The organism is Paenibacillus sp. FSL H7-689 (assembly GCF_000517905.1).
Taxonomy (GTDB): domain Bacteria; phylum Bacillota; class Bacilli; order Paenibacillales; family Paenibacillaceae; genus Paenibacillus; species Paenibacillus amylolyticus.
On the sequence record NZ_ASPU01000016.1, the window covers coordinates 1 to 57671 of the forward strand.

The 57671-nt window shown below is 46.0% G+C and carries 44 protein-coding genes (1 of these 44 running past the window's edge); 16 read left to right on the forward strand and 28 right to left on the reverse strand.

Annotation, left to right across the window (positions count from 1 at the left end):
- Window positions 1-89 precede the first annotated feature (89 nt).
- Complete coding sequence (locus tag C170_RS15080; protein ID WP_051447206.1) at window positions 90-551, reverse strand: SprT family protein; 462 nt, start codon at window positions 549-551, stop codon at window positions 90-92.
- Between the two features lie 119 nt (window positions 552-670).
- On the opposite strand from C170_RS15080, the gene C170_RS15085 reads away from it, so the two are divergent.
- Together C170_RS15085 and cmpA are read left to right on the forward strand one after the other, a co-directional pair.
- On the forward strand, window positions 671-1027 hold the full coding sequence (locus tag C170_RS15085; RefSeq protein ID WP_036611180.1) for a hypothetical protein: 357 nt from the start codon (window positions 671-673) through the stop codon (window positions 1025-1027).
- Between the two features lie 181 nt (window positions 1028-1208).
- Window positions 1209-1352, forward strand: coding sequence for a cortex morphogenetic protein CmpA (gene cmpA, locus C170_RS30785; protein WP_017690033.1), 144 nt, complete (start codon window positions 1209-1211; stop codon window positions 1350-1352).
- Window positions 1353-1532: 180 nt separating this feature from the next.
- On the opposite strand, the gene C170_RS15090 is transcribed toward cmpA, so the two are convergent.
- The 6 genes from C170_RS15090 to C170_RS15115 all read right to left on the reverse strand — a co-directional run bounded on the left by C170_RS15090 (window position 1533) and on the right by C170_RS15115 (window position 10317).
- The gene (locus C170_RS15090; RefSeq protein WP_036611182.1) at window positions 1533-3755 is read right to left on the reverse strand and encodes a Tex family protein; all 2223 of its coding nucleotides are present in this window, start codon (window positions 3753-3755) and stop codon (window positions 1533-1535) included.
- A gap of 463 nt (window positions 3756-4218) precedes the next feature.
- Complete coding sequence (locus C170_RS15095; RefSeq protein ID WP_036611184.1) at window positions 4219-6408, reverse strand: alpha-galactosidase; 2190 nt, start codon at window positions 6406-6408, stop codon at window positions 4219-4221.
- Between the two features lie 234 nt (window positions 6409-6642).
- Window positions 6643-6993, reverse strand: a complete 351-nt coding sequence (locus C170_RS15100) for a type II toxin-antitoxin system PemK/MazF family toxin (protein ID WP_024630714.1) — start codon at window positions 6991-6993, stop codon at window positions 6643-6645.
- Window positions 6994-6996: 3 nt separating this feature from the next.
- Window positions 6997-7278 (reverse strand): CopG family ribbon-helix-helix protein, encoded by a 282-nt coding sequence (locus tag C170_RS15105; RefSeq protein WP_017690037.1) that lies wholly within the window; start codon window positions 7276-7278, stop codon window positions 6997-6999.
- Between the two features lie 260 nt (window positions 7279-7538).
- Window positions 7539-8726 carry an alanine racemase gene (gene alr, locus C170_RS15110; RefSeq protein ID WP_036611187.1) on the reverse strand — a complete coding sequence of 396 codons (1188 nt, stop codon included), beginning with the start codon at window positions 8724-8726 and terminating at the stop codon, window positions 7539-7541.
- A 394-nt stretch (window positions 8727-9120) separates the two neighbouring features.
- A complete protein-coding gene (locus C170_RS15115) occupies window positions 9121-10317 on the reverse strand; it encodes an outer membrane lipoprotein-sorting protein (protein ID WP_036611189.1) in 1197 nt (398 codons plus the stop codon).
- Between the two features lie 248 nt (window positions 10318-10565).
- On the opposite strand from C170_RS15115, the gene C170_RS15120 reads away from it, so the two are divergent.
- Complete coding sequence (locus C170_RS15120; protein WP_036611191.1) at window positions 10566-12059, forward strand: serine hydrolase; 1494 nt, start codon at window positions 10566-10568, stop codon at window positions 12057-12059.
- A 243-nt stretch (window positions 12060-12302) separates the two neighbouring features.
- Here C170_RS15120 and C170_RS15125 read toward each other — a convergent pair whose 3' ends face one another.
- Window positions 12303-14186, reverse strand: a complete 1884-nt coding sequence (locus C170_RS15125) for an ABC transporter substrate-binding protein (RefSeq protein WP_036611193.1) — start codon at window positions 14184-14186, stop codon at window positions 12303-12305.
- 123 nt (window positions 14187-14309) lie between these two features.
- On the opposite strand from C170_RS15125, the gene C170_RS15130 reads away from it, so the two are divergent.
- The 4 genes from C170_RS15130 (at window position 14310) to C170_RS15145 (ending at window position 18974) form a co-directional block, all read left to right on the forward strand.
- Window positions 14310-15560: an MFS transporter gene (locus C170_RS15130; protein WP_036611195.1), complete on the forward strand. Its 1251-nt coding sequence runs from the start codon at window positions 14310-14312 to the stop codon at window positions 15558-15560.
- Between the two features lie 174 nt (window positions 15561-15734).
- Entirely contained in the window at window positions 15735-15944 is a 210-nt protein-coding gene (locus C170_RS15135) for a helix-turn-helix transcriptional regulator (RefSeq protein WP_017690042.1), read from the forward strand.
- Window position 15945: 1 nt separating this feature from the next.
- The gene (locus C170_RS15140) at window positions 15946-16716 is read left to right on the forward strand and encodes a DUF3169 family protein (RefSeq protein WP_036611198.1); all 771 of its coding nucleotides are present in this window, start codon (window positions 15946-15948) and stop codon (window positions 16714-16716) included.
- A 50-nt stretch (window positions 16717-16766) separates the two neighbouring features.
- Entirely contained in the window at window positions 16767-18974 is a 2208-nt protein-coding gene (locus C170_RS15145) for a serine hydrolase (protein ID WP_036611200.1), read from the forward strand.
- 153 nt (window positions 18975-19127) lie between these two features.
- Here the strand turns inward: C170_RS15145 and C170_RS15150 are convergent, their stop codons facing one another.
- Complete coding sequence (locus C170_RS15150; RefSeq protein ID WP_036611202.1) at window positions 19128-20177, reverse strand: hypothetical protein; 1050 nt, start codon at window positions 20175-20177, stop codon at window positions 19128-19130.
- Window positions 20177-22012: an HSP90 family protein gene (locus C170_RS15155; RefSeq protein ID WP_036611204.1), complete on the reverse strand. Its 1836-nt coding sequence runs from the start codon at window positions 22010-22012 to the stop codon at window positions 20177-20179. The genes C170_RS15150 and C170_RS15155 overlap by 1 nt, the downstream gene beginning before the upstream one ends.
- 446 nt (window positions 22013-22458) lie before the next feature.
- Here C170_RS15155 and C170_RS15160 point away from each other — a divergent pair, with 446 nt between their 5' ends.
- The 3 genes from C170_RS15160 (at window position 22459) to C170_RS15170 (ending at window position 25121) form a co-directional block, all read left to right on the forward strand.
- Complete coding sequence (locus tag C170_RS15160; RefSeq protein WP_036611206.1) at window positions 22459-23364, forward strand: ABC transporter ATP-binding protein; 906 nt, start codon at window positions 22459-22461, stop codon at window positions 23362-23364.
- Window positions 23357-24190, forward strand: coding sequence for an ABC transporter permease (locus tag C170_RS15165; RefSeq protein WP_036611208.1), 834 nt, complete (start codon window positions 23357-23359; stop codon window positions 24188-24190). Before C170_RS15160 ends, C170_RS15165 begins: the two co-directional genes overlap by 8 nt.
- Window positions 24191-24326: 136 nt before the next feature.
- The gene (locus tag C170_RS15170) at window positions 24327-25121 is read left to right on the forward strand and encodes a MurR/RpiR family transcriptional regulator (protein ID WP_036611537.1); all 795 of its coding nucleotides are present in this window, start codon (window positions 24327-24329) and stop codon (window positions 25119-25121) included.
- A 3-nt stretch (window positions 25122-25124) separates the two neighbouring features.
- Here C170_RS15170 and C170_RS15175 read toward each other — a convergent pair whose 3' ends face one another.
- Both C170_RS15175 and C170_RS15180 read right to left on the reverse strand, forming a co-directional pair.
- Entirely contained in the window at window positions 25125-26111 is a 987-nt protein-coding gene (locus C170_RS15175) for a Gfo/Idh/MocA family protein (RefSeq protein ID WP_036611539.1), read from the reverse strand.
- Window positions 26112-26143: 32 nt separating this feature from the next.
- Window positions 26144-27157 (reverse strand): Gfo/Idh/MocA family oxidoreductase, encoded by a 1014-nt coding sequence (locus tag C170_RS15180; protein ID WP_036611210.1) that lies wholly within the window; start codon window positions 27155-27157, stop codon window positions 26144-26146.
- 243 nt (window positions 27158-27400) lie between these two features.
- On the opposite strand from C170_RS15180, the gene C170_RS15185 reads away from it, so the two are divergent.
- Window positions 27401-28687, forward strand: a complete 1287-nt coding sequence (locus C170_RS15185) for a hypothetical protein (RefSeq protein ID WP_036611212.1) — start codon at window positions 27401-27403, stop codon at window positions 28685-28687.
- A 187-nt stretch (window positions 28688-28874) separates the two neighbouring features.
- Entirely contained in the window at window positions 28875-30506 is a 1632-nt protein-coding gene (locus C170_RS15190) for a helix-turn-helix domain-containing protein (RefSeq protein WP_036611214.1), read from the forward strand.
- 127 nt (window positions 30507-30633) lie between these two features.
- On the opposite strand, the gene C170_RS15195 is transcribed toward C170_RS15190, so the two are convergent.
- Window positions 30634-31209 carry a GbsR/MarR family transcriptional regulator gene (locus C170_RS15195; protein ID WP_036611216.1) on the reverse strand — a complete coding sequence of 192 codons (576 nt, stop codon included), beginning with the start codon at window positions 31207-31209 and terminating at the stop codon, window positions 30634-30636.
- A 501-nt stretch (window positions 31210-31710) separates the two neighbouring features.
- On the opposite strand from C170_RS15195, the gene C170_RS15200 reads away from it, so the two are divergent.
- Together C170_RS15200 and C170_RS15205 are read left to right on the forward strand one after the other, a co-directional pair.
- On the forward strand, window positions 31711-32940 hold the full coding sequence (locus C170_RS15200) for a quaternary amine ABC transporter ATP-binding protein (protein WP_036611218.1): 1230 nt from the start codon (window positions 31711-31713) through the stop codon (window positions 32938-32940).
- Window positions 32906-35494 carry a glycine betaine ABC transporter substrate-binding protein gene (locus C170_RS15205; RefSeq protein WP_036611221.1) on the forward strand — a complete coding sequence of 863 codons (2589 nt, stop codon included), beginning with the start codon at window positions 32906-32908 and terminating at the stop codon, window positions 35492-35494. The genes C170_RS15200 and C170_RS15205 overlap by 35 nt, the downstream gene beginning before the upstream one ends.
- Before the next feature lie 623 nt (window positions 35495-36117).
- Here the strand turns inward: C170_RS15205 and C170_RS15210 are convergent.
- From C170_RS15210 to rhaD, 8 genes are all read right to left on the reverse strand, one after another.
- Window positions 36118-36336: an immunity 17 family protein gene (locus tag C170_RS15210; protein WP_017690054.1), complete on the reverse strand. Its 219-nt coding sequence runs from the start codon at window positions 36334-36336 to the stop codon at window positions 36118-36120.
- Window positions 36337-36630: 294 nt separating this feature from the next.
- Window positions 36631-41787, reverse strand: coding sequence for an S-layer homology domain-containing protein (locus C170_RS15215; RefSeq protein WP_051447208.1), 5157 nt, complete (start codon window positions 41785-41787; stop codon window positions 36631-36633).
- A gap of 571 nt (window positions 41788-42358) precedes the next feature.
- Window positions 42359-43513: a copper amine oxidase N-terminal domain-containing protein gene (locus tag C170_RS15220; RefSeq protein ID WP_051447209.1), complete on the reverse strand. Its 1155-nt coding sequence runs from the start codon at window positions 43511-43513 to the stop codon at window positions 42359-42361.
- Window positions 43514-43700: 187 nt separating this feature from the next.
- Complete coding sequence (locus tag C170_RS15225; RefSeq protein ID WP_143781084.1) at window positions 43701-45059, reverse strand: ABC transporter substrate-binding protein; 1359 nt, start codon at window positions 45057-45059, stop codon at window positions 43701-43703.
- A gap of 378 nt (window positions 45060-45437) precedes the next feature.
- Entirely contained in the window at window positions 45438-46259 is an 822-nt protein-coding gene (locus tag C170_RS15230) for a carbohydrate ABC transporter permease (protein ID WP_036611224.1), read from the reverse strand.
- On the reverse strand, window positions 46256-47218 hold the full coding sequence (locus C170_RS15235) for a carbohydrate ABC transporter permease (protein WP_036611226.1): 963 nt from the start codon (window positions 47216-47218) through the stop codon (window positions 46256-46258). Before C170_RS15235 ends, C170_RS15230 begins: the two co-directional genes overlap by 4 nt.
- A gap of 345 nt (window positions 47219-47563) precedes the next feature.
- Window positions 47564-49381: an APC family permease gene (locus C170_RS15240; RefSeq protein ID WP_036611228.1), complete on the reverse strand. Its 1818-nt coding sequence runs from the start codon at window positions 49379-49381 to the stop codon at window positions 47564-47566.
- A 261-nt stretch (window positions 49382-49642) separates the two neighbouring features.
- Window positions 49643-50488, reverse strand: coding sequence for a rhamnulose-1-phosphate aldolase (gene rhaD / locus C170_RS15245; protein WP_036611229.1), 846 nt, complete (start codon window positions 50486-50488; stop codon window positions 49643-49645).
- A 437-nt stretch (window positions 50489-50925) separates the two neighbouring features.
- Between rhaD and C170_RS15250 the strand changes: the two genes are divergently transcribed.
- Window positions 50926-51276, forward strand: coding sequence for a hypothetical protein (locus tag C170_RS15250; RefSeq protein WP_036611232.1), 351 nt, complete (start codon window positions 50926-50928; stop codon window positions 51274-51276).
- A 19-nt stretch (window positions 51277-51295) separates the two neighbouring features.
- Complete coding sequence (locus C170_RS31340; RefSeq protein ID WP_076319090.1) at window positions 51296-52540, forward strand: hypothetical protein; 1245 nt, start codon at window positions 51296-51298, stop codon at window positions 52538-52540.
- 35 nt (window positions 52541-52575) lie between these two features.
- On the opposite strand, the gene C170_RS15260 is transcribed toward C170_RS31340, so the two are convergent.
- The 7 genes from C170_RS15260 to C170_RS15290 all read right to left on the reverse strand — a co-directional run.
- Entirely contained in the window at window positions 52576-53097 is a 522-nt protein-coding gene (locus tag C170_RS15260; RefSeq protein WP_081745950.1) for a GNAT family N-acetyltransferase, read from the reverse strand.
- A 121-nt stretch (window positions 53098-53218) separates the two neighbouring features.
- Complete coding sequence (locus C170_RS15265) at window positions 53219-53947, reverse strand: hypothetical protein (protein ID WP_081745951.1); 729 nt, start codon at window positions 53945-53947, stop codon at window positions 53219-53221.
- A gap of 137 nt (window positions 53948-54084) precedes the next feature.
- Window positions 54085-54372: a hypothetical protein gene (locus C170_RS15270; protein ID WP_036611237.1), complete on the reverse strand. Its 288-nt coding sequence runs from the start codon at window positions 54370-54372 to the stop codon at window positions 54085-54087.
- A 181-nt stretch (window positions 54373-54553) separates the two neighbouring features.
- Entirely contained in the window at window positions 54554-55042 is a 489-nt protein-coding gene (locus C170_RS15275; protein WP_036611239.1) for a DinB family protein, read from the reverse strand.
- A gap of 27 nt (window positions 55043-55069) precedes the next feature.
- Window positions 55070-56005, reverse strand: coding sequence for a helix-turn-helix domain-containing protein (locus C170_RS15280; RefSeq protein ID WP_036611241.1), 936 nt, complete (start codon window positions 56003-56005; stop codon window positions 55070-55072).
- Between the two features lie 256 nt (window positions 56006-56261).
- Window positions 56262-57428: a hypothetical protein gene (locus C170_RS15285; protein WP_036611242.1), complete on the reverse strand. Its 1167-nt coding sequence runs from the start codon at window positions 57426-57428 to the stop codon at window positions 56262-56264.
- A gap of 61 nt (window positions 57429-57489) precedes the next feature.
- A protein-coding gene (locus tag C170_RS15290) for a metal-dependent hydrolase family protein (protein ID WP_036611244.1) crosses the window boundary here: on the reverse strand, window positions 57490-57671 show its final stretch. Its footprint extends 1039 nt past the window's final position; only the last 182 of its 1221 coding nucleotides appear in the window; its start codon lies beyond the right edge, outside the window — the gene reads right to left on this strand; its stop codon occupies window positions 57490-57492.

Here is a 57671-nt window from a genome sequence, read left to right on the forward strand (position 1 = left end):
TAACTTGAATAAGATTAATCTACCATGATTAATAATCCAAGTCAACATCCCTTCCATCACTTTCTTTAATACATTGAACGAAACGCACATCAGATATTCTGAAGCCCCAGTTTTCCCGCGCAACGGCCACAACGATAACGCTTCGGATCTATTTTCCGCTTGCGCAAATATTCCGTACCACAGCTCTTGCACACCAACTTATAACGATATGGCAACGGCTTTCTGCCTTTACCGTCAGGAAGTGATTGGCAGTAACGCGAACCGCCTACCTTCTGCAATAAAGCCTTGAATTCCGGGTCACGATGCTGATAGCCGCGCCCACGAATATGCAGATGATAGTGACACAGCTCATGCTTGATGATTTTCTCAACCTCATCTCGCCCATAGGCTTCGAGTTGATTCGGATTGATCTCAATCCGGTGACTTTTGAGCATATAACGCCCCCCCGTCGTGGTCAGGCGACTGTTAAACAACGCTTCATGGGTGAACGGCACTCCGAAATGATCCAGTGATACCTGTTCAATCCATTGTTGCAATTCCTCATTTTCCATCGATATCCTCTCCTTGCACCCCCTCGGAGCATTTGTTTTTCCGGTATAATACTTGAATTTTAACCGTTTCGTAGGCTACACTGTCAAGTAGAATGTATGAGGGGAGATTATTACTCGTTATGCCTACAATGCGCTATGTCATCCTGCAGCAGGAACAACACTTGCAGTTCGTGGAAATGCCCGCAGATTACGCCTATCAACTCAGTGCGCTCAACCTGCGCCTGCACAAGGAAATTGATAAACTCACTGCAGCAGATGTCCCTGTCCTGCCTTGGGCGATCGCCGAATGTGACAGCCTCGATCTCCTAAACGAAAATCTTACTATCATCGGTGGCCTTGATTATATCAATGCGCTTGAAGAATCTTTTGCAGTATTACGTGAAAGCCATTATCCCTTGATTTCTCTGCTTACCGAAATCCGAGCTCTTCAGGTCCAATTGGAACAATGGTATGAAGAAGAGATGGAAGCTCTCTAATTCACCTCTGGTATCATTTTATAATGATGAGAACGAAAAGCACATTTCCCTGAATTGGGATTTGTGCTTTTTTTGAGTGAACCAGATTGATTTGCCGGAGGCCTCCACTTATCCCGCACAGTCCAGGCTATTGCCACATATGCTAACGTACAGATGAATTATGCAAGAGGAGGAGATACCCTTGCCTCAATGGCTTTGCAATCAACTGATGCGTGCATTTCACAAAAAGGACAGCCGGCAGATCAAGTTGCTGAACGAATGCTGGTTCTTTTATCGTAACAAACCAGCAAATGGCACACCACGTAGCGCGGAGAACGAACTTTAAGAGGTAGTTCATAAAAGTCTGCATTGGATTACGAAGGATGGCCTTTTGAACACGCACTTTAAGAAAATGCACATATTGCCCACCGTACTTACTAGAGGAATTAGAACGGATAACGGGACTATTACTGTCGACAACAAACAGCCTTCCTGGTTAGGGAAGGCTGTTCTCCAATCCTACTATTTAAGAAGACTGTTGCGCAGAAGCAGGCTTCTTCATCGTCAGGCCGACACGGCCTTTTTTGGTATCCACACTCATAACCCAGACCGTTACATTATCCCCGACAGACACAACGTCCATCGGATGTTTAACATACCCGTTGCTGAGCTGTGAAATATGGACAAGCCCATCACTCTTGATCCCAATATCAACAAAGGCACCAAAATCAATAACGTTCCGAACCGTACCTTGCAGCTCCATGCCTTCCACCAGATCCTCAATTTTCAATACATCTGTACGGAAGATTGGCAACGGCATTTCTTCACGCGGGTCACGCCCCGGACGCTGCAAGCTGTCCAGAATGTCACGCAATGTAGGCACACCTACGTCCAGTTTCACAGCCAATTGTTCTGGCTGTTGCTCTGACAGTAATACCGACAGTTCCTTGCTGCCCAGCTTGTCCAGTGCAACCTGAAGCTCCTTGAACAGCTGATCCACTACCTTGTAAGACTCAGGGTGAATAGGTGTACGGTCCAGCGGGTTCTCTCCCTCACCAATACGCATAAATCCTACGCACTGCTCATAGGTTTTGGCACCCAGACGTGGCACCTTCTGAAGCTGACGGCGGTTCGTAAACCGGCCATTTTCTTCACGGTACTTCACAATGTTTTTGGCAATCGTAGCGTTAACTCCGGCAACATATGACAGCAACGAAGGTGATGCTGTATTCACATCCACACCCACATGGTTAACTGCGGATTCCACGACAGCCTTCAGGCTTTCTTCGAGAATCTTCTGGGATACGTCATGCTGATATTGACCCACACCAATGGCTTTTGGATCAATCTTAACCAACTCCGCCAGCGGGTCTTGTACCCGGCGAGCAATGGAAGCTGCACTGCGCTCCGCAACATCCAGATCAGGGAATTCTTCCTGGGCCAGCTTGGATGCAGAATATACACTCGCGCCTGCTTCGTTAACAATCAGATACACAAGACTTTCATCACCGTTCTCCTGAATGATCTCGGCAACAAACTGCTCCGTCTCACGTGATCCGGTACCATTACCAATGACGATCAGTCCGATATCATATTGCTTGATCATGCGATGGAATACTTCCGCAGCTTCACGTTTCTTGTTGTGTGGTGGCGTTGGGTAGGTCACAGCCACTTCCAGCAGTTTGCCCGTATCATCTACTACAGCCAGTTTACAACCGGTACGATAGGCCGGATCGACACCCAGTACACGTTTGCCATGAATCGGCGGTTGAAGCAACAGATTACGCAGATTGGCCGAGAATACCGATATGGCCTGATTTTCACCTTTTTCCGTGAGCTCTCCCCGAACTTCGCGCTCGATGGAAGGCGCAATCAGCCGCTTGTATGCATCTTCAATCACATCACGCAGGATATCCTGCACCGCAGAAGCACCACGAATGATCTGTCCTTCCATATGGCGATGGGCCGGTTCTGCCTGTACGTCCAAGCCGACTTTCAGAATACTCTCACGTTCACCGCGATTAATCGCGAGAATACGGTGTGGAGGCATCTTTTTGGCTAGTTCGCGGTAATCATAATAATTCTCGTACACGGACTCCTCTTGAGCATCCTTCGCTTCTGAAGTCAGCATGCCGTGATCCAAGGTGTACCGACGAATCCAGGCACGAATGGCAGCATCGTCTGCGATATTCTCCGCGAGAATGTCTTTGGCTCCCTGAAGCGCCGACTCCGCATCTTCTACACCCAATTCAGCATTGATATATTTCGCAGCTTCCTGGAGTACATCTCCTTGTTTCGGTTGACCCCAGATCCATACAGCAAGGGGCTCAAGACCTTTTTCTTTTGCCACACTGGCACGCGTTTTCCGCTTCTGACGGTAAGGTCGATACAAGTCTTCCACTTCCTGCAGCTTCACAGCTTGCGTAATGGATTGCTTCAGTTCTCCGGTCAGTTTGCCCTGTTCCTCTATAATACGGATGACTTCCAATTTGCGATCCTCAAGATTGCGCAGATAAACAATGCGTTCTTCAATCGATCGCAGCTGGTTCTCATCCAGCTCTCCAGTCATTTCTTTACGGTAGCGGGCGATAAATGGAATCGTATTGCCTTCGTCCAGAAGCTCCGATGTTGTGCGGACCTGCTTCAAGGACAGTGACAGTTCCTTGGCTACCTGTTTGATGATTCGTTCATGGCGTTCTGCCTTTATTGTTTCTTCATTGGGTTCCAGAACCGTTTCCTGTTCAGACAAAATAAATCCCTCTTTCCTTCCTGAATCGTTCGTTACAATCATTTCAGGGCAGCTTTGCTGCTGTAATTACAGTATAGTTGAACCATTTGTTTCTTCCACTCTACCCTATATTATCACAGAATCACGTCCAGATTTCCATCAATCCGCAAGCATACAAGTTCTGACAGAATGATGTCATCTTCCAGCCTTCCCCATTACGTCAAAAAAAGACCGAAAATCGTCATCACGACGCTCCTCGGTCTTTCCTTACTTAAAACTTTAAATACAATAGCAATCTAATAAGTGAAACTGCTCATTTACACGATAACGGAGAGGACAGAAAAAACCTGAAAAAGCGAAGCGTTCGCCTTTATCTCCGGATTTTCCCTTTGAGAAAAGGGAATCAAAAAATCTGGGGATAACAGCGATTGGAAGGTTGTTCTGTCATCGGAGTATGCATGTAAATAAAATGCAGTTCACTTATCTAGACGCGCTCGAACCGGAACATCTCGCTCAGATAGTCTCCTGATGTGCTGCCTACCGGAATACCGCCATACATGAGGGCATCGCCAGTAAAGGTCTCCGATCCGCCTTTCAGACGGTAATCCGCATTAGGGTCCAATCCTTTCAGCTTCAGGCGCTGAAGTGGCGCATTGGGCTCAGAGAGCACACGGAAGTAGAATACAACAGCTTCGCTTCCGTCCGGTGCAATAAACATCCACGCCGTCTCATTGCCTTCAAACGGACTGAGCAAACGGCGGAATGTTCCATATTGAACCGTTCCACGAATCTCCTTGTACAGCTCAACCTGGGCTTTCACGATGTCGTTCTCTTCCTCCGTGAATTTTGTCAGGTCCAGCTCGTACCCGAAGTTGCCCGACATCGCAACATGTCCCCGAATCTCAAGAGAAGTTATCCGGTTGACCTGATGATTCGGTACCGCTGAGATATGCGATCCCATCGAACTTACCGGGTACACAAGACTCGTACCGTATTGAATCCGCAAGCGGGATATGGCATCCGTGTTATCACTTGTCCACGTCTGTGGCATGTAATACAGCATACCTGGATCGAAGCGGCCACCACCACCTGAACAGCTTTCGAACAGAATGTTCGGGAACGCCGAAGTGATTCGTTCCATAACATCATACAGTCCGAGCATGTAACGATGCGCTGTCTCACGCTGTCTATCTGCCGGAAGCAATGCAGAACCCACTTCCGTCATATTGCGGTTCATGTCCCATTTCACATAAGTGATTGGTGCAGAACCAAGTACGTCTGTTAACATGCGCACAATCTCATCACGTACATCCTGACGAGAGAAGTCGAGTACCAGTTGTTGACGTCCTTCTGTCCGGCGACGATCAGGCACATGCAGACACCAGTCTGGGTGCGCACGGTACATCTCACTGTCTGGTGAGATCATCTCTGGTTCAAACCACAAACCGAACTGCATGTCCAGACCTGTTACACGGTTAGCCAGATCATCCAGACCCTGTGGCAATTTGTTCTTATCTACAATCCAGTCGCCCAATGAGGAATTGTCGCTGTCCCGATGTCCAAACCAGCCATCATCCAAGACAAACAACTCAATACCCAGCTTCTGTCCGGCGCGAGCGATCTGCTCAATCTTGTCTGCATTAAATCCAAAGTAGGTTGCTTCCCAGTTATTGACCAGAACCGGACGTTCCGCATTACGGAACTTACCACGCGCAAGACGCTCCCGATACAATTCGTGGTAGGACTGTGACATGCCGTCCAAACCTGCAGCCGAATATACCATAACCGTCTCAGGTGTCTGGAACGCTTCTTGTGGCTCCAGCTTCCAGCTGAACTCGAACGGGTTGATCCCGAGCGATACACGTGTGGTGTGGAACTGATCCACTTCAGCCTGTGCGGTGAAGCTGCCACTATAGACGAGACTGAATCCGTAAACTTCACCTTGGTCTTCATCCGTGCCTGGTGTCATCAGCGCAATAAATGGATTCTGCTGGTGACTGCTTGAACCGCGACGGCTCTCAATCCCTTGCAGGCCTGACGCAAGCGGTCTGCGAACGATATCACGTTCCCGTGTCCATGCACCTGACAATTGCAACAATTCATAATCCGCGTGCGGGAAATCAACAGAAGAACTGAGCGCACGCACCACATTCACTGAGGTAGCGCTCTCATTAACGATACGCATCGAGCGTGTAATTGCATTAAATGCCGTAAAGGCTGTATAAGAAAGCTCGATTTTGATGCCTGCAACGCGGTCTTCCAACTCAATAACCAGCGTCTCTGCTTCTTCATCGGATTCAACATACGTTGCTGGCAAACCAGTAAGCGCTGTCTTTCCTTTGACCAATCGATGGCCTGTATACGTAAACTCCGAAACCGTCGAGCCATTCTCAAGTTCCAGTTGGATAGCCGGATTACGGAAATCACTCGTGCCATACACGGGTAGTTCCACTGCCAATGTATCAAATGAAATTGTACGGTCCTCTGGTACCGGGTTCGGGCTGAAAGATGCTCGTTCTGTCCGTACATGCAACCAGCTCAGATCTGTGTCGCGTAATTTTTTGCCATAATACAAATGCACCAAATATCCTGAAGGCAGTACCTGAAATACGTAACTGGCCTCGCGGGTCTGTAAATGAAATTGAAGTTTCTCTTGATTGATGTAAATGCTCATATGTCTCCTCCACCTCTATATATAGGTCTTTCGGTAAACGGTTTCTCAGGTTTCATTATAGCGAAAAGATCGCCAATGTTCTACGCTTTCATCAAGCTTTAATCAAAAGAGCGCATAACAGCCCGAAGGATGTCATACGCTCTTTTGGTTACAATCTGAATTCAGTGTGTTCCCTTACGGGAACATCCATTGCCAACGGACGGCAGTGCAACGTACAAGACGCTGGTTACTGCCTTAAAAATCGATTAAACCAAGGCTGATCTGTAAGGCTTCGTTGACCAATTTCATGGTCTCCTCGTCCAGATGGGTAATCTTGTCAGTCAGCCTCTGTTTATCAATCGTCCGTATTTGTTCGAGCAAAATAACCGAGTCCCGGTCAAAGCCGTGTGCCGCCGCATCAATTTCAACATGCGTTGGCAGCTTTGCCTTCTGGATTTGGGCGGTGATAGCCGCCACAATACAAGTTGGACTGAACCGGTTGCCGATATCATTCTGGATTACCAGAACCGGCCTGACTCCACCTTGCTCGGAACCGACAACGGGAGAAAGATCCGCAAAAAAAACGTCACCACGTTTTACGATCAATGTCTACACCCCGCTAACTAAGCGGTCCAGAGTGCTGTCCGCATCTTCCTCCGCATGAAAGGCTTCGGATGCCATGGTCAGATTAATTTTTGCCATCTCCATGTACCCTCGCTGCATCGTTTCACGGATGTAACGTTTCTTACGCTCCGTTAAATACAGCTTCATAGCCTGCCTAATCAATTCGCTGCGGTTGGAATTCTCCAGCGCTACGATGCCATCCACTTCCTGCAAAAGATAATCAGGTAAACTGATCATGATCCGCTTGGTGTTCTGCAAGTTGGCCACCTTTCTTCCACCCCCACAAACCTTTCGCCATTGTGAACCAGTATTACGTTTTTCCAGAACTTTTATACAAAGGAATATATATGCCCCGAGTATATCAAGTATGCTGTACTCCATTATAAACACGGGGAACAATATTCGTACAGACCAAACATCTCAATTCAGGAATTAAATCCTTACCGTCATACATAATTCGAGATGCTCCGACAGTTTTCCTTCTGTTCTGAAAAAAAGTTTATTGGGAATGACGTCCAGTTTACCTGTCAGGATGTCAAAAGTGGATTGATTCTGGCGACTGTTGCTCCCCCGCGGGTATATACCCGCGGAATGCGGTGCGCCATCATGCAGATCACTTCATAAGCAATCGTACCGAGCTGAGATGCCACCTCGTCTGCGGTTATTACGCCACCAGACTGATGACCGATGAGGACAACCTCTTCGCCGACTTGAATTTCTTCCGCCTCTTCCGCGAAAGATTGTAACGACACCATACACTGATCCATGCAGATTGTACCGACGACAGGGACGCGGCGTCCGCGTACAAGCACTTCTGCTTTACCTGTCAGCATTCTGGAGAATCCGTCTGCATATCCGATCGGCAGGGTCGCTATTCGTTCGTAACCTTGCGTAAAATAACGGGTTCCGTAACTGATCCCCCAATGGGGTGGCAGTGTTTTGACCAGAACCGCTTTTGTCTTCAGCGTCAATACCGGGGACAGCTTCACCACCTGATGATTCACCTCAGCCGAAGGATACAGTCCGTACAGGCTTATTCCCACACGTACCATGTCATAGGACAATTCCGGTGTATCAATGGCAGCGGCGCTGTTCGCCGTATGTATAATCGGGATGGAACATCCCTGATCCCTGAGCGCATGAACTACGCTTTGGAACCGTCTATACTGCTCCAGTGTATAGGTTTTGTCTTCTTCATCTGCTCTGGCAAAATGGGTAAACATACCTTCCAGCATCACCTGATTGAGCGAAGCTACTTCCTGAATGAAAGCCAATGCCTCATCGCCAGGCAACAGACCTAATCGGCCCATGCCGCTGTCGATTTTAATATGAACCTTCAGTTGGTTAGCGAATGTGCTCGCATCCAGATGTCGAATGGCGTCAAGCACTTCCCTGCTGAACAGTGTGACGGTCACATCATGTTGCCATGCAACAGCGATCCCTTCAGGCGGCGTATATCCCAGTACCAGGATTGGAATCGTAATCCCATGTTGTCGCAGTTCTAGAGCTTCGTCAAGAAAAGCCACACTTAAGTAATCCACACCCACTCGTTCCAGTTCCCTAGCCGTCTCCACCGCTCCATGTCCATAGGCATTGGCCTTCACACAGGCGAGGAATTTCATGCCCTGAGGCAATGCCTCGCGGAAAGCTTCTACGTTAGTACACAAATGATCCAAATTGATCTCCGCTTGGGTCGGCCGATATTGTCCTTGCACGTTAAGTCACCTTCTCTAATCATCTTAATCCGGCTCACGTCAGACTCCATCGTAATGCTCCAGCATGTGACTGTCAAATGAACCGAAGTTTCGCATCCAAAAACAGATGTAAGGTGCGCCTTTTGAAGAACAAATGCGAACACAGAAGAAGACCGATAAGCGAGATTAGCAGGGCAAAATCCCACTTTTCACCCAAGCAAAATCTGCTTATATCGATTATTTACCCGGTTCCCTCTGCGTAGAAGCGCATTTTGCTTTATTGAGTGTATCGGGTAAGAAAAACAGCGCTAAATGAATACCTTTCTTACATCAAAGCAAAGCACCGGAGAACAGGTCTCCGATGCTTCTTAGCATTCCTTATGTTTATGCTACTATTCGTTCATTTGTTCAAAAATCATTTGCCTGACTCTTCCTGCATCGATGTTGCAATGCGTACCATTTCGTTCTGAGGCAGGTCGGCACTGGTGATCCGATATTCTATGCCATCTGTCATCCATGTCAGAGTCTTCAATGCATCTCCGCTGATCATCCCCAGTGTGAATCCAAGATCTACTACACTGGATGGAGCAAGTGATACAGCTCGATCCTGTGGTCTGGCTTCGAATATCGTGTAATTATATGTTCCTTCATAACGAAGCATAACCGAATAGTCTCCCGCTTCTTCCAGAATCTGATCGTCCTTGAGCTGCACGCCTTCCGGCGCATAGGTCGGCTGAATCACGCCGAAGCTGTCTGCCCCTTCCGGTTCTGCAAGTGTCGGCTTTTCGCCTTCCTGACCTGTTGTAGCACCTTCTGTACCTTGCTGCTCTGTGTCACCACCTACACCCGACTGTCCATCAGTAACGGCTCCATCAGGTTCAGGCGCAGTCTGAGGATTGGCAGGTTCTTTACCGCCCTCACCTGTTTGCTCCGCAGGAGTTACACCAGAATCCGTTCCTGTTTGGCCGCCCTCTTTTGTAGCTGCTGTCATGTTACGTTGCATGTCAAAGGCGTCTTTCTCAAATGCAGCACCAAATTTGAAGGAATCAAACTTCACATCCACGACCACATTGGCATTGGAGTCGGATACCTCAACCTGTTTCGGTGCGTAATCACTTTTGTTCAGCCAGATCTTCTGTCTAACGAGTGCATGTGTATTATAATTGGCAGCTACATCAAAAACATAGCTCTCCTTCTCATCCGCAAACTGACGGGTTGTATCCCCCGTAATGCTCCGAATCAATGTTTCATAGAGATATACCTGTCCTTGATTATCTGGCCAATTGCTCTGAAAACGGAAGCTTTTGTTCTGGCTCGGTGTCAAAACAAACACGCCTTCATCGTTACGCAGTACAATCTGTGTTACATCCTTTTTTGCATTCGTTAACGCAATACGATAATAGGAAGGCTTCTGATGCCATACCTCGACCTTGTACTGCTGCGGCGTATCTCCGGTATGCAGCGTCATCACGCCTGCCCCCTGGTAACTTTCCATCTCTCCTACGACTTCGTTCAGATCTTTGACCACAGCTGCCGCATCCTTCTTCCCGCAGGCGGCAAGCAAGACCGATAAGACCAATACCATGGCAAGCATCCATGATATTCGGCGCATGACATCATCCCCTTTAGCACATGTTTTCACTTCAGGATTGTGCTTGCAGCAGAATCCCTACTTGATTAGTACATGTTATGAGGGACTTGTTCGATATATGCGGACTAGTTTGACAAGCAATCGGTGAAGTCCGTTAATACGGCATTGCTACGCAAAATCAGTCTCAGGGAGGATGTTAACTTTATCCAGAAAAGGCATAGTGAATTGTAGGAGATTATTCTTTTTATTGGATATTAGGAGGAAAAGGTATGACGACAACAAAGCTTAGCACATCACTGGAAGGAATGGATGAATTCATCGACGAGCAGCTTCAATTATGGAATGGTGTCGGCACAGCGGTGGCTGTGATCCATAAGGATGAAGTCATCTGGCAAAAGGGCTACGGTTATCGTGACATGGAATCCAAACTTAAAGTTACCCCTAATACGTTGTTTGCCATCGGTTCAAGTACCAAAGCCTTTACCGCAGCAACCGCTGCTCTGCTTGTGGATCAGGGGATACTCGACTGGGATACCCCTGTGAAGTCGTATATGAAAGACTTCAAGATGTTTGATCCGATCGCAACAGAACGTATAACTATCCGCGACATGCTGTGTCATCGTTCCGGTCTTCCAAGGCATGAGTTGGTATGGTACAACTCCCCGCGTACAAGAGAAGAACTTGTTCGAACATTACAGTATCTGGAGCCAAATCAGGATTTCCGAAACAAATGGCAGTATCAGAACCTGATGTACATGACGGCAGGTTATCTGGTTGGACAGCTCAATGAAACTTCGTGGGAGCAGATGGTTCAGAAGACTCTATTTAATCCGCTGGGTATGAACTCAAGTCTGTTCTCTGTTGAAAAAATGCAACTTCAGCCTGACTATGCTTACCCTTATATGGAGAAGGATGGTCAGAATACGAGAATACCTTTTCGAGCCATTGATGCCATAGGACCTGCTGGTTCCATTAACAGCAATCTAATCGATATGATTGCATGGCTTCAATTCCAGTTGCATCAAGGTCAATGGGAAGGAACGTCATTGATATCTAAGGAACAGATGAAGATTATGCATAGTCCTCAGATGCCCAGTGATTCGCCGTTTATAAGCCAAGAACTGCCTATGAGTACATATGGTCTGGGTTGGATGATTGAGCCTTATCGTGGACATGCCATGATTCATCATGGTGGGGCTATTGATGGCTTTGCATCACAAGTTGCCTTTTTGCCAGAGGAGCAGATTGGAATCGTGGTTCTGAGTAATACCAACGGAAGTATAATTCCCTATACGGTTGCTTTTCGTATCATGGACCGACTGCTTGGATTAGAACCCGTCAATTGGAGTTTCAAATTGAGAAAATTAATGGGGAAAGAATCAACAGAAACGGAGGCTAATCCGGAGAATCCTCTGGAAGTGCCTATTCAAGCAGACACTGCCGTTGAGGAAAATATTGAAGAACCTCACATCATACCTTGTGATCGCCCTTACACCGCTTATGCGGGTATTTACACGCATCCTGGTTATGGCGAGATGTCGATTCAAGAGACAACGGACGGGTTGCAAGCAACCTTTAACGCCATTGAAATGCCCATGGAATATACCGGGAAAGATACGTTTTCCGTCGAATTTGTGTTATTCGGTCTGAAGATCACGTATACATTTACCCTCAATGAATCTTCAGAAGTTGCTCAATCCATCTCCATTCCTTTGTTGCTTGAACCGGGTACAAAGCCTATTGAATTCATCAGGGTTTCGTAAATGATCTGAAACTATATAAATTGAACTAATGAATATATTTACACTGGTCACTCCGATGACAGAACAACCTTCTGATCGCTGTTATCCCCAGATTTTTTTGATTTCTTTTCATAAAGTGAAAATCCGGGGATAAAGGCGAACGCTCTGCTTCCTCAGGTTATTTCTGTCCTCTCCGTTTTGTATAAATGTTTAGTTCAATTTATATAGAAAACGCCTGATTCATTTCCGTTGTGGCAGCTAATCCTACCACAACGGAATATACACCGGATAACTCGTATCCTCTTCAGCGGCCCCAGGGCTTCTCTTCACCCACAATCTGCGCAGATCAGGCAGACCATACCCCGCAAGACGATAATCTCTCAGTGAATCATGATGGGCGTGTTCTTCCTTGAAGCTGTATGTGGGCAGAAGCAATGCCTCCTGAATCAGTCGATCTTCTAGCCGAATCAATCTATTCAACCGCTCCGCGGGTTCCTGGATCATGACCACTCGTCCACATTCCTGTTCCAGTTCATGTCTCCAGTAATCATTCATCGCAATCAGGAATAACGTGTTCTGGAAGGTGTACATCGTCACGAGACTCAGCACGACATGATCATTGAAGATTTCTCCTGTATAGATTAGATCACAATCCCCAAACCCATCTTGATAGACTGCGTAGACCGGATCTCCCGGCATAATGTTGATATGTAGGCCAATCTGTTTACATCTCTCTGCAAACCAGACCATATCCGTCTCCATCTTCTCTCCTTCTTCCACCCACAGACTTAAACTCTGCCCTTGATAAGAGCTATGACGCAATAATGCTGAGGCCCGCGCCAGTGAGGTCTCCACGGAAAGGTCAGGTACAGGTGTGACCGAACATTCTATTTGTTCCGATTGCTGTTTCCCTGGCTCCCCTTGATCTGAATCCACCTTTAAAGGTTGCTGTACTCGTCCTCGAATCAGACTATAAGCAGCCTGCGTGTTCGTGCTTCCGAGCGCTTGCGACAACTCCTGCGCATTCAATAGCTGTTGAACAGCCCGGCGAAAATTCACATCATGCTGCGGCCCTTCCTTTTGCATATTAAACGTCATATACATGCCGCCCTGCATCTCATGCTGCACGGCACGAGGCTCCGCATCCGGAAATATATTATGCTTGATGACGGACTCCACCCTCCCAGAATGGGGAAGTTGCCATATTTCAACGCGGTCAATATAGGCTCGGCCTCGGAAGTAGGAAGGGAATACTTCCAACACAAGCAGCTTGGAATCATGACGTGTCAACCGATAAGGTCCTGTTCCAATCGGATGGAGCGGATTCATCTCCACATCTCTCGGCAAGATCGATGCAGACATACTGCTCATCAGATCCGGGAACATGAAGTTAGGCTTGTTTAACACAAAACGTACAGTCAATTCGTCCAAAGTCTCTATGCGCTCAATAGATCCAAACAGAGGCCTGCACGGGTTACTATTGTCAGAGATAATGCGATCAAAGGTAAACTTCACGTCCTCTGAATCCAATATTCTGCCATGATGAAAGGGTATACCTTTGTGCAGATAAAAGGTCCATTCGCTCCCCTCTGAATGACTCTCCCATGCCACAGCCAGACTCGGTTCACAGACCTGGTGTTCAGCATTATAACGAACCAAACGATCAAAAACCTCCGCAACAATAAAAACTTCTCCCCACATGGCCGTCTGCGTGGGATCCAATGTCTTAAAAGGGATATTCCGTGGAATCCGCAATGTATCCACTCGTCCTCTGTCCTCTCCATTCGAACGCAGACCAAATTGATGTTGCATTTGCTGCATCAGATGTTCTCTCATCGTAATTGGCAAGGTGGTGGCCAGTTCATAGGCATCCTCCATCCTGTTCCCATCCAGGAGATGGTCAAACCGTTCACGCGCCACTTCAAGCAACGGGACACAAAATACCAGCATCGATTTTTTGCCTCTTCCGCGTTGCGGGTTCCACCTGACCCATCCGTTCTCCTTGAATTTGTTCATAATGAGGTTCATATTGCGCATGGTACAACATAAAAGATCGGCAAGTTCACCTACCGTTGTAAGTACTTCTTGTTCATCATGTACATGTGGAAAGTTTAATCGCAGTTGAATGTAATGTTCTGATACGTCCATATATACCCTACCTTCTGCTAAAATACGAAATCCATCCGGATGCTTCTACAGTTTTTCTTCAGGTTTTCCTCCATTATACTCAGTAACATCAACATGACCAGTGGGAAGGAAGAACAACGATTTATGAAATACGCCGATTTGCACCCGAACATCAGGATACGTATCATTACTGATTTTTTCACCGATCTGACCCAGAAGTCCATCATTCCATTCATGGCGATCTATCTGAGTATTCAGATTGGCGCAGGTTTGGCGGGGTTATTGCTGACGGTCAATATTGTCGCTTCCATGATTGTGGGATTGTGGGCAGGATATTGGTCTGACCGAATTGGACGAAAAAAATTAATGGTGATCGCACAAAGTCTCCAAGTCATGGCTCTACTCGGCTTGGCCATCGCCAATTCGCCGTGGATGGATTCGATCATTGTCACTTGTCTCATGTTTCTGCTCAGCAGTCTCAGTTCAGGGATCACCGTGCCGATTGCTAATGCCATGATTGTCGACGTGAGCAGTGAACATGAACGTCATTATGTATATGGATTGCAATATTGGACAACAAACGTTGCTGTAACTTTTGGTGCACTGATGGGCGGGCTATTTTTCGAATCATTTCGTTTCCTATTGTTCAGTCTGGTATGCCTTGAAAGCCTAGCTACCCTGTTTATTTTGATCTTTATGATTCGCGAAACAATGGATAAACGTGGATCAGGTTATGGCGATGCTCCCATCCAGAGGAACATACTGAAAACGTACTGGGCGGTCTTTCAGGACAAACGTTTCATGATATTTTTCACGGCTACTGTACTTGCAGTCTCCCTGGAATTTCAGTTGGATAAATACATCGCTGTTCGTCTAAAAAATGAATTCACCGCCCACCTGTTCGGCTCAGATATCTCAGGTCTGCACATGTTCAGCCTGATCATGGTCATCAACACCGTAATGGTCGCCTTGGTTGCCATTCCATTCTCCAGATGGATAGGTCGCTTCCAGTCCCGATCTATTATGACTGTTGGTATGCTCCTCTACACCGCAGGTTTCACCGTACTTGCTTTCAGCAACTGGGCCTGGTTACTCATCTCATCCGCTATATTGCTAACCATTGGAGAATTGATGTACGCCCCTGTTCGTCAGGTCATGCTCGCGGGCATGATTCCAGATTCGGACCGTGCTGCCTATATGGCTACTGACGGGTTGAGTTACAACGCTGCTGCCCTTCTCGGCAGTCTCGGGTTAACCATTGGAGCCTTTCTGCCCTCCTATGCGATGGCTGGTCTGTATATCCTGATGGGGCTTGGAGCGCTCGTCTTTTTCCGAATATTACTTCGGAGGGCAGAGGAACAGAATCAACATCTGCCGTGTGCAGATGCATCTTGATTTCACTTTTCCGGCAACTTTTCCGACAACAAAATAATCATCCTAGGGAGCCCAACTGGCTCTCTTTTTCATGTCCATGATCAACGTTTAGAAGTAAATTATCTTTAACATTTTGTATATTATAGTTTACATTTAGTCAAATATCATGTACATTAGGTTCATGGAGGTGAGCAAGTGGAAGAATTACACAATCACGTTCGGGAGTTACGAGCCAGAGACCGGCTATCCCAAGCAGAACTGGCCAAACTCATTGGTGCATCCCGTCAAACCATTGCCCTGATTGAGCGTGGAGATTACTCTCCGTCGGTCGTTCTGGCACTAAAAATAGCACATGTATTTCGTGAACCTGTCGAAAAAATCTTTGAACTGAAAGGTGGAGATTAAAATGAAAAATTCATCATCCTCGTCCATTAAAAAGCGGTTGCGTCTTCCCTTGTATGCAGCCGGTGGCGCTGTAGTTGGTTTTCTCGGCGCTAGCGGAGTCAGTAAACTCCCTTCTGACTTGAACTGGACGCTGTCCGTGTATTATGACTATGATCTTTTATTCGCAATCCTGGCGGCTCTTGTGGTAGTTATGACGGTGTGGAACATCTTCAGTCTCTCCCGCACGCCATCTGTCCCTCCCATGGAAAATGATGCTTATGGAGATTCCGATTCACTCATCTCTCCCGCAGAGCGCTCCCTCGGAAAAGCGATGATCCTCAGCGGATTCAGCGTTATTCTTACGTTTACCTGGGCAGCACTTGCCTTGTCCTTGTATGCATCCAACCGAACCTTGCCGAATTCTCCAGAACTGTTCAACCTCTTGAATTTTGTTGCTTCGTGTATCTCTATTATCATCGTCGTGGTCGTGCAAACTCTGACTGTGAAGCGATACAACCGTTATTATCCTGAACGCACTCTGGATCTGAACTCGCGCAATATGAAGAAAGATCATTTTGAGAAGCTGGATGAAGGCGAGAAATGGATTGTCTATCGCGCAGCCTATCGTTCTTTTCAGATGATGAATGTACTTCTTGGTGTTGGAATGGTCTCTATGGTTCTATATTCGATGCTCTTTACCTTTGCTCCATTCCCGATTGTAATGCTCTCTGTGATCTGGATTGCCAACATCGGAATCTATTATCGTGAAACCTATCGTGCGAGTAATCAGTAATACATGGTTAGGTAACTATTTTGTAAATATTTTCATAAAGGAGTGTTTGCATGCATTTATCCAAACGAAAGACCCGTTTCAGGTTCACCTCCCTAACAGGAGCTTTTATGGCAGTGGTTCTGTCTCTCAGTCTGTGGGTACCCGCAGTTCAGGCGGAGACCGCAACTCCAGTAGCTGCTGAACAAGGAAAGACGAAAGCGCTGACAACCGAATCAGCTACAGCATTTCTGGATTCATTCTTCGATTCACCTGAGGCAAAAGCCCATTATGTGGGAGCCTCCGTTGTTGTTGTGAAGGATGGCAAAGTTCTGGCGGAAAAAGGATATGGCTTCTCCGATGTGGAGAGTAAAACAGCGATCGATCCCAAAAATACCGCTTTCCGCGTAGCCTCTGTCTCCAAAACGTTCACGTCAGCAGCTGTAATGCAGCTGGTAGAGCAAGGCAAGGTTGATCTGCAAGCTGACTTTCAGACGTATGTGAAAGGGCTCGAATTTGATAATCCTTTTGACAAACCTGTAACTGTGGAGAACCTGCTCACACACACGACCGGATTCGAGATCCGTGATCCGCAGCAGGAAGACATCCATACTGATTTCGACAAGTACATAGCGATGGAGGATTACGCTAAGCAACACATGCCTCCTGTCGTTCGCGAGCCTGGTAGCGCCTATATGTACGATAATTTCTCGTTTTTGTTGCTTGGTATGATTGTTGAAAATGTAAGCGGCGAACCCTTTGAATCCTACATGCAACAACATATCTTCAAACCGCTAGGAATGGATAACAGCAGTTTCATGCTGGACAAAAAGTTCCAAAAGCAGCTGGCCACAGGCTATGATGCGGCACACAATCCGCTTGATCTGTACACCATCTCTCCAACACCAATGCCTCAAGGTGGCATGTTGTCTACCGCTGAGGACATCGGGAAGTTCATGATTGCGTTCCTGAATGATGGCGTGAAGGACAACAAACGAATTTTCAAGGAATCCACGGTAAAAAGTATGGAACAGTACCGTTCTTCCATTCATCCACTGTTACCAAACACGACGTATGGATTCGAAGCTGCATTTCAGCTTCCCGGAGCAGGAAGTAGTCCAAAAGTTATTACAAAAGGAGGCGACCTGACCGGATTCAGCTCTTATCTCTTCCTTATTCCCGAGCAAAATACAGGCGTTTTCCTGACGTATAATCAAAATGGAGCACTTCGTAACCTGTTCTACCCTGCATTCATCCAGAGCTTCTTCCCGGAATATGCAGAGCCTGTACAGTTCAAGGAATACACGCCGCAATCCGCAGCTGAGCTGCAACGCTTCACCGGATTGTACGCAGATCTTCGACTTAGCACGATTGTAAGTTCCTTGAAAGGTGGCGGGGATAAGCCAGGACAACTGAGCATTAACGATGTATTCCTGGGTCAACGCAACCTGATTCAGGTGGAAGATAATCTCTTCAAAGATGAATTGACTGGTCAATTCACAGCATTCAAAGAATATGCAGATGGAACCACATACATGAAAGAACCTTACCTCAACCCTATGGGTTATGAGAAAAAAGGTCAAAAGCCTATGGGCTTCCGGGATGTTCGTGAGAACAGTCCTTATGCCGAAGCCATCTATGCCATACAATCTCTTGGATATTATGAGAATGATGGCAACAAGTCTTTCCAACCAAAAACAGGTGTGACACGAGCTGAATTTATTGAGAACACCCTTAAACTGAGTGGATTGAAGCCCAGCAAAACTACGCCTCCTGCTGGCACCGACTGGGCAGATCATGCAGCAGCCGGATATATTCAACTCGGATATGAGTTGGGTATGATTACTGGCACGGACGAACAGCAATTTAAGCCGGATCAAGTGATTATCCGACAGGAAGCAATGGTCATGATGTGGAGAATTATGCAACTACAATATCCTAGCGAACTGTTCAATGATGTGAAACTTGCGGGGCACACAGATGCATGGGCTGTACCAGCCATTCAGATGATGGCGAAGCTTGGTATCCATGGACCCGAGGTGAAGGTAATGGAGGATGGTTCTGTTGATTTCCTTTCCCGCAAACCTCTGATTCGTCAGGAAGAGGCTGCGATCATGTATGCGCTGCTTACCCAACCAACAGATCAAATCGTCGCTGAACTGATGGCTGCTCAGCAGCCACAAGCAGAACCTGCTGAAGGAGCTGAGCCTGCAGATGAGACATCTGAAACTGCTCCGGTTCCTGTACCAGCGCCGGTCCCTTCTGTGACTTCAGCACAATAAAAATAAAACATCTTCATACCGATTAGATTGATCATGCTTATGATGCAAGAAAAAAACAGGCTTGTTCAGAAGGATACAATCCTTCTCGAACAAGCCTGTTTCGTTACTTTTCATAACTTATTATAGCGATCTGTTACTGAGTTATATCCGTCTCTATTCGATCAACGAAGATACATGGTGGTTCCCGTTGCGCTGATCAAACTTAGCTGCAGCGGTCTGAGCATGCTCCGCAAAGTAATCGGCCAGCTTGAGCAGGTCGCCCGGATCGCCTTCATACGGGAAGGATGCTGGCAGACGCAATCGGTATTCTGGAGATTCTTCCACCCAGCGGCGAAGCAACGATGCTGCTCTGGCATAAAACAACATTTTGGCGTAAGGATCTTCATGATCAGCAGCGAACACCAGTGTTTCCTCCAGCACATCAATGCCTTTTGCCGGATTCGTACGTGTGAGATAATCCATCTGCTCCGCAAAACTCTGCACAAAATCGTTCTGGCCTTTGATCAGGCGATATCCCTTGGTCTGATGTTTATCTGCTTCCGCAGTCCGTCCCAACCGATATAGCGGCATCAAAATTTCAGACAAAGTCAGATGCGGAATCTCTGCACAGCTCATACGCCCTTTCAGGATAGGCTGTGCCGCCTCCAACACCTTCTCATCGTCTCCTTTTAACAAGAAATATCGCATAATCTCATCCTGCTCACAGGCTTCGCAGTCACTCATAAAGTCACGATCCATCGTTCTGAATCGATCATAACTGCGTCCCGCTTCCTCCAGCTCCCCAAAATCCATAAAGATCCGGAACCGATAATACCAGTAGGAGCGTTCGCTGTAACCGTAGGACTTGAAGCGCCGTCCGAAATCCTCCAACAGCTCTAGGATCTTCTCGCGTGATATTTCCGGGAAGTCGGGCATCTTGCCCAATATCCATTTGTACGACCACATTAACGTTTCTTCATCATATTCTTCGGGTTGTTGGTCGAACTTGCCCAGCTGCCAGGAAAAAGCAATCAGCGCTTTCATCGGATAACCACAGAATGTTGCTGTCTCCACAATCTCCGATCTTGCTTCATATGCCTCTTCCTCCATGCCGTTCACATCGGCAACTCTTGCTGCTTCCTCCAGCATACCAAGTTTCGCCGGACCATTGGGCAAACCATAGGCCTCGTCCATCAGTTCTTCAAAATCCATCTCTGTCTTCATCAGGCATCCCCCTTACGATCTGTATTTGCACGCAAACCCCAATCTATAAAACGAACAATGCCCTGATTTAACACTTCAAGCTCCTGCTTGCTCATGGCATAATGCCCCATCATCAGTGCATTGACGTATAACATTTCGATGGCAATCGGCGTCATCTGGTCATCCGGTGATGTCAGTACCCGCTGAATGATCGGATTACTCACGTTCAAATACAAGGTTGAGTACCCTGCTGAACTCATGCCAGAAGACAATGAACCCAGAACAGACGAGAACAATTCCGTGCTCTCCTCGCTTGCTTTTTCAAGCGCACGCAGGGTTGAGGATTCCTGAGACAGTGTGAACAACACTGGCAGATCCGATGGCTTAAAACCTTTCACCTCAGCCCGACAGCGGAAGCGCTGTAAGGCAGAATCGGCCAGTCGCAATGCATCATAATACTGATTACGCTCAGCGGGTGGCACATCGGTGAAACTCATCGAGACCTGATCCGGCTGTAGCCGCTCCGTGTGTACGTTGTGCACGGTCATTGGCAGTGTCGCCATCAACTCGCTGTCATAGATGTAACCACCATTAATCACCAGCATCGATTGTGCGGATGCCACATGATGAATCTGACGGTACTCATCAACAGAGGACGTGAAATACAACGTCTCTCCTTCATCGATCAGCTCACCAAGTTCACGGTGACCCCTCGTGCTCTCAAATGGCAGCCAGCGGTGAATCATCGCGTAGAATGCTTGATCCTGCACAGCCAGTGCCTTCATGGACAGAGCATGCAGGCGAATCAGCTTCTGTAGCCGTTCTGTCTGGCTCTCAGCCATGTCGGCCAGTCCCTTGCGAAGTGCGTCTCCGAGTTCGGAGCGAACTTCCTCCAGCTTTTCATTTTCATAAAAATGTTCCCGTGATGCCGTCGGTTGAAGCTCATCTGTCCAGATCAGACATTTCACGAAGAAAGCCCACTCTGGCAAAATGTTCTCAGCCTTCTCCGAAATCAGCATTCGCTTCAGGTAAACCCGGTGAGAACGCTTGGCATTCAGATTAACCGCGTGTGGCAGTACAAAAGCAATACCCCCGGTACGGCCTGAAGCTGTCGTCAACGGAATGAAGTCCTGGAACTGCTCGCCAAGCAGACGTTCACCAAAAGCCAATACCTCCGCTCTGCGTGAACGTGCGAGTGCAGGGTCCATCAGCCAGATCGGTGTCTCGCTATTCACCACATGTTGCGCGCCGTCATGATACAACGTGACCGGATACGGCAATAATGCTCCGTAATAGAACAGAGCTTCTTTCACATACTCTGGTTCAAAGTAGTGCGCCGCGTCCGGTGTGCAACGCAGATATACTTTGGTCCCCGGGGACAGCTGTGTGTCCAACTGTCGAATCGTATAGGTGCCATCCGGCTTGCCCCGCCACTCCATCGAAGGGCCGCCCTTCGCGGATTGCGTCAGCATGACAATTTCGTGACTCACCATGAAACAGGATAACAACCCAATCCCGAAACGCCCGATAAAGGACGTCTCTCCATCCAGCAGCGCTTGCTGCCCCCTCTTCGAGGATTGTCCAATCATCGCCAGGAATTCATGGATGTCAGCTTCAGTCAAGCCGATGCCGTTATCCTCCACCATCATGGTCAATTGCTCACCTGTTCCCGTCAGTTCAACACGAACTTCACCCTGATACCCTGGCTCCGCCTCCGTTCGTGCGGTAATCGCATCCGTCGCATTCTGCATCAGTTCGCGCAAGAACACTTTAGGACTGCTATATAGATGGTTGGATAAAATCTGGATCATCCCGCTCAGGTTCACTTGAAAACGATATTCATTGGATGCTGTCATGACTCACTCACCTTCCTCTACGTCCAATACACAATATGTACCCATACGATGTATTCATATGGATGTGTTAGACGAATTCATTATGTAATCGTTAGAAACAGACGTTCCCCGTGACAGGCACGCCAAAACATCACGTCAAGCCGGCCCTGGATAACCAAGACCGGCGTTATATGCATATTTCAGGCATTCATGAGACGTAAGGCCTTATCTTTCATTACCACGTTATGAATAGCAATGAAACGGATGTTCTACCCTAAAATAAGGATACATGTTACAAGGCAGAGTGAAAACAAACCTGAGACCCGATTTCAGACAGACTTCAGGGTAAATGTGCATCTTACATTCGGGACTATTGAAGGAGGAATAGATCTTTTTTGTCGTCCATTTGAACGATATCAGCCTACCACACGTATAATCTCCAAACTCAGATCGGACGGTGAATATACATGATCGAAGTACGCAACATATCCAAGCAATTCAAGGTGCATCAAGCACTGCATGATGTCAGTTTCACAGTTAAACAAGGCAGTGTCACCGGGTTGATTGGACCCAACGGTTCAGGCAAAACCACACTGATCCGTATCATGAATGGTGTCTTAGGCGCTTCCGGTGGACAGGTAACCATTAACGGATTGGACGCCGCTCGTGAGGCGGAGAAAGTACTGGCCATGTGTGGCACTCTTACCGAGCAAAGTGGATTATATGAAAATATGAGCGGGCGTGACAATCTGACTTTCTTCGCAGATGTTTTTGGCCTGAAGCATGCCAAGAAACGAATCGACGAGCTTGTAAATCTGTTCGAGTTGCAGGATTATCAGCATCGAAAAGTCGGCACCTATAGCACAGGCATGAAGAAACGCTTGGGCCTTGCACGAGTACTCTTGCACCGTCCTTCCATCCTGTTTCTGGATGAGCCCACCAATGGCCTGGATCCGGATGGAATTCAGATGGTGCTGCGCTTTATCCGTCAGTTAAATAAGGAAGAAAAGATGACAATCCTGGTCTCATCCCATGTGCTGTCCCAGTTGTCAGCCGTCTGTGATCATTATATTTTCATGGAAAAGGGGCGCATCGTTGAGGAAGGCACGGAACAGGAGATTGTTAGCCGGTACCTGTCCACTCCGAAGCTCGAAGTAGAAGCCGACATGCCCGAAGGATGGCACACAGCAACCGACTACACACCTGAAATAATCTCCACACATCAAGCAGTATTTCAGCTTACATCGCGTGAAGATATTCCATTACTGCTAAGGCAATTAACGGAGCATGGTCAAGTCTATCAGGCCCGCATCACGGGCAGTGATCTGGAAAGTATCTATTTTGCCATAAGGGAGGCACACCACCATGAATAACCGCCAAGCCATACGTGCACTGGTACGTAAAGATATCCGGTCCGTCACAGCCAGCGTTCAGCTCTGGTTGCCCATGTTGATCGTTCCACTGATTATTGGAATCATCATGCCCTCTGCCCTCCTGTGGGCGGCCTCCAGAATGGAACTTCGTTCTCTGGGCAACATCAGCTTTCTGCTCGAATCATTGGATGCGTTAACCCATGGTGGACAGATTCCTCAGCTTGCTTCCATGCCTACAGATAATCATCGTATTGTCTATTACTTGGCCATGTATATGTTCGCTCCCTTGTTTCTCATCATTCCGGTGATGGCCTCCAGCATTCTGACGGCCAATAGTTTCGCTGGTGAGAAAGAACGCAAGACGTTGGTAGGGTTGTTATTCACACCGATCAGCATGGACACTCTTTTTAAAGGCAAAGTGCTAGTTGCCCTGATCCCTTCCATTCTATTATCCTGGGTTACTTTCCTGATCTATGGAATCATTGCCAATATTCTGATGTACCCCATGTTTGGAACCTTGATGTTTCCCAATCTGAACTGGATCATACTTGTCGTGTGGGTTGTTCCCGCTTGCAGTCTTATGGTCATTTTATTAAACGTCCTGATCTCGGCCAAGGTCCGTGGGTTCCAGGAAGCCTATCAGCTCGGCGGATTAATTGTCCTTCCCCTCATCGCCTTAGTCGCTGGTCAAGCCAGTGGCATGCTGCTGATTGGTCCTTGGATGTTACTCATGATTGGAGCAGTGCTCCTGCTCATAAGTTTGGTTCTTCTTCGTCTGGTCGCGTCGTGGAATAGTCGTCAGCAACTGGCGGAAAGTCAGATTTGAATGATGTGGAGTGTAGCGACGAAATTCAACAATCTACACTGTCGCTCCGCTATGCAGATTGAGAAATAAATATACGCAGGTTATGATGTGGAGATATATGCTATGGGATGATTTTAGAGAGGAATGGAACAACGGTATGGAATCCAAACTACTTCAAAAATTAAAATATGCTTCACAATTAACGGCACAGGAGAAACATATTGTGGACTATATCCTGAGTAACCCCGAAGTTGTATTTGATTCTACAGCCCATGAACTGGCTCAGCAGACCTATACAAGCTCTTCCACCATTGTTCGCTTATGCAAAAAGCTGGGTACCAAGGGGTACCCAGACTTTCAGCTCAAGCTTGCTCTTGAATATCAACAGATGCCTTCCGCGTTGCAGACGCAGGATCCTACATTCCCAGAACAAGGCAACGTGCTGGCTGCCATCGACTCGGTTCCTTACCTGTACCAGCAGGCGCTGGAGGATACCCGCCGGATGTTAAATGCTCCTGTTTTGCTACGAATCGCGAACTGGGTCAAAGAATCCGTACGCATTGATGTCTATGGCAGTGATATGAATTATTATCTGGCGCAACAGGCTTGTGCCAAGTGGAATGAACTCGGCATATCTGCGATTGCTCATAATAGTCCGAACATGCATTACTTGAACACGATGAATCCCAACAGCCTGACGCTGTCTTTTGTTATATCGCACACAGGTGAGAACCAATCCATGATTGAAGCCGCCAAAGTGCTCAATAGCAAACAGATGAAAGTCATCGCGGTCACGGGCAACAACCATTCAACCCTTTCCAAACACTGTGATGAAACGTTACTCGCTTACGGATACAATGAACAATTAAGACTATCCAAAATGTCTTCGATGGTCTCGGTACTCTACATTTTCGACATGTTATACATGGGGAGCATTAGCGACACGTATTAACGATTAACGCTGATCCACTGCAAATACAATTCCGGCATCCTTGCGCGCACTCATGAGTACACTCATCACAGACTGGCTGTGTTCCAGCAGTTCGTAACACCGTTTGTGATCCCCACTTGCATGGATGTCCCTGAACGCTTCCCACTCATAGTACAGCCAATTGGATTTGGTCTGCGCATTATACGCCTCAGCAGGCTCATTCCCGATCTGAAGCTTGATCTCCCGGCAACCGTTTGCTCCTCCCACAACCTGAAGATAACCTTTCTCGCCCTGAATAAGCACAAAGTTCATGCTGTTTGTGTCTTTGGCACCTACACATTCCGCAATAAACTCCGGATATTGTAGAACCACAACTCCTGACGTATCAATGCCGTTTGCATGCTGGTTTGCGGTATACGATACGGTATTCGGACTGCCAAACAGATTCATGACCAGATGAAGATTATAAATATTGATATCCATCAGCGCGCCACCAGAGAATTGTGGATTAAATACGTTCGGCGTTTCCCCCGCAAGCAGATCATTGTATTTGCGCGAGTATTGACTGTAGTTACACTGGATGAGTTTGATCGGACCAAGCTTTGGCAGTTGCTCCTGTATGACTTTAATATTGGGCAGATGAATGTTGGAGATCGCTTCAAACAACAACAGATTCTTTTCTTTTGCAAGTGCAATCAGCGTTTCTGCTTCCTGAAGCGTGGACGTGAACGGTTTTTCGCAGACGACATGTTTGCCATGTTGAAGTGCCTGATAGGCCTGTTCGTAATGCATGCTGTTTGGCGAAGCAATATATACGAGATCTACATTTGTATCTGAAAATAGGGATTCCAGGTCCGTATAGATGGTATCGACCCCATACTTACCCGCAAGCTCCTGTGCTGTCTCTCTCTTCCGGGAGTACATCGCTGTACACGTAACATCATCCAGTTCATTAATCGCAGCTAAAATGGCATCCACAATGGACCCTGTACCAATCGTTGCTATATTCATCATATCGTCTCTCTCCTGTCGTTGGTTGTTTGTCAGTTGGCTCTCTTCGCCGCTTCGATTCCGTCATGTAAAATATCCAATACATATAAAACCTCTTCATCCTTGACCGGTTTATCACCGTTATGTCGAATGGCTTGAAACAGTTGATCATATAAAACGCCATAGTCTGTCGCTTCCGAAGGAACTTTCTCCGTATGTGATGTTCCCTCATCGTCCACATAACTAATCGTACCCCAGTTATTCTCCGGTTCAGCTTCAATGGATACCCTGGTTCGTCCATCTCCATTTTTCGTTTGATGCCCACTGCTATATTTAACAAAGCTCCCTCGATCCCCGTGTACAATGAATTTTGGATGTTCGATCTTCACAAGCAGACTGCACTTAATCGTGGCCTTCATTCGTCCATAACGAAAATCAATATCGATATAATCATCGGATTCACCCGGCGCGATCAAACTCCGAACATCATATTCAATTCGGTCAGCTACGCCATATATAGAGATTAACTGATCGATGGTATGTACGGCCAAACCATGCAGCAATCCAAATCCACTTCTCGCATACTGCGGGTGAAAATAATCATAGTGGGACTGGATTTCAACAATATTCCCCAGTTTGCCGCTCTCAATCACTTTTTTCAATGTCAGAAAGTCACCATCAAATCTGCGATTTTGATTTGCCATGGCGATGAGATTTTTACGATTGGCTAGTTCAAAAATATCTTTGGCTGCCGCAGAAGTGGAGGCAAATGGTTTCTCCACCAGTACATGTTTCCCGCGTTCCAATGCCAGCTTAGCGTACTCTACATGGCTATCCACATGGGTGGCGATAACAATCAATTCAATCTCATCATCTTGCAATATGTCTTCAATATTCGTCGAAAAAGTAATCTCGGGATAGAGTGATTCACGCTCTGTATCACCAACCCGATCTTCCTCTCGACGATATATCATCTTCACCCTGATGTTTTCTTTTTTGTCCAGATAAGGAAAATGATAATTCACCACTGCGTTCCCAAATCCGATGATCGCCACATTCATTAACATGATCGCTCACTCCTCTGCTCTGGTTGAGTGTAATGTTATCACGATCAAGTCAGGCGGAGAATGCTTTGGGACGGGATTGGCAGCATCATGCGCAATTCGATTTCAGGTTTGAATGACTATGAAATTCAATTTCATCCTCTTCTTTTTTTCATGTTTGAGAGCTAACATATCTTCCATAGTTTACCGATATAACATAAGGAATTAACGACATACATATAGAAGAACGAAGGGGACGATGAACGAATGAAAACAAGGTATACATACGTACAACGCACCATCTGTACATTGCTGTTATTTGCAATCATTGCAGCAGTGACATTGGGAGGTGGAACCTCAGCCCAGGCAGCTTCACTCAGCCAATCCACAGTGTATTATGAGTCCGACGGAGTTTTGTACAAAGTATCCGCGGATGGCAGCAATACAACAGAAGTATTAATTGATTTCCAAGGTGTGGACTTGCTCGAGGCAGGCTCTTACCTCTACTACACGCAGACTGCTTCTTCCACAACCCTGCTTCGGGTTCCGAATGACGGGTCCAGCGATGCGGCGGAGACATTTGCTACAGATGTACTCAGCTATTATACGGATAACGGATTCATCTATTATCTGGATGCTACAGGTACCATTTATCGCGCGAATGGCAATAGTGACGCTTCAGCTGTCACCAAGATTGCTGACAAGGCTGATACCGACTTCCCTTTCCTCCTGATAACCAAAGGGCGTGCCTACTATAATGCGTTGGTTAATGGAAACACGTGGATCGTGTCCAAAACGTCCAACGGTGCTGGAGCTGTGCAGCGGATTGCCGCAGGCGCAGTGGAAGGACGTTATTTTACGAATCAAGCCAAAAACGAACTGCAACTGATGGTAAATACAGACCCCTACGAGGAGTTTTACTCCACCAATGCTGTTGTCATGTATAAGGTGAAATACAACACTGGCAAAGCAACCGCGGTTAATCCCAAAGCCAAACTGGATGTGAATGCTGTATATTCCGGTGGTTGGGGAAACAATCTTTACGTGTATAACAAAGGAATCGTTCTAGACAGCAATAAGGATTACAATTATGCCAAAGGCAAAGCGTTTGCGTTAACCACTTCAGCCAAAACACTTCAGCTTCATAACAAAAGCGTTCGTGAAGTAAGTGCCTTAGGTACAGACAAGGTTGTCCTTATTGATGCAGACAAAAAGGCTTATGCCAAAACGGTCTCGGGCAACAAAGTGACCAAGTCTGCCAACCTGAACCTGACAAATGTAACGTATGTGGCGAATCAATTGACCAATGGTACATCTACGGCAGCATACATCTCGGGCAACAACGGACTCTATTCGGTCAATACAGCTCTCAAGGTAACGAAACTTACCGGGGACGAATGGGATGCATTCCATATCAGAGATGATGTTGCGGGCCTCTTCTACATCAATGCCAAAGATCAATATCGCTTGTATCACGTGCAAACCGGTGGAACAGGGAAAAAAGTTATGAGTGACGTATTCCTCGACAATATTCTATTGGTGACACCGTACTAACATATCCTATTGATTCAGGCGTATAGCCTATTCAACGGACTTGTCCATAACAAAAAGGATTACCTTGTAGCCATAACGGCTCTTGGTAGTCCTTTTTTGGTTGTCGAAAACTATTTTTCAAAAATATCTTCCATATGAGAATGATAATTGTTATCATTAAGAAAAATAAGACAAAAGGATGGTCCGTATGACTGAACAGTTTCCCTTCATTGCTGAAACCTCATCTCTACCGCTCCTCTCCTCCATGTGCCGTGTGCGTCGTGGGGAGAATTTCCGTGTGCAAGGCAAGACGGTGTCACGGCCCATGCTATGTCTTATTTTGCAAGGAGACGGTGTTCTGGTCCTGAATGATACAGTCTACACGGCGCAAGCGGGCAGCTTGTTTGTACTGAAGCCAGGAACAACCATCGAGGCCGCTGCACGCTCGAACGTTACCGAATGTATATTGGTAAGCATGGATACGGTTTGTTTGCAGCAAGTGCGCGGTGAATGGAAAATGACCTCATCACCCGCCTTCCCGCTGGATTGGCAGACAGGCAGGTTGCTGGTTCGTCATGAGCAGCAGGCTGTATTACGTTTGGAACAACTGTATGAAACCTATCGCGGTCTTCAACCGGATCATTTTATCAGCATACATAGCCAACTGCATGAGCTGCTGCAGTTTCTCTCGGAGAACCGGCTGGAAGCCAATCATGAGAAAGTGGATCCTGCCTTGGAACGCAGCATTATGTATATGCGACGTTACATGAGTGAAGGAATCAGCATGGATCAGCTTGCCAAGATTGCTGGACTCACCCCCAGCTCTTATTCACGCAGTTTCAAGAAGGCCAAAGGCATGTCACCGACCGATTACCTGAATCGTTTACGTATAAACGAAGCCAAAAAACAGCTGACAGAGGAATCCTGTATCCTCAAAGACGTCGCGGTATCTGTCGGCTATGGTAATGAGTATTATTTTAGCCGCAAATTCAAACAAACCTTGGGGATTGCTCCCAGCATATATATGAAAAGAGATCAACTTCGCGTAGCTACAGCATCCATTATGGGATTCCATGAGAACTTGGCCTCGCTTGGACTGCGCCCGGTAGCTGTGCTGGAAGGTGAAGGTGTGTTTGACCGAGAATCGGATGAATATGAACAAGAACGCCGATTAACCAGACAATTCGATCAACTTCGGCAGGCAAAGCCAGACTTGATCATCGGTGACTTTTACCACAAGCCCTATTATGATCGCCTGAAAAGTATTGCACCCACCATCATCTTGGAGTCCACTGATGACTGGAAAGAGAACCATATTCGCATAGCCGAACTGGTCGGACGTGAGAAACAAGCGTTGCTGAATTTCAAAGAACTTGAGTTTCGCAAGCTTGAAGCAAGCCTGAACCTGCAACCCTATTTCGGACAAAAACGGTTGGCTCTGATGGAGGTTACGAATCAGTCCATTCGCGTACAAGGGACTGGCGAGCATCCATTAAATCACTTGTTGTATGCTGAATTGGGACTTCAGCCTGCTCAGCTTGTATCTCCCGAAAGTTCCAGAAATGAGTATGCAGCGGATAGTATCCCTGTGCTGGACACGGATTACCTGTTGATCCATCGTGCTTCGCTTCAGCCTGTCAGTGAAAAGGTGTTCCGACGCATGAAACAAACGGCATCATGGAATCGATCTCCTGCTGTATTGTATGGTAACGTTCACGATATTTCGAACTGGCAACGGTTATGCTGGACCCCGGGTGGCCGGTTGCAGATTCTGAACGAACTGGAACAGATTACTCAGCAGTCTGTAGTCTTTCCTCAGGCAGGTCTGATCGGACATTAGATGTGAACATAGGTCGATACGATGGGCAAGATTATCTTTTACATCGTGTTCCTTCATTATAATTCAGTAAGATATTGCACAGGCCAAAGGGCCCTCTCCTATAACGGAAAGGGCCCTTTGCATGTAATTATGAATGTTCCTTGATCTCTTCCTTCGGAACAAGCTTGTATATCTCTTCATTTTCCATGGTATCAATCAACCGATCCAACCATTTGTAATATGCTTCCGCTTGCAAAACTTTGTGTTTGTCTTCCATCAGAATGTGGATAAGTTCAGCGTCTGCCTGCTCATCCAGACCTTCGACTAACCGATTCAGTTCTTCAATTGATTTGCGTAGAATCTGAAGGTTACTCTCCACGGCTTTTCTCCATTTAATCGCAAAATAATCCGTAAACGTCTGATGCCAGTCATATTCCACTTCATATAGGTCTTTTCTGGAGCCCTTGCTCCACACTTTATTTACCATTTTCAAATCCAGCAGTGTTCGTACACCTGTACTCATACTCGTTTTGCTCATTTCCATTTCCCGTCCCATATCGTCAAGGGTCATTGGTTTGTCTGCAAAAAATAGCAATCCATATAAGTGTCCCGTCGACAGCGTAACGCCGTAAAGATCCATATTACGTCCAATGGCTTCAATGACGCGCTTACGAATCTTCAGCACGGTTGCCTGCTGTTCCTCTTGTAAATGGTCCAAGCCCATGCTTGCAACCTCCATTCTGAACATTCCACAGTCTTTGGCGAAATAATTGCAACACTTTAAAAGTCCTGCTTACATGGGAAAGCACTCGGCCGGACATCATATATGCCAGAGGGCTTTCATTCACCCAATGTATGAAAATGGGAACTTTACCAGGCTACAATTGCCTATGACTATCTTTTAACCAAAAAATTCAGCTTCAATTCAGCTCATTTTCTATTGTAGGAAAAGCAATGTCAAATGTAAAGCTGCCTTATTAGCCAGAATAAGGAGAATGACGGAGTATTTGGACGAAAAACTTTGTACAGTTTTTACTGTACAAACATTATGTACTGTTTATTCGGTTGATATACTGGTTAAGTATTGTTAGACTTAAAAACGTTACCCAGAAAGACGGGAAGCGAAGCAACAATTACCGGATTTCGTGGCTGGGCGCATAAGTGTATGGGCTTATGGATGCTGAAAGCCGTTCGAAGTGCACAACACATCAGAAGGGGTGAAAACATGACCATACTTGAAGTGAAAAACGTAAGTAAATTGTTTGGACCCCAAACCGAGCAAGGTCTGCAATTACTGGAGCAAGGTTGGGGTAAAGAAAAGTTGGCCAAAGAAAAACAGATAACGGTTGGTGTCAACCGGGTCAACATGGACATTAAGGAAGGCGAGATTTTCGTTATTATGGGACTGTCCGGGAGTGGTAAGTCCACACTGGTTCGGATGTTCAATCGTCTGATTGAACCAACATCCGGAGAAATTCTGGTCCATGGTAAGGATCTACGCAAGATGAACAAAGAACAATTGCGCGAAGTGCGCCGGAAAACGATTAGCATGGTCTTCCAGAAGTTTGCGTTGTTCCCGCACCGTACCGTTCTTGATAATGTGGAGTATGGATTGGAAATACAAAAAGTAGATAAGGAAGTACGCCGGGAGAAGGCAAAAACCTCACTTGAGCTGGTTGGCCTTAAGGGCTGGGAAGACAAAATGCCAGATGAACTCAGTGGCGGGATGCAGCAACGTGTCGGCTTGGCGCGTGCACTTGCCAATGACCCGGAAGTACTACTGATGGATGAAGCCTTCAGTGCACTTGATCCATTGATTCGCCGTGATATGCAAGATGAGTTGATCGAGCTTCAGGATAAAATGAAAAAGACCATTATTTTCATTACCCATGACTTGGACGAAGCGCTGCGCATCGGCGATCGTATTGCCCTCATGAAAGACGGCGCAGTTGTGCAGATCGGTACACCGGAAGAAATCATGATTCAACCGGCCAACTCATATGTGGCCCGCTTCGTCGAAGACGTGGATCTGTCCAAGGTCCTCACTGCCGCTCACGTCATGCGTCGCCCTGAGACAATCACACTTGACCGCGGTCCTCGGGTAGCCCTCGAACTCATGCGCGAAAATGGTGTCTCTAATCTGTTTGTCATTGACCGTTCGAAGAAGCTGCTTGGTGTCATTACTGCAGAAGATGCAACCCGTGCAATGCGCGAAAATAAAGTATTAAATGACATTCTGATCACGGACGGGCCGACGGTGTCGCCTGAAACCCTGATTCATGAATTGTTCGAGATTGTAAGTTCAGCCCATGTGCCGCTCGCTGTTGTTGGTGAGAATGGCCGTCTGCAAGGTGTTATCGTCCGCGGTGCCCTGCTGGGTGCACTTAGCGGTGAAGTTGCAGTAAAGGAGGAACTTGAGAATGATTCCCAAAATACCACTAGCATCGTGGATTGAATCCATCGTTGACTGGATGAGCTCCTCGCTCTCCGGATTGTTTAATGTAATCTCTATTGTTATTCAGGCAGTAGTTGGATTCTTCTCCGGGCTGTTCATGCTGCCCCATCCACTCCTGTTCATTGCCATATTGGGTGTTCTTGCGTTCCTCGTAGGACGACTCCCACTGACACTATTTACGGTTATCGGGTTCTTGCTCGTAGATAACTTGGGATACTGGTCCCAATCGATGGACACACTCGGCCTGGTTATCACTTCAGGATTGGTTTCGATCCTGCTTGGTGTACCTGTCGGAATCTGGCTCGCATACAGTAAAACTGCGGCGCGTATCATTACACCGCTGCTTGACTTCATGCAGACGATGCCTGCATTTGTCTACTTGCTGCCTGCGGTCACATTCTTTAGTCTAGGTGTCGTTCCAGGTGTTATCGCTTCTGTTATATTTGCCATTCCGCCAACGATTCGTCTGACTCACCTCGGTATCAGACAGGTATCTGGCGAATTGGTTGAAGCAGCTGATGCATTCGGCTCAACTTCCATGCAAAAGTTGTTCAAAGTACAGCTTCCACTCGCTTTGCCTACCGTGATGTCCGGTATTAACCAGACCATCATGCTATCACTGTCCATGGTTGTTATTGCATCCATGATTGGTGCACAAGGTATTGGTGCGGAAGTCTATCGTGCTGTAACACAGCTTCAAATCGGTAAAGGTTTCGAAGCCGGTCTGGCCGTTGTTGTACTCGCGATTGTACTGGACCGTTTTACACAAAATGTATTTATGCCAGGTCGCAAAAAGACCTCACGCATTACAGCCAAGCAAAAAGCATGGATCACTGCTGCGGCAACATTCCTTGTGCTTGTAGCTGGTTTCTCACAATACTTCGTTGGTGGCACAACTTCGGCTGGTGGCAACAATTCAGCAGCCAATGCTGTAGGTCAAGAAGTGAACTATCAGATTATTGGTATCGATCCAGGGGCTGGTATCATGAAGTCTGCTGCAAAAGCGATCGAAGACTATAAATTAACTGACTGGACTCTGATTGAAGGCTCTGGTGCAGCCATGACGGCCACGCTGGACAAAGCGATCAAAAATGAAGATCCAATCATTATTACAGGTTGGACTCCGCACTGGATGTTCAACAAATATGATCTGAAATATCTGGAAGATCCAGAAAAATCTTTCGGTGATGCTGAAGAAATTCACACCATCGCCCGTAAAGGTCTGAAAGAAGATCACCCTGTTGCGTTTGAATTCCTGTCCCGTTTCCAATGGACATCGGATGAAATGGGTGAAATGATGACTGCTATCCAAGATGGCACATCCGCAGAAGAAGCAGCTAAAGCTTATGCTGAGAAACATGCCGATCAGATTGCTGAGTGGACCAAAGGTCTGACTCCAGTGAACGGTGATGCATTCAAACTCAGCTATGTGGCTTGGGATTCCGAAATCGCAAGTACGAACTTGCTAAAATATGTGATGGAAAACAAATTGGGTTATAAAGTTAACGCTCTGCAAGTCGAAGCCGGACCAATGTGGACGGGTGTTGCCTCAGGCGACGTAGATGCCTCTCCAGCAGCTTGGCTGCCATTGACACACGCAGACTACTGGGAACGTTACAAAGACCAGGTGGACGATCTGGGGGCTAATATGACAGGTGTACGTACAGGCCTCGTGGTTCCTAAGTACATGACTGAAGTCAATTCGATTGCAGATCTGGAGACAGGTGCAGCTTCTTCCACTCCATCGGCAAGTGCTAATGTGGGCGAAGAGGTTAATCACCAGATTGTTGGTATTGACCCGGGTGCAGGTCTGATGAAGGCCACAGCAAACGCCATTAAACATTATGAATTGTCTAACTGGAATCTGATTGAAGGTTCTGGAGCAGCAATGACTGCATCATTGGACAAAGCTTATAAAAATGAAGAACCCATCATCGTTACGGGTTGGACTCCGCACTGGATGTTCAATCAGTATGATCTGAAGTATTTGGATGATCCCGACTTAATTTTCGGCGATGCAGAGGAAGTTCACACGGTTGGACGTAAGGGAATCAAAGAAGATCATCCCGTTGCCTATGAGTTCTTCTCTCGTTTTTATTGGACTGCAGATCAAATGAGTGAAATCATGGTAGACATTCAAAAGGGCGTTTCGCCTGAAGAAGCTGCCAAGACTTATGCAGAAAAACATCCGGACCAAATTGAAGAATGGACCAAGGGGTTAACCCCGGTTAAAGGTGACAATTTACGTCTCGGTTATGTTGCATGGGACTCTGAAATTGCGAGTACCAACCTGATGAAGTATGTGCTTGAGACGGATCTGGGTTACACAGTCAAAGCACTGCAAGTCGAAGCTGGCCCCATGTGGGCAGGCTTGGCGGCAGGTGATATCGATGCTTCTCCAGCCGTTTGGCTCCCGCTTACACATGGGGACTACTGGGAGACATATGGTGACCAGATTGAAGATATCGCTGTCAGCATGACAGGAGTCAAACAAGGACTTGTTGTTCCAACTTACATGGATATCAACTCTGTTGAAGACTTAAAAGATAATTAAACCAGATCGAGATGAATAAACCTAAATTTGGTAAAAAGACCACCGGTATTTTTCGGTGGTCTTTTTGAGTGTAACTTTTACTTGGGAATGTCTTCAAACCTAATCAAAGCCTGAATGTACCTGAAGTGCCGTTAAAGTGAATTTTCTCCCTTTTAATGAAAAGCTTCGCTCTGGATAGGATCAGGAGTAGAATACTCACTCACGGTTAGAGCAGAGCAAATACAAGCGCTAACGAATCGGAGACGTCTTATTCAAGGATATGAAGTGATTCCAGAAATCTAAAGAATCTGAGACACGCTATATCAGAATAAAACAGTCGTTTGCTGTGTTTTTGTCGGGGATTCCAGAAAATAACGTGTCTGATATTCCTTACTTTGTAAAAAGAAGAGCTAAAGGCGAAATAAGGCGTCCTGAGTTCCTTAGAAAATGGTCTCCCTTTCCCCAGGGTATAAAGGCTTGGGCTTCAAGACATTTTAAAAAGCTAATCTCCACATCCTAACTAACTTCGAAAATCTCAAGCATAAAGCTAAACGTACTAATCGTTACCTTCTACATTAAAGGCTGTGAAACTGAATTATGTACTCAGGATCTGCAAATTCTTCTCTTCTCTTTTGTTTTCTATCCTACACTTTACCAATCAGCAACAATAGTACACCAATGGCAATCATGACTACACCGAGAATACCATATACCACTCTTGCGCCCTGCCGTCCAATAGTCTTTACAAAAATCCCTGCTCTAAAACTCTTCATAAACCAGTCCCAATTGTTGATACCACCAAGCAAACTAAAAATTCCTGCCGCTATGGCAAATAGTGCGATTAAAACGGGTTGATCTTGCATCTCGTCAACACTCCTTCAATATAATCCTGTCTACTATACCTTCACTTGGTGAAAATTAACAGGCATTAATTGGGCGTATCTCAAAACTCGCTGAAGTGCATCTTTCACCGCCTTTTCGCACCCTGCTGCGTCCCTTTCCCTTGACGTGCCCCGGCACGCCTGCAGAAAACTTCCTTGCTTGGAACGAAAATTCGGCAAAATCTACTTCCTTCGGAGTTTTCAGACACGCCCTAGAAAAAAACAGCTTGCAGATGGAAGTCTGCAAGCTGTTTTAAACCGTCTGTATCATGCGTTTTATTGTTTTTGCAACTCGCTTGCTGACAATAACAAGGTTACCACTTCAGCACGTGTTGCTTCAGCGAGGGGGTTAAACATATTTTTCCCTGTTCCCTTCACCAGTCCTGCATCATATGCAGCAGCGATATATGGAACAGCCCACGCCGGTACTTTATCTGCGTCTGCGAAAGTCAGTGCCGGATTCGACTGTACCGGGAGGCCGAGTGCTCTGACAAGCATAACTGTCATCTCTACCCGTGATACTTTGCCCGATGAACGGAACGTATCATCCGTATACCCACTAATGATGCCTAGATCCACTGCCTGAGCAATAAAGGATTGTGCCCATGCAGGTATCCCGGCAGCATCCTTAAACGTCAATGCCTTGTTGCTGGCTGGAAGTTCAAATGCTCTGCCCAACATAACAATGAATTCGGCGCGTGTGGCTGGTGCATTCGGACGGAAATTACCATCCTGATATCCGTTCACAATTCCCCGGGAAATGGCCTGTCCAATGGCAGCCGCCGCCCAGTGATTTCCGATGTCCTTCAGGTCTACGACCGGAGTAGTTGGATTAGGGTTTCCTCCATTACCCGGAACAGTTGGCGTAGTTGGGTTTGTAGGATTGGTTGGTGTGGTTGGAGTTACAGGCGGAGTAGGTGTTGTAGACCCTCCACCACTGTTACCACTGCCCGGATTACTTCCATTATTGCCGCCACCATTACCAGGATTGCTTCCATTTCCGTCCCCCGGAAGTGGCGTACCTTTCAGATCCGTGCTGCGTCCTTCCGTCACTTGATTCACATTACCTACACGGTCTAGATGTTCATGGAAGATTTCATAATCGACCAGATTTAATTCGTAGAATCGATTATCATCTTTCGCTGTTCTCATAGCACGATAGAAGTCTCCGCCGTTAGCCATGAATGAATTGGTAGCGACGATATAGTACCCGTTCGGATCGATATCCGAGTACGTACCATCTGCATTCTTAATCTGAACTTTGACCACACGTTGACCCACTTGGGTCACGGTATTGGTCGTTGCATCAATTTTCTCGCCTGGTTTCGTGGAATCGTAGTAGAAACGCATGCCTGCCACTTGTGGGAAGCGCCCTTCTCCCGTTTCCACACCACTAACGCCATTTTCCAGCGCGGCTGTGATTTCCTTGCCTGTCATTTTCAACGCAGACAGGTTATTACCGAACGGCATCACAGTCAGGAGATTACCCAGCGTAATATCACCTGTCTGGAATGAAGCACGAATGCCACCGCCGTTCTGGATCGCTACGTATCCTTTGACGTCATTTTCCTGTACAATGGATTTCACTTTCTCCAGCATACCGTCTGTCATCAGGTTTCCTAAATTGGTTTCCTGTTTCCGCACAGTGCCCCGTTCTCCATCCAGGAAGACATTTGTTCTACCGATAATAGTTTTCTTGAACTGTTCCAACTGAGGCGCATATTCTTTCAGCTTGTTTGCGGCTTCCACATCATCATCATAGATGAATTGGTTGGCAGCATCTTTCGCATCCAGACTCAGCAATTTGCCGTTCCACTTTTTCAATATACCTGCTTCATCAAACGTAACATCCAATTGACCAATAGAAACGTCATATTCCCCAGTCTGCACAACCAAAGTTGGGTCCGCATGGGTATCCACCAAAACTGGTGCGTTCAGAATGGTGTGTGAATGACCACCTACCACAATGTCGATTCCTTCTACAGCTTCAGCTAATTTCAGATCCTCAGAGTAGCCAAGGTGAGTCAAAGCAATGATTTTATTAATACCTTCATTTTGCAGCATTTGTACAGTTGCTTGTGCACTTGCCTTGTAATCTGCAAACTTCAAGTCATCTCCTGGTGAAGAAAGAGATACCGTGTCAGGTGTTGTCAGTCCGAAAATACCGACTCGCTCACCATTCACTTCCGTAATAATCGCCGGATAGATTTCAGCTTTCTCACCCGGATCACCGATGTTATTGTTGTACAAACCGCTCAAACTCGTATCCTTTGAATAATCAATATTAGCACTCACAAACGGGAACTCTGCTTTTTCAATAAATGCTTTCAGTACGCTTGGACCTTTATCAAACTCATGGTTACCAAAGGTCATCGCATCATATCCGATCATGTTCATGAACTCCAGATCAGCCAGACCATTAAACAGATTGAAGTACAATGTACCAGAGAATACATCCCCTGCATCCAGCACTAGGGTATTATCATTACGTGCTTCCTTAATTGCCGATACTCGGCGCGGGATGTTATCCAGATGCGCATGCGTATCATTCGTGTGCAGTACGCGCAGGTTGAAGTCCCCTTCTTCTACTGGATCTCCAATACTCAATTGTGCAAGCAGTGGATCATGGTCACTCACTCGTCCATCTGCTGTCTCAAAATCGGCATTCACATGTACTACTTCGATGGCTGCCGTCTCAGTTAGATTTTTACTCACCAAAATGTGATCCAGTGTCTGGGAGTTTCCATCATAGATGTAGGAATACCGCTGATTTTCTGGTAGTTCGTTTACCAGGTTGTCCAGTTCATTACCTTCAACAATGTTCAAAGTATCCGAGAATTGGAAGTCATTGAAATCACCGAGAACGGCGACATTCACCTCAGGGTCTTTGTTCAGTAACTCTTTCACAAACCCATTCACCAATGCAGCTTGCTTCGCACGTTGAACTTCACTGCTCCGAGTGGCAGGTTGTATACTTCCAAAAGGTTTCAGGTCTCCACCTTTGGAATTAAAGTGGTTGGCAATCACCACTACACGTTTACCATTGAATTCGAATTCAGCGGCGAGCGGTTTGCGGGAGCTGGCGAACGCCTCGTCCCCTGGTGCAATACGACCCGGATTATTGGAGAGACTGCCATCAGCTTTGACTGTGATCGCTGTCGTAGCATTTCCTTTTCCGATACCATTAGCCAACGATACACGGTTCGGCTGATAAAGGAACCCTACACGAATATTGGCACCAGGTGCCCCGCCATCCTTGTTATTTTCCGGAGAAATCTCACTATATCGATATGTTGGTCCGTTGTTCGTTTTGATTGCATCAATTAGCGTCTGAAAACTCTCATTGGACGCTGTTGTGCCCGTGTCGGCATCGCCATCGTTATCCTGAACTTCCATGATGCCAATGATGTCTGGCGTGTTCAGATTATCCACGATGATTTTACCGATTTTATTGGCTCGTGTTGAATCTTTTTTGCTGAAGTTCTCCACATTAAACGTAGCAATGGTCAGTTTATCTGCCGCTTGTTCAATGGAAGTAGTCGCTTGTTTCGTTTCTCCCGGGATAACTGCTGGTAAATTCCCTTCAGGACTCACCTTGAAATTTCCACTAGAGTAGGTCATTACTCCGACTACATTACCATCCAACTTATCGCCTGTTTTTACTGCTTTGGAAGGTTTCTTGCCGATAAATAGACGCTGCGGATTGAGATCACTCTCATTCATATCTTTCTTGTTATCGGTCAGAATAACACCACCGTTAGGTGTGCGAAGTGGATTATTCTCACCATTATCCACAACAACGGCCAGACCCGGTTGACTGGAGTAAGGACCTATAATTTCAGGCTTTTCCAGTTCAACACGCATGCCTTCCAAACTTTCAAAAAAGTCTATAGCATCCGTCTCGGGATTAAATTCTGCAAAAGAGTCTGAGTCAATGACGGTTGGAATTACACGTCCATTGACACCCAACTTCACAGGTGCAGGTAGATCTACCTTATCTATTACTTTTACAATGGCACTCGCCGTAATCTGCGTGGTGGTTAATTCGTTAACCGCCCCATATTCCGCAACTTTCCCAGATACCTTCACCTGATTGCCAACGATAACTCCATGACTTGGTTTATAAACCTGAATGGCTTCGGATGTCCGGTTATCATCGTCCATCTCGCCCGGAAGCTCTTGCATGTAAAAACTGCTTGTACTGACAGAGGTAACAATACCTTCAATATCCTTAACATCGTATCCGTTAAAAACAGAGGTATGTCCTGCCCCCTGAATATCATGGATACGCACGTTTTCTTTATCAGGAAGTATTTGATACGTAAAGGTGTACACTGCACTGGATTGTCCATTAAGAATGGCAACAGCCTTGATTACGATGTCTTGATCAATCACTATTGGACTACTATACACGGCGGAAGAAGAAGTAGGCTCTGTATTATCCGTCGTGTAATGTACAACTGCACTCTTGGCTGGAGAGGTTAATGTGACTTCATTGTTCCGGGGAATCCCGCCAGATGGAACACTTGCCATCACAGACAGGCTGTTTTCTACAATATCTGCGGCTGTTCTAGGCAAAAGCTCTAATCCGTAATTACTGTTGAAGGTCAGAACACCCTGCACATATTCGTAGGTTTTGCCAACAGTTAGCGCGGTAGGAGAGTTTTTGGCATAAATCGTCATCTCAGCACCATGACTATCCGTAGCGTAAAACGTCGAACTACTGCCCCTTGTTACCTGAATATCTCTTACTTCGACAAACATTCCCTCATACTTTTCTCCCGGACCTTTATTACTTTGGTCTGCTGGTCTGACAAAGTCTGTAGACACCATATTTTTGGGTTCGGGGAGTGTTACATTTTGCTCAGTTACCTTCATGTATCCTTCGGTAAAACCTGACTTATCCTTCTCGATCTGGACGAGTCCGCTGTAGTGGGTAATTGGACCATACACTTCAATGCGATCCCCCACGTCAACTTGATTTTTCGCTCGGACTACAATGCCAGCCTCTTCGTCTTGGATATAATAATTCGTGAATTCTCCGGAGAGTTCACTGTACGTTACGACACCTGAAACGGCTACATTTGTATTTGGTGCAAGGACTCTCGCATCAGCAATGGATATGATTCCAGTCTCGTCTGCTTCCTGTACTTCTGAGTTATCCGTCTCAACTGGTTCTTCACTTTCAGTTCCATCAAAATCACCATCTTCGTTAGTTGGTGACTCTGTCCCCTCGAGGTCTGACGATTCTTCAGTTGGGACAGTATTCGGTATGGAGGTCTCCTGATCACTTATGTGCTGCTCTTCCGCTACTACACTTTCCTCATCAGCATATGCGGTGCTACTTAATCCACCTATTGGTGCCGCACCTGTAACGACAAGAACGAAAACCAGAAACCCTTGTGCCCAACGTTTCACTTGCTTGTTGTTCATTCGTCCTACCCCCATGTTTTCAACTTGGCAATCATTTGTTCAGACAGCTTGTACATTAGTTCAAATATAAGATAACTGAATAACAGACTCGTGTAAACAATATTTCTTCGTTATGAAAGAAAATAGAACACTCATATCACATTTTCTAAACTAACCTCTATAATAATGAATAAATAGTACTAACTTTTAACTAAAAACACGTTATTAAGCCTATTAAAGTTATATAAATGTTAGATATACGGTTACTTAACGTCAATTAAATTGACATTTATACTGAATATATATACGAATTCGACATTTAGTAACAGTACTCATTTCTTTAAACCCACTAAAACCTGAGTCTTGAGACATGCATTTTCACATGATAAAACGATATGTACGGATCACTTTAGATCACAACATTAACTGAGTATAAAAGAGAACTATTAAGCGCAAAATCAGTATGAGTTAATAGAATGTTAAAAAAAACCACAAGAACATCTCCAATTACTCTCAGAGACTTTCTTGTGGGATAATACAAAATATGAAAAATGATACTAATTTCACCTTTTCGAAATGTTACAGACGGTTTTCAATACACTTCTGTGTCTGGTGTCAAAGTAATATTACTTCCATAGGGTTCAATTAATCCTTGTTGCTCCAAGTATTGGTCAACGTATCGATCTGCATTCAGTGAAGTTGACCCGATCCAGTCTGAATATGTTTTTCCAAACATTTTATATAGTATGTCACTAGTATATTCATTACTTAATTCCCCAAAAACAGTATACAACTGTTTTACCGTATTTGTGTGTTTTTTCCCCTCTAAATCGGTCCATGTTACTTTTTTATTCAGATCTACCTTCCTTATATCCTTAGTATATATTTGTACATTTGACCCATTGATTTTGAAGTACACACGGATGCTTTTTTCGTAAGGATGACCCTTGAGAATGCTCCACCCTTTCATATCTCCAGTAGCTGGCACAGCATAAAGTTTCCCTTTTGTTGGAGTTGTTCCTGTTACACTGTTTTGTTTTTGAGGTTGTTCAATATTAATAGTCATTTTACCTTTACCAATGGATACTTGCATCTGCTTAGCTTTAGAGTTATAAGTCACAGTTCCATCCAGAGCATCTGAGAGAACTGAAGCAGGAAACAAAGTTACGCCATTTTGAACAAGCAGCGGGGACTTGAGAGTTAATGGCTCTCCATTTAACGTTGCTTTTGTTCCCGTTTTCGGGAGAGTTAGTTTGGTAGAACCAACTTTAATCTCGAAGGCGTCCTGTTGAGCAATGTAACTAACACTCCCTCCCAGTGCCTTAAATACCTCTTTCATCGGAACAAGAGTCACACCATTTTTTATGTATCCTCCATCAATTGCTTCATCCAAACTACCTGAAATAGTAACTGATCTTTCAACATTTTCGACTTTAACAGTAATTGTTGAAGAACCTACACCTATTACCTTTACCATCCCAGTGCTCAGCACTTGAAGTATATGAGGTTCACTGATCGTATAATCTGTTTTTGTAAGACCTGTATTTCTTCTGTAGTATGGATCGTTATCGCTATGTATTGAATTTTCGTCATCATACACAACAACTATATTAAGATTAATCTTAGAACCGACCGAAACTGTAGTATTAGGGATGAGTTCAATATTTTTAACTTTAAGTTCCTCTGCATAAACACTTGAAACAAACAACAACATAAATGCCATCATTAGAACCGTTACTCTTTTCATTCACTTGTACTCCTTCTTATTTTTAATATTGTCCATTGCTTTTCATGAATCCATGTATTGGGATACCCCTTTCAGCTTCCTATTCTATTTTCGGAATCATTAACAAAAAATGTTAGTCTTTCTTTTTAGTAAAACAAAAAAATTGAATGCAGCTTAATCACTGCATTCAACACTGATATGAATTAAATTATTTCTTCACCGTGCTGTTATATTGCGCAATCTTGTCTGTAATTTGTTTAGCTGCTGCATCCAGTGCTTCCTGTGGTGTACCTTGTCCATTCAGGACCGTTTCAATCGCTCCTTCGACAAGTTGTCTGGCTTCCGGGAATACACCCATTAATGCCCCTGATGTTGCTGTCGAATCGGCGGAAGCGTGCAATTGATCGACTGCTGTCTGGAATTGCGGGTACTTCGCCATATTATCCTTTAATACTTGCTCATTGTAGGCTGCTGTCGTAATAGGGAAGTATCCTGTCGCAACACTCCAGTTCGCTTGTACCTCTGGTGTAGCCAAGTACTTGATGAATTCCCACGCCGCTTGCTGTTGCGCTTCCGATTTGTTATTCATGATGTACAAGCTCGCTCCACCCACTACAACGCCGCCTTCTTTGGCATCCGCTGGACGAGGCAGGAAGCCTGTTCCCAGTTCAAACTTGCCACCTGAACCTTCTACGATTTTACGCAGGCCAGCTGTGGAATCAAGAGTCATACCGATTTGCTGAGCGGTAAATGCTGCTGTTGTATCGTCTGTGCTACGTCCCAGATTGGAGAGGGTCTTCTCATCAATCATCTTTTTCCACCACGTTAAAGTCTTCACTCCAGCTTCGGAGTTCAGCAGAGACTCTGTAGCTGCTTCATTTCTTCCGTTTCCATTGTTTACATAATCTGCATTCTGGTTTGCAAAGAACTGTTCCATAAACCAGCCGTAGATCGCCATGGATGCACCTGGCTTACCGTCTTTCGCCAGTGCTTTTGCTGCTTGCTCAAACTCTTCATACGTCTTCGGCGGGTTCTCCGGGTCCAGACCTGCTGCTTTGAACATATCCTTGTTGTAATACAGGATCGGGTTGGATGTGTTAAACGGCATGGCGTTCAATTTGCCATCGATGGTGTAGTATCGGATGATGTTTGGCTCCAGTTGGGACAGGTCGAACTGATCCTTGTCGATGAACTGTTGTACTGGCGTAATCATGCCCGAATCGATCATGAACTTGCTACCAATCTCATAGACTTGGATAATGTCTGGACCGCTGTCTGAGCCCATGGATGCTTTGAGTTTGTTCAGACTTTCATCGTACTTCCCTTGATAGATGGGTTTCACCTGAATGTCGGGATGGCTAGCGTTAAAATCGGAAGCGAGTTGGTTAATGGCTTTCTCCCCAGCGCCAGACATGGAATGCCACCACGTCAATTGTGTTGTTTCAGCTGCGGCCGCTTCTGCTTGTGCTCCACTTGCCGGGCTACTTGTTTCAGCTTTTGTTCCACAAGCGGAAATGACCAACATGAGTGCAGCCAGCATTAATGCGAATGTTCCTCTTTTTTTCAAACGAAATCGCTCTCCTTTTATATGGCTCGCGTACAATAAAATCTTGGGGATGACGCGGTGTGGCCGTTACGGTTACGAATCGTTCTTTTGATCGCTGTTATCCCCGGATTTTTCTCATTCCCCCTCTCAAAGGGGAAAATCCGGGGATAAAGGCGAACGCTTTGCTTCTTCAGAATCGATTTCGTCCCCTCCACTACTACCGTCGTTCATTTCAACATTTTATTTGAAGCACGAGCCTCATTTTATTCGCTCCTGGTATCCAAACCGTGGACCTTGTAAGAAGATACAAGGTTTAATTCAAAACCTCTAAATTAAAATCTTTAGATCAAAACCTTCAGAGCTTCCACTTCAATTAAATAGTTGTAAAACTTTCTCTCCCTACCCCTTTAGCGCGCCTGCGGCCATTCCGCGGACAAGCTGTTTCAACCCGAAGATCAATAACAGTAAGGATGGTAGAATGACCATGGCTGTTCCGGCAAATACCAGATTCCACGCTGTGGATTCCTGGAACTCCAGCATCGAGATCCCGATCTGTGCGGTTCTCATTTCCGGTGTGTTTGTCACCAGCAGCGGCCAGAGATACGAATTGTACATGCCTAAGAATGAATAGATTGCCAGTGTTCCAAGTGCCGGACGGGACAATGGCAAGACATGCGATATGAAATAGCGAATATGACCACAACCGTCGATCCTAGCTGCCTCGAATAGTTCCTTGGGTAGCTGCATGAAGAACTGTCTCAGTAGGAATGTACCAAACGCCGTTGCCAGAAACGGCACGGTAAGCCCCTGGTAACTATCTAGCCAGCCCCAACTGCGAACTGTCAGGTAGTTGGGGATCATCGTCACTTCCCATGGAATCATCATCGTTGCGACAAACATGCTGAAGATGACGTTTTTGCCTTTGAACTGCATTTTCGCAAAAGCATAGGCTGCCATACTCGCTGTAATCAATTGACCAAGCGTTGTCAGTCCTGCGACAAGAAAGGTATTGCCGATAAATCGACCGATCGGAACAATATCAAATACTTCGCTAAAGTTGGACAGATCGATGGAATTTGGAATGATATGTGGCGGATAAGCGCTCGCATCTTCCGGCGTCATGACGGCCATGAAAAAGGTGTACATCACCGGATACAGCACAAGCGCTGCACAGATCGTCAGTAATACATACAACAGCGTTTTGGTCCATGTCGCACTCATTGGTAATGCACTTTCCTTTCTACCCATTTGAACTGGATCAGGGTCAGCAACATAATCACCACGAACAGAATCAGTGCCTGCGCACTACCTGTACCAAAGCGGAAATTAACAAAGGCTTCCTGATAGATGGAATATACAAAAACATTTGTACTGTCCATCGGGCCACCCCGGGTTAGAATGTTGATCTGACCGAACGATTGAAAAGCACCAATGATCGATACGACCGTAACAAAAAATAACGTTGGTGACAGTAGCGGCATCGAAATTTTGCGAAACGTCAGCAATGGTCCTGCACCGTCAATCTTGGCGCTCTCGTAGATCTCATCCGGGATGCCTGCCAAACCACTGGATAGAATAATGTAGTTGAATCCAAGGTTCATCCAGATTGTCATGATGGAAATCGAGATCAATGCCCAATCCGGGCTGGTAAGCCAAGGAATTGGGTCAATACCTACTTTGCCAAGCAGATAATTCAGCATGCCCAGGGTCGGATGGAACAGAAACTTCCAGATCACCGCTGACGAACCCACGGATAACACCACGGGCAGAGAGAATACAAATTGGAACACACGCATTCCCTTGAACCGGTTGTGGGTCAGTGCAGCCAGAATCAGAGCAGCCAGCATGCCCGTAGGCACTGTAAACAGTACAAATAGTAATGTCACTTTCATCCCTTGCATGAACAGTCCTGATTGGAACACGGCCTTGAAGTTATCCAGTCCTACATAAGCCGCAATCTGCCCCGTCGGATCTGTGGAATGCAGACTCAGGTACACGGACTTAAACATCGGGTAAAACAGAAACACTGCAAACAAAAGCAGCGATGGTGCCAGGAAACCATAGGCCAGCAGATTCTCCCGCATTCGCTGCAGACGCAGCGAGACTGTCCGGCGCTCACTCGTACCGGATACGCGCCGTTTGGCGGCGGGCAGGCTGATCCGGTTATCAAGCTCACTCATCGGATTTTCTTCCCCCTTGTTTCACGCATTCAGTGTGTGTGTGAAATGTTAGATCAACTTCAGCACCACGTTATCTAGTGTAAGAGTCGAATGTCACAGCAAAATTCATTCTGAATCAACGTAACGTTAATCATGGACAAGGGACTTTACGGAAATGTGCATCCATTCGAAAGCGGTATCCAAACCGGATTTCATGACAAAAAACCGCAAGAACTCCCCTGTTTGGAGATGTCCCTGCGGTTTGATGTGTAAATGGAATATGAACGTTTGCTTATTAATAAAAGCGACTCATTTTACAATAATCTGTAAATATTCCAAACGGGTTAAAGCGATTAACCGTTCGAGTTAACGATTAAGATGATATGGCACCGTTGTGACAATCACGTCTTTGTAATTAATCAGATAAGCACGAATCATAAAACTGGTCTGGTTGTGCAGTACATTTTGCCACCAGTGCTTGGTGATGAATTGCGGAATCAATATAGTGATGTGATCGGTCTCAGCCGTTTTCCACTCTACTGTATCAATGAATTTCTTGAGCGGCCCCATAATGCTACGGTATCTCGATTTGATCACGACCAGACGAACACCTGGATTCCACTCCTCCCACTTCTGCTCCATCTTGCGTATCGCCTCATCATCGAAGCCAATGTAAAGTGCGACCACGTGATCCGACATCGTCTGGGCGTAACTGATCGTATTCATGACGACCCGGGTAATGCCTGCAACAGGAATGACAATGGTATTACCTTTTTTGGCTGGCTTATCAACCTGAATATCAATACGTAGCTCATCGGCGATGTTGCAATAGTGACGGTGAATACGCATGAATACATAAACAACGACCGGCAAAAAGATAAAGATGACCCATGTCTGCGTGAACTTGGTGAAAATAAAGATCAGGGTAATCGATAATGTAGTCAGCATACCGACGGTATTGACCAGCAACTTCATCTGCCAGCCAGACGGTTTGACTTTGATCCAGCGAATCATCATACCGAGCTGTGACAGGGTAAATGGAATGAACACCCCTACCGCATAGAGCGGAATCAGGCTTTCCGTATTTCCTTTGAACCCGACCACCAGCAGCGCAGACATCGCACTGAGGAAAATGATCCCGTTTGAGAAACCAAGGCGGTCTCCTCTGACCATAAATGCATGCGGCATGTATTTATCCTTTGCCATCATGAAGGATAACAGCGGAAAAGCCGAATAAGCTGTGTTGGCTGCGAGGAACAGGATCAGTGCCGTTACACCCTGGATGATAAAATACATCGTGCCCCTGCCAAACGTCGCTTCAGCAATCTGGGAAATGACCGTTGCTTTGGGATCAGGCTTCACTCCGTACCCATAAGCCAGTAAGGTGATGCCGATGAACATGGCTCCCAATATACAACCCATGAGCAGTAATGTACCCGCGGCATTTTTCTCAGCAGGCTGCTTGAAGTTCGGGATTGCGTTACTTACCGCTTCCACGCCAGTCAAGGCCGAACAACCGGAGCTGAATGCTTTTAATAACAGAAACATACTCACATGGGATAGACTAGTTCCGAATTCTGGTGCAGCTGCTTCCATCCCCCCGGCAAGAAATTTGATTCCGCCCGAGATAATTAGCACCGCAATCGAAAAGATAAATAGATAAATGGGGATCGCCAGCACAGACGCTGACTCCGTCACTCCCCGCAAATTCATAATCGTTAGAAAAACAATCATAATCAGAGCAATCACAACACTGTAGTCATGCAGCATAGGAAAAGCCGACGTAATCGCATCCGTCCCTGCGGACGAACTTACCGCAACGGTCAGAATATAATCGACCAGCAGAGATCCTCCGGCAATCAGACTGGATGTTGTACCCAGGTTATCCTTGGCTACGATATAAGCGCCGCCCCCTGTTGGATAAGCAAATATCGTCTGGCGATAGGAAAAAATTAAAATGACGAGTAATCCCAGCACGGCGATGGAAATCGGAACGGAGTACCACAGGGCGGCGAATCCGGCCGCAACGAGCACCAGCAAAATCTGTTCCGTACCGTAGGCAACGGAGGATAGGGCATCCGAGGACAGGATGGCGAGCGCCTTCCACTTCCCCAATTTTTCTCCATCCAGTTCAGCCGATTTCATGGGCTTGCCTATTAAGATTCTCTTCATTTTGCCAAGCATGATCATAACTTCCTTCCGTCTCTCATCTGTGAAGCATTGTTATTATGCAAAATCGCAGAGCCGTTGACAATACGTCATTTCACCCGAATTTCGCCAGCGCGTGATAATGCATTCTACGATTCAATAATCGATAACAAAGCCATTCTTGTTCAGCAATTTGAACTTTTTTGAACCAAAATGACGATTGTTCGTCAAAAAAAAGGAAATGGCCTTTGGTTCATTGAACCAAAGACCACTTCCTTGATCTATGCGTTGACTATTTTATCTGCCCAGAATTCCGGGACGAGGGGTAACACCAAACGCTTGTGCCAGTGTGGTCAGCTGCTCATCTGTAATTCTCTGCCGGATCTCGTGACCAGCGACCAGCATATACACTTGGGCTGCCTTCTCGATCGTCTCAATCAGACCAAATGCCTCGTCAATCGTTGTTCCTGTTCCAAAGATGCCATGTTGCGGCCAGATGACCGCGTGGTATTCTTTCATTTTCTCAGCCGTTTCGCGTCCAATCTCGTTTGATCCAGGAATCATCCATGGAATAATGCCAATTCCATCCGGAAATACAACCACGCACTCCGTGCACATCTGCCAGAGCGTCTTCGTGAATTTTGCTTCATCCAATTCGTGGATAAAAGTCATAGCCAATACGTGAGTGGCATGGTTGTGCATGACAACCCGGTGGTTCGGGTCCAATTTCAAACGTTCGATATGGCTCATGAAATGTGTAGGCAACTCACTTGTTGGATTCGCCCCCGACTTCAATCCCCAGAGCACTTCCAGCTCCTGTCCATCCTGCGATACACGCAGCAACCCTAGATTACTCTCCGGATCAGCGAGTACATTTTTGAAATATTTGCCCGATGCGGTCACGATAAAATATTTACCTGCCAGCTCCTGCACCGAAAATGCCGGTTTGATCTTGCGAATCACATGATGGATATCGATATATTGGGCAACTTCCTCTTCCTCCAGCAGATAGCTGACATTACCGCCATTACGCTCATCCCAGCCATTTTTCCACATATGTTGTGTAATCTCAGCCATCTCACGGACAAATGGGATATGGAAACCTGCAGCCTGCGTTGTTTCATTGGTAAGGGTCACGTTCATGATCAATCTCTCCTTATATTGAAAATAATATGGCTTGCCACGTACATAGTAAGTTCCTTTTTTCACATTCATTATACCTTTGTTTATCTTTGGTAGTCAATAACAAACACAGAAATAACCTTTTATTTATTTTTGTTTAGTTTTGTTTATTTGAAAATAAAACAAAAAAATACCCCACCGGCGCCCGGCGGGGTCAGTCACACATCTATTTAACACGAGAAGGGGTTTACAAGACTTATCTTACCTCTGCTACCTTAATAGAAGCTGAAAGCGAAATAAAAAAAGCATGAAAACATATATCCCCTTTGGACAGAAGATTCAGTTCCTCCTTTTCATTCAGTACATATATCCCTCTGTCCAAACGCTTTTGTCAATTCTAGCATATGCTATTCTAGCTTTTCTCAGAAAAAGTCATTCATAAAAAAGGAGTTGGACCTATGGCAGTCCTTTCTACAGGCCCGATCGAGAACAACCTCTCCGGTGGCAGCAGGCCTACACAACAGGTCACCATCAAAATGGTCAACACAGATTCCATCAATACGTCCAATGTACTCATTGAAGGTTATTTCCTGAATGGAACGAGGACCTTATATGTGCTGCAATCCGTTAATCTGACCCCCGGGCAAGTCTTCTCTCAAACCTACTATGCCAACCTGGATGGATACGAATATGTATTCACAACGGGTGGAGGCGCAGCTGCATCAACTGAAATTTCAGTGTGGGGAAAAGACAGCACCGGGCAAATCGTCACCGCACATCGTATTGTTTCGAATGAACTAGTTCTATAAAAAAAGGGGAGGAAATCAGATGGCCACAATCTCATCCGGGCCCATTGAGAACAATCTGGTATCCGGATCAAGACTCACCCAATCGGTTACTGTCAAGATTGATAACGAAGATCCAGTCAACGCCTCAACTGTTCTTATCGAAGGATATGTGCTAAACGGAACGCGGACCTTGTATGTACTGGAATCCATCTCGCTTGCGCCCAATGAAGTCTTCACCAAGAGTTATTATGCAGACTTGGATGGCTTCGAATTTATTTTCACTACCAGTGGCTTGGCGGAGAGCTTAACCGACGTTTCCATGTGGGGCAAAAATGCCACAGGACAATTGGTCGCTGCCCATCGACTGGTAACTTCTGAATTGCTGGGTGCCGAAGGTGGCACTCCCGACTTCGAGTGGGGACAGACGATCTACTGGGCTGACTCCAGCGCTCCAGGACCAGGTACCGGATCACCCTTTGATCCATTCAACTCCCTACAGGCTGCTATCGACGCAGCCACGAACAGCCCTCTTGCGGTTACTTTTGGCATGAGAGCCCGGTTGATTATTCTTATTGCCGGCAATTCATCCTTCAATGAAGACATTGTTATTCCTCCTGCAAGACATGTGCAAATTCTGGGAATTGGCCCTTGGCAACTCGGAAATTCGGATCTGGCCAACTTCGCTTCTTCCATTCCCCGGAATGTCACGATCCAGACAAGTCAGGCTGCAGAAGATGTCTATCTGGTTCAAGGACCTGCATTTGATGCTCGTCCTGTTACGGTTATAGGAACGTTTAATGACGGCACGTCCGTCAGTACGCATACCAACTACACGGACGGCGCCATTATAAGCGGTGACGTCACTTTTCAGAACGTGGCTGTGGGTGACCCGTTCACGACCATTGAATTTCAACTGCTCAATGCCAGAGTCGTAGGAAATATTGTACAATCGGGTCATATGGGTAATCTGAATGCATACCTGTATCACAGTCGCATCAACACCATGGTTCATAACGGTTTGAATATTCAAAGGATGGTAGATAGTACTTCAGACAGCACCATTAATGTAAGAGGATACTCACACATTACCAATTCCACGATCAGTGGCAATGTGACCGTCACACTCGCCTTAAGTGATGTCCCTCCAACAGGCATATTTAGTAGTCAGTTTGCTACGATCACCTGGACAGGACCTTTAACGCTGGATGCCGCCTCCAACTATTATTTTGTTAACAGCGGATCTATACTTGTGGGAACCAAAACCGTATTATTCAGTATCGCCTAACACGCAATCCCTGTCCTTCATTGGTCGGGGGTTTCTTATTTTCGCAGCACATATGATGGATGCATCTTTCCTGTTGGTTCATAACGTTCATCACCTGTATACTCAAATCCCAGCTTGATCAAGATGTGACGTGACACTTCATTATCCGGATGATGCCCGGCAAACAGTGCCTTCACATTCATTTTGTCAAAGGCATAACCAATTACCGCCCGCGCCGCTTCCTGGGCATACCCTTTGCCCCAGTGATCCCGGGTTAGATGGAATCCCAGTTCATACATATCCTCTTCTGAAGAATACGGACGCAGGCCACAACAGCCCACAAACACCTCGGACTCTTTCTCAAAAAGGGGCCAATATTGCACACCCGCTTCCTTCTGCCTTTGAATCTCCTGTGTTAATCTCGCTTCTACTTCATCCTCGCTCAGAAATCCCTTGCTGCTAATCCATTTGGCAACCTCATGATCGCCCCACAATGCAAACGCCAGCGCACGATCTCCTTCGTTCCAAGTCGCACATTCCAACCGTTCCGTTTCAAATAAGATTGTTCTATTCATCATCCACTAACCTCCTGTATGCCAACACCAATCTGCGTGCAGCTTATACCTTAAATTAATCGAATGACCGTCAGGATAAACAACATTTATAATCTGTGTACATGTTCATCCCTTGTAATAACACTTATAATTGCTTAGCCAATTTCTCAAATTGATTGATGTGAGGCTTGATCTCTTTCTCTACACTTTTTATAAAAGAGCTGAATTGCTTGGAAATATACTCTTCTCCAACACCAATATGTTTATATACTTTTCCCTTTTTATATGTAAATGAGAATATATAACCACTCTTCAAATCATTCCAAATGTCTCCGGCATACCCTAAGATTTCAAATCTCAATTTCGAATCTTTGTAAAGAAACGAATATGGCGGATCATATTCCCCATTTCGTACATCATAGCCTGCAATCCACTGATCTTTTGCAAATGTCCCTGTTTGGATTCGCGATTCCAGCATATATCCAGTCAAAGCTATTTCGTTAACATGAAGTTTACCTTTACCATCTTTCTTGTCATTCTTCCAGTTCCCATCATACTTGGACTCTGTAATTCTGTCCTCACTGCGTGTTATAACTTTATAAACACCATGTCCCGAACGTTTTCCCTGTGCCCAGCTTCCTTTGTAAGTTTTGGTTTTCCCCCAGGTCATGGTTCCATTCCCGTGAGGTTTTCCATTTTTGATCTCTCCATAATATGTAGCCCCGTTGCCATACTCCAGAGTAGCCAACTCACTCGCAGCCTGAGCAACATGTGGTAACAGAATTACAGACAATCCTAAGCTTACCCCCATAATATAGATGAACATCTTTCTAAACATCAAATCTCCCTTTCTCTCGCTGTATAAGAAATTCATTCTTATAACAACCTATTAATCAAATAATAAGACTCTAGTATAATATCACTTTCAATCCAGAAGGTTCCACATAAAAAAAAGAAAACCCCTGCCGACAAGATGTCCGACAGAGGCCGTTCCAATCCAGTTCACATCAATTACAAATCTGCTACGGCGAATTGAATTGTTCCGGAAGCTGCGCCTCCAAGGTTAGCTAACAAGGCAAACACCAGAACTCCACCTGCAGAAATGGTAAGGCTGCTGTTTACAGGAACAACGTAAGTGACTACTGGTGCATTAACACGTGTGATCACGAGAGATACCGGAAAAGGTCCAAAGTTGTTCACTGTAGCGCTGGCATTTGTGCCACCAGCCAAATTTTCGTAGTAGGACTTGCCTACTCCGGCAGGAAGGTTGTAATTTTGTATCGGTAAAAGGATGGCCATTGAAATCACCTCCTTTTTGCTTTGATACGGTATTCTATGCTTGAAATCTATTAAAGCAACGGTGAATTACCAGGGTCATAATGTCCAATTTTGATAGACTTCATAGATTGATAGACGAATGTACGCAAAAAAAGCCCCACCGGACCATCCGGTGGAGCCAACTAAGCTTACTTTAGTTTAATTACGCATACAGCATGAAAAAGTTCAGTTCATGGCCCTGCTGCTTGAGATAGTTATACAGCTGCGAACGGTGATGGAATACATGCGTTACCGTTTCAATCTGCCATTGAACCTGCAAGTGACCATGTTCCATATAAAAAGCTTTTGTTGAACGATTCAAAAAGTCATCTTCACTCAATCCCATGATATAAGCTTTGTAGGATTCGAAATTGCTCCATAATGTTGCTTCAAGCTTCTCGATATCCTGGGTCCCCGACAGGCTATTCTCCACCAGCCCAACCTCAGCTTCACCTTTTTCCTGCATAATGGCAAGATCCGATGCGGTAATCTGGATAAAATGATGCACTAGCTCCACCAATGAACGCATATTCTCCTGTGGACGATACGACCAATCCTCTGAACGGATCAAGCGAATTAACGAAACCCCCGTCCGTACGCCTGTTTCCAATTCATTTAACAAGTGATCCCGAATCTGCAATGTTCCATTCATATATGATGTCTCCCTTATCTTTTATTCTCACGATTTAAGTATAACCGAAGGTGCTACAGATCTATTGTACAAATCGGACAACATTCTGCCGTGCTCCCTGGCTGCCGTCAACGGAGTCTCTCCATAAAACTTGCGAAATTGCCGAATCAAATGGGCTTGGTCAAAGAAACCATGATTCTGGGCAAGCATTGCCCAGTCTGCCGTGTTCCCTTGATGAATATCACTCAACACACGATGAAAACGAACCACCTCACTGAATCGCTTGGGGCTGATTCCCACCCATTCCGAGAACTTGCGATGCAGCTGCCGCTCACTGATCACTTCACGCATCGCCAGCTCTTGGACACTCATACTTCCCCCATCTATAAAGATGCGGTGCAGCACGTTTTTCATCAGATCGTTCTCAGATGTGCTTCCCTGCACGGGCAACGGACTCAAGTACGCATTCATAACCTCTACTCGCTCTGCAAAACTATTCGTTTCGGCGATCCGTTCCTGAAGCTCGTTCAGCTTCTCCGGCCAACATTCCTGAAGGGCAATTCGCTTATCCGTAAACCACTCCAGAGGCATGCCATGGAAGACATGCGCTCCACCCGGGAAGAACCGGACACCAAAGGTGTAGTCTCCAGCAGGGGAACCATCATCGGATGGTTCAGGTACAGCGAATGGCTGTGTATAATTGCCACAGTAAGCATAGGAGTGCTTTGAACAGACCGGGTCGTATGTAATCAGCATGTCCGTGCAACCATCCGGTAATACCCGGGCAGGTACCGTCATCATCGATCGCTCTGGACCTTCTCTCTTAGCAACATCCGCATGTGTGTTCGGAAGAGATCCTGATTCCCAATAACAGGCCACATAAGCCATCAGACCAGCAGCAGGTACTTTCTCAACATAATAACTGTTAGGGTACGTTCCATTCATCTGAATAGGCTTAAACAACGGGTGCAAACTGTGATCCACAATTCCATCCTCCGGTCACTAGAGTTGGTTACACATTATGTATTCATCTATCATACCACCAACCGCAGAAATGAAGAAAAAAAAGTGCCCTACCGGAGGACAATCCGATAGGGCCAGTCACACATCTATTTAACACGAGAAGGGGTTTACAAGACTTATCTTACCTTCCCAACCTTAATGGAAACTGAAATTGGGATGAAAAGAACATCAATTTTTCTTATAGTGCGTGTTCAAAAAGACCGTTTATGACAACCTCTTAAAGTGTCTTGATCAGTATGGACGCAATTAACACGGATGCTGTTGTGACCGTTGTGAATCCACCTACCAGCATTGGCGTTAAAATCTCATCGAGGATGGCTTTGCGTTCATTTTCATCACGTCCAACTGAACGGCTTACTTCCTCACAGATAATGTAGTCCCCCGGAAAACCGAATAGTGCAGTCAGTGCCACAGGCAGACCTTTGAGCGGGTCCCATTTGAACAGCTTGGAGCCAACAAATCCACCGATCAGCACCCCAATTACACCGATTACGATAATGAACAACACTGGAATAATGGAACTAACCACCGCATCAAAAGTGATCGACTCCATACTTGTCATAACGACTACGATCAGACCTATCATGGCAATTCCCGATGTACTTGCTTTATCCAGAATACGAGATGGGAACAGTCCGATCAGATGTCCGAGAACCCCCAGCAACAGAGCCCAGATACTGTAGCTAAGTCCGGTTACATTACCTAGATAAATGGAGAGACTACCCATAATGAACAAGAGCAACAGCAGAATAGGTGCGGTCTGGAATCGCTGCGGAAGGAATGTTTTAGCATTCGCTTCTTTAATGTTCACATGGCCTTCCCCTGCAACCTTGTTCTCAAAAGCGCCCTGCTTCTGCAGTTTCAACGCATATCTGCGCAACATATTGGTTGCAATCGGCATCCCCACGAGGGAATGAATACCCAGAATAACAGCCGGAATTGTAATCAGATGACCCAGATTCATCTCCTGCAACTTCGTGGTTGTGATCAGATAAGAGATAATGCCACCAACAACCGGACTTGATCCGGCAACAGCCGTAGGATAACCATAGAACGGTGATACGATTAACAGGATAAGACCTGTCGCCGTGAGTGATGCGAACAATGAGATCAGTATAGCTTTATATTGGGAACGTATTAATTTCAGCGGTATTAATGTCCCCATGTGTACAATCAGCGGAGCCACCATGAGAGCCCCGAACGCCGTCAGAGCAGAGCTGGATACCACTCCTTTAGGAAATAACCCCGCCCAGTTCAGCAGCAAATATCCGATCAGAATAACAAGCAAGGAAGGAATTCGCGCTTTGGACCAGATCGAAACCAGTTCCCCTATAGCTAAAATAACAAGCAATACTGTGGCGATATATATCGGTTGACTAAACATGGTGACTTCTCCCCATTCTCTATGTTGTCAGTGCAGTTCAGTACACGTAGAACCATCGTTCTTATTTCAAGCGTTCACCTGATAAATAGACCTGTTCGATATTCTCTGTGTTTTCGAGCAGTCCAATATCCGTCAACGGATTCACATTCAGTACCAGCAGATCAGCAGCTTTGCCAGGTTCAATCGTACCGATCTCCGCTTCCATCTGCATCGCTCTCGCCGCATCTCTTGTTGCGGCTACAA

Coding starts and splice junctions, on each gene's coding strand:
- C170_RS15080 (WP_051447206.1), bottom strand. CDS start 551: ATGGAAAATGAGGAATTGCAACAATGGATTGAACAGGTATCACTGGAT.
- C170_RS15085 (WP_036611180.1), top strand. CDS start 671: ATGCCTACAATGCGCTATGTCATCCTGCAGCAGGAACAACACTTGCAG.
- C170_RS15095 (WP_036611184.1), bottom strand. CDS start 6,408: ATGAGCATTTACATCAATCAAGAGAAACTTCAATTTCATTTACAGACC.
- C170_RS15115 (WP_036611189.1), bottom strand. CDS start 10,317: ATGCGCCGAATATCATGGATGCTTGCCATGGTATTGGTCTTATCGGTC.
- C170_RS15120 (WP_036611191.1), top strand. CDS start 10,566: ATGACGACAACAAAGCTTAGCACATCACTGGAAGGAATGGATGAATTC.
- C170_RS15125 (WP_036611193.1), bottom strand. CDS start 14,186: ATGGACGTATCAGAACATTACATTCAACTGCGATTAAACTTTCCACAT.
- C170_RS15130 (WP_036611195.1), top strand. CDS start 14,310: ATGAAATACGCCGATTTGCACCCGAACATCAGGATACGTATCATTACT.
- C170_RS15140 (WP_036611198.1), top strand. CDS start 15,946: ATGAAAAATTCATCATCCTCGTCCATTAAAAAGCGGTTGCGTCTTCCC.
- C170_RS15145 (WP_036611200.1), top strand. CDS start 16,767: ATGCATTTATCCAAACGAAAGACCCGTTTCAGGTTCACCTCCCTAACA.
- C170_RS15150 (WP_036611202.1), bottom strand. CDS start 20,177: ATGAAGACAGAGATGGATTTTGAAGAACTGATGGACGAGGCCTATGGT.
- C170_RS15155 (WP_036611204.1), bottom strand. CDS start 22,012: ATGACAGCATCCAATGAATATCGTTTTCAAGTGAACCTGAGCGGGATG.
- C170_RS15160 (WP_036611206.1), top strand. CDS start 22,459: ATGATCGAAGTACGCAACATATCCAAGCAATTCAAGGTGCATCAAGCA.
- C170_RS15165 (WP_036611208.1), top strand. CDS start 23,357: ATGAATAACCGCCAAGCCATACGTGCACTGGTACGTAAAGATATCCGG.
- C170_RS15170 (WP_036611537.1), top strand. CDS start 24,327: ATGGAATCCAAACTACTTCAAAAATTAAAATATGCTTCACAATTAACG.
- C170_RS15175 (WP_036611539.1), bottom strand. CDS start 26,111: ATGAATATAGCAACGATTGGTACAGGGTCCATTGTGGATGCCATTTTA.
- C170_RS15180 (WP_036611210.1), bottom strand. CDS start 27,157: ATGTTAATGAATGTGGCGATCATCGGATTTGGGAACGCAGTGGTGAAT.
- C170_RS15185 (WP_036611212.1), top strand. CDS start 27,401: ATGAAAACAAGGTATACATACGTACAACGCACCATCTGTACATTGCTG.
- C170_RS15190 (WP_036611214.1), top strand. CDS start 28,875: ATGACTGAACAGTTTCCCTTCATTGCTGAAACCTCATCTCTACCGCTC.
- C170_RS15195 (WP_036611216.1), bottom strand. CDS start 31,209: ATGGGCTTGGACCATTTACAAGAGGAACAGCAGGCAACCGTGCTGAAG.
- C170_RS15200 (WP_036611218.1), top strand. CDS start 31,711: ATGACCATACTTGAAGTGAAAAACGTAAGTAAATTGTTTGGACCCCAA.
- C170_RS15205 (WP_036611221.1), top strand. CDS start 32,906: ATGATTCCCAAAATACCACTAGCATCGTGGATTGAATCCATCGTTGAC.
- C170_RS15210 (WP_017690054.1), bottom strand. CDS start 36,336: ATGCAAGATCAACCCGTTTTAATCGCACTATTTGCCATAGCGGCAGGA.
- C170_RS15215 (WP_051447208.1), bottom strand. CDS start 41,787: ATGAACAACAAGCAAGTGAAACGTTGGGCACAAGGGTTTCTGGTTTTC.
- C170_RS15220 (WP_051447209.1), bottom strand. CDS start 43,513: ATGAAAAGAGTAACGGTTCTAATGATGGCATTTATGTTGTTGTTTGTT.
- C170_RS15230 (WP_036611224.1), bottom strand. CDS start 46,259: ATGAGTGCGACATGGACCAAAACGCTGTTGTATGTATTACTGACGATC.
- C170_RS15235 (WP_036611226.1), bottom strand. CDS start 47,218: ATGAGTGAGCTTGATAACCGGATCAGCCTGCCCGCCGCCAAACGGCGC.
- C170_RS15240 (WP_036611228.1), bottom strand. CDS start 49,381: ATGCTTGGCAAAATGAAGAGAATCTTAATAGGCAAGCCCATGAAATCG.
- rhaD (WP_036611229.1), bottom strand. CDS start 50,488: ATGAACGTGACCCTTACCAATGAAACAACGCAGGCTGCAGGTTTCCAT.
- C170_RS15250 (WP_036611232.1), top strand. CDS start 50,926: ATGGCAGTCCTTTCTACAGGCCCGATCGAGAACAACCTCTCCGGTGGC.
- C170_RS31340 (WP_076319090.1), top strand. CDS start 51,296: ATGGCCACAATCTCATCCGGGCCCATTGAGAACAATCTGGTATCCGGA.
- C170_RS15260 (WP_081745950.1), bottom strand. CDS start 53,097: ATGATGAATAGAACAATCTTATTTGAAACGGAACGGTTGGAATGTGCG.
- C170_RS15265 (WP_081745951.1), bottom strand. CDS start 53,947: ATGAATTTCTTATACAGCGAGAGAAAGGGAGATTTGATGTTTAGAAAG.
- C170_RS15270 (WP_036611237.1), bottom strand. CDS start 54,372: ATGGCCATCCTTTTACCGATACAAAATTACAACCTTCCTGCCGGAGTA.
- C170_RS15275 (WP_036611239.1), bottom strand. CDS start 55,042: ATGAATGGAACATTGCAGATTCGGGATCACTTGTTAAATGAATTGGAA.
- C170_RS15285 (WP_036611242.1), bottom strand. CDS start 57,428: ATGTTTAGTCAACCGATATATATCGCCACAGTATTGCTTGTTATTTTA.